This window comes from Rahnella sp. BCC 1045, from assembly GCF_019049615.1.
GTDB classification, from domain to species: domain Bacteria; phylum Pseudomonadota; class Gammaproteobacteria; order Enterobacterales; family Enterobacteriaceae; genus Rahnella; species Rahnella contaminans.
Window position 1 is genome coordinate 57,133 of the sequence record NZ_JAFMOZ010000130.1, and the last position, 57,671, is coordinate 114,803.

Consider the following 57,671-nt stretch of genomic DNA (forward strand, 5'->3'; position numbering starts at 1 on the left):
TCCTGGTCTGGCTGGCCGGTGATTCCCTGCTTGCCATGTGCGCACTGATGGTTTTCTGGGGCGCATTCCACTCTTCAGGGCTGGTGGTCAGCCAGACATGGCTGATGCGCGAAGCCAGCCAGGCGCCGGAATTCGCCAACAGTCTGTACATGTCATTTTCAAATCTGGGCATCACCGTCGGTTCACTGGCGGGCGGCTGGTTTATCGCCGAATTCGGTACGCGTTCAGTGGTGCTAAGCAGCATCATTTTCGCCGCCGCCGCGTGGCTCAGTATTTACATCAAACAGCGCGTGGATGCCGGTGACCGCGCCTGCCGGACACACAGAACTGAACACGCGGGGGGAAATCACATGATCTAACCGCGTGGTGATGGCACCAACGACCCGTTCTATGAAGAAAAAGCGTAAGCCTTGTCAGTCGAGCTGGCCATCCTCCGCGGCTTTGATCAGCGTATCCACCACAAAGCGGATTTTCGGTAACAGCTGACGGCTTTTCGGCCACAAGGCGCTGACAGGCATTTCGCCCCCGGAATGGCCTGTCAGCACCTCTTTCAGTTCCCCGCTTGCCAGATATTTTCCCACCAGCCACAGCGGCAACTGCGACAACCCGCAACCGGCCAGCACACCTGCCAGCATCGCGTCGCCGTCGGCAAATTCGTACGTCGCGGGCGGCGTATAGCGGCTCACTTCGCCGCGCGCGTTGCGCAGGATCCAGAATTTTGGCTGGTTGCGCCGCACGCCCACTACACAGCGGTGCTGACTGAGTTCTTCCGGTTCATGCAGTTCACCGTACTGCGCGAGATACTCCGGCGCGGCGCAGATCACCAGTTTTTGCGTAGTCAGACGGCGTGCTATCAGTCCGCTGCTGTCGGTCAGTTCGCCGATACGCACCACCAGATCGATGCCTTCTTCAATGGGATCGATAAACCGTTCGCTGAACGTAATTGTCATTTCCAGCTCAGGGTATTGCCGGATAACGGCCAGCAGGTGCGGCATGATCCGCTGCCGCCCGAATGCCGCCGGTAAATCCACCCGCAACCGGCCGGAAGGTTTCGCGGTATGCGACATCAGTTCCGCTTCCGCCTGTTCGAGAATTTCAATCGCGTTCTGGCTGCTTTGCAGATAACGCTCACCGTCCGGCGTCAGGCTGAGCCGCCGCGTCGAGCGCTGAAAAAGTTGCAGCCCGAGCCGTGCCTCGAGACGCCCGACGCTTTTCGCCACCGCCGATTTCGTCAGCCCCAGCCGTTCCGCCGCCGCGGTAAAACTCCCGCACTGCGCCGTGGTGACAAACGCCGTGATACCCCCCAGATGATCTGTTTTGCGCATTACTCTGCTTCCCGCTCATCAAAAGCAGCCTGAGCCTGAATGACATCGGCGGAATGATTCAGCGTCCAGGCATACAATGCCTGAAAAGGCGCTTCCAGAGTGCGCCCCAGCGGCGTAATGCTGTATTCGACAGCTATTTGTGAGGAAGGGATAACGCGGCGGGCAACAATGCCATTACGTTCAAGACGGCGCAGGCTTTGCGTTAACGATTTTTGAGTGATTCCGTCCAGACAACGTCTGATTTCATTGAAACGCAGCGGCTTAGCACAGAGCACGGTGAGGATCAGAACAGCCCATTTATCGGTGATCTGATCCAGCAGTAAACGGTTTGAAGCACTGCGACAACTCACTTGCGTAACTGCCTTTGGCACGGCATTACCCGACATAGGGTTTCCTCATATAGACCAGATGAATAAAAGGTGCCTGAATGATACTAAGTATCCATTATATACTATAAAGCCTTTTTTAAGAGGCGTCATTTATGCCGTCCGGCGACCAGAATGAAACCATGGCTACGCTCGCCGTCACGGAATCCCTTTAATGCCATGACAAAATAACCAAACCCTATTTCCCGGCGGCAGATTTGCTGTCGGGCTGAACGCAACCCTGAGCAAAAACTGGAGCGCCACGGCTAAAGTGAATACACTCGTCGCCAGTGACGCGAGCAATGAAGTTCATGCGTAACTGGGCGGTGAGTATAAGTTTTAATTAGCAAAACTTAAAAATCATGCTCGCGTTCCGCAAAGCCCCGGCCCTCTCAACAGCCGGGGCTTTTTTGTGTGCTGAATGCTTATTTACTCATAACGCTTAATTCATCGTCTGTGACGACTCCCCGCCCCATCCGCCCCCCAGCGCCTTATACAACCGGACCAGCGCGAGCGACACGCTGGCATCGCTGACCACCAGCGTCTGCCGCGCCGCGATCAGTTCCTTTTGCATCACCAGCACATTGAGAAAGTCCGTCGCGCCTGCAACATATTGTTTTGATGCAGCGTCCAGCGCCGCACTGTCATTATCCACGCGAATTTTCAGCTGGCTGCGCTGCCGCTGCCCGGTGTCGTAATCCACCATCGCGTCATCCACTTCGTGCCAGGCCTTTAATACCGTGTTCTGAAAATGCAGGCTGGCTTCCTGTTGCTGCGCTTTTTTCAACGCTAACTGACCGCGCAGACGCCCGCCTTCAAATATTGGCAACGTCAGGCCGGGGCCGAAACTGTAAAGCTGAGATCCCCAGTTTCCCAGCTGGCTGAACTGCATCGCCTGTATCCCGACATTGCCGCTCAGGGTGATGCGCGGATAAAAATCAGCCGTGGCGACGCCAATGTCTGCCGTTGCGGCATGCAGCTGTGCCTCAGCGGCGCGGATATCAGGCCGCCGCTGCGCCAGCTCAGACGGCAACCCGACCGGCACTTCCGGCGGCGTCAGCGGCAACGGTCTGGCGCCGCGAAGCCGCTGCGTTAATGCCCCCGGTTCCTTACCCAGCAGATAACTCAGCGCGTTGATAAGATGTGCTTCCTGCTGTTCCAGTACCGGCAGGGTGGACCCGACAGCCGCCACCTGCGCCTGCGCCTGCGCCACTTCCAGCTGCGTCGCCACGCCGTCTGCCATTCTGATGCCTGTCAGTTTCAGGCTGTGACGGGCGATATCCAGATCCTGCAAGGCGTTTTCACGCTGTAACTGCACGCTGCGCAGCCGGAAATAATCGCTGGCCGTTTCAGCCTGAATGCCGGTCAGCACCGCGCGGCGTAAATCCTCACTGACTTCAACGCGCGCACCGGCGGATTCCCGCGCGCGACGCAGCCGCCCCCACATATCGACCTCCCACGAAACCCCGACGCCAGGTTGCCAGACGCTGTAGGCTTCCTTGCCTCCCAGCCCTGAAATATCCTGCAAACCGTTCTGACTATTTCGGGCGCGCTGATACGACGCCGATCCGGTGACGGACGGCAAACTTTCCCCCGTCACCACGCTGTTTTCCGCCTGCGCCTGCAACAGCCGCGCGCCCGCCGCCTGAATATCCAGATTTCCCTGCGCAGATTCTGCGATTAACGCGGTCAGCGTATCGTCGTGGAAAATATTCCACCAGTGTGGATCAAGCCCCTGTTCTACGACGTGACTTACCGCCTTTCCCTGCGGCCACGTCGGCGGACTTTTCACAACCGGCGCATTAAAATCAGGCCCCACCATGCAGCCGCTCAGCAGTAAAACGCTCAATGTTAACCCTGCGTTTTTCATTGATCCGCTCCTGGCGTGCCGGTGTGAATGGTCGCTTCTACCGCCATGCCCACCAGCAGCCGTGCGGCCTGTTTCTGCCCGGCCTCGATTTCAATTTTTACCGGGATACGCTGGACCACTTTAGTAAAATTACCGGTGGCGTTATCGGGCGTAATCGCCGAAAACGTCACGCCGGTCGCCGGTGCAAAGCTGTTGACCACGCCGTGCAGCAGGGTTCCGCCCAGACTGTCCACGCTGATATCCACCCGCTGCCCCGGCCTGACATGTTCAAGCTGCGTTTCCTGAAAATTCCCCACCACGTAGGCGTTATTGAGCGGCACTACAGCCAGCAGCGGCGTGCCCGGCGTGACATACGCACCTTCCCGCGCCACGCGCTGCCCGACCCAGCCCGCAACCGGAGCAACAATGTGCGTATAGGATAAATTCAGCTTCGCCGTCTCCTGCACGGCCTGCGCCCGTTCCAGTTCTCCTTTTGCGCGCTGACATTCCGTCTGCAATACCACGGTTTTGGCTCTGGCGGCGTTCAGCGTGGCGTTATCCCGCGCCACATTCGCCTGTGCGGTATCGATGCGCGAACGAGCCAGCTGCGCGTTTTGTTTACTGCCAGCCCCTTGCGCGGCCAGATCGCGATAACGCGCCAAATCCGCTTTGGCAAAAACGTAACTGGCCTGGCTGGCCGCCAGTGTGGCGGCTGCCTGCGCGATCATCGACTGCTGCTGCATCAGGCTGGCTTTGGCATTATCGACCGCCGCCTGCTGCACGTTCACACTGGCCACCGCCGCATTCAGTTCCGCACGCAGATCCCGGTCATCGATTTCCACCAGCGTTTGCCCCTGCTCCACATACTCATTGTCTTTCACCGCCACCTTCTCAATCTGGCCGGTAATACGCGGCGTCACCACGGTGTAATCTGCCCGGATAAACGCATCATTGGTGCGCTGATCGGCCTTATCCGCCAGCAGCCAGAAGTAAATCATCCCCGCCACCAGCAGGATGACCACGCCGGAAACCGCCACGGCATTTTTTTTAAATCGCATGATCAAATTCATGTTCAAACCTTAAGAAATTGAAGGGCTGGCAAGCGGACGCGGTGGATAAACGCGCGTTGCCATTAACGGAATAAAGAGGATCAGAATGACGGTCAGCACGACCATGACCTGATAAACATCAGCAGACGCCAGCACCACGGCCTGCACGTGGATTTGCTCCGCCAGCGCTGAAAGGCTTTCGCTGCCGGAGTGAGAAAACGACAGCCCCTGCCCGCTGTTTCCCCACTGATTCACCAGCGTGTTGGAGTGAAAATGCTCGCGCGCGGTGCTCAGCCCTTCGAGCACGCCGGTTCCGGCCACCGCCGCCATACCTTTCACGGTGTTAAACCAGGCCGAGGCAAATGGCCCTTCGGCGGGCGGTAAACCGTTGGTGGCCAGCAGAAGCAGCGGGATCACCGCCATCGGCTGCCCGAGGATTTGCAGCATTTGCAGGCCGTAAAAATTATTGCGGATCCAGTCCGACGTCATCGCACTGCCGAGGTAACAGGTCACCGCGATCAGCCCCAGCCCGCAGGCCAGCACCCAGCGGCAATCGACCCGGCGGATATTGCACAGCGCCGAGACCAGCGGCAGCGCCGCCAGTTGCCCGAGCGCGACATAAAGTGCCAGCGGAGCCGTCTGCACAGGCCGGTAACCGCGGATTTCCGCCAGATATCCGGCCGGAACCCCCGGTACTGCCACCAGGATCACCAGCACGCCGCCCAGCGTAATCAGCGAGAAGGTGAGATTGCGCCGCGCGAGTTGCTGCACTTTGAAAAATGGCAGCGGATGAAACCACTCGTTGACCATAAACAGCGTCAGGGTCGTCAGCCCCAGCAACAACATCCGGCAGATGAACGGCGAATCCAGCCAGCCCAGCCGCGTGCCTTGTTCCAGCACCACCACCAGCGAGGTGATAGCCGGTAAACCGAGCAGCAGCCCCACGCCGTTGAACTGCGCAAAACGTTCAAGCCGCAGCGGGTCTTGCGGAATGCCCCAGTGCACGGCGGCAATCGCCAGCAGACAAAGTGGAATGATTTGCCAGAACACCATTTGCCAGCCGGTGTATTCCGTCCATAACGCCGCCAGCGGGATGCCGAGATTCGGCCCGAACGTGGCTGTCAGCGCATACGCGCCCAGACCATAAAGCTTGATCCCCGGCGGTAAAAACCGCAGCGCGGCGCTCATCAGCATCGGCGGCAGGCAGCCGCCAAACAGCCCCTGCACCGTCCGCAGGACATAAAGCACGGGCAGATTGGGCGCAAACGGGCAAAGCACGCCCGCCACCATGAAAGCGGCGGTGACGCCGAGGGTGAAACGCCGCAATGACAGCGTGGCCGAAAACCAGGGCGCAAACGCCATGGCCGCCACCTGCGCCGCTTCATACAACGTGGTGAGCCAGCTCCCTTCGTCATAGCTGATAGACAGCACGCCGCGCACGTCGGTCATCGCAATATCGGTGACGTGTTCGTTTAATCCGGCCACCAGCGAGGCCAGCAAAATGCCCGTCAGCCCCGTCATGATGCGCAGGTCAAACGTCGCCGCTGGCGGCATAGCTTTAGGTTGCGCAAGTGTTTGCATTACTTATCCCTTCCAGATGATCAGGGGCTCAGTCTAGAAAGTTGGCGCAGCGGGAGGAATTGCGATGTTTGCAGCCGAGGCGTGCGTCTGGCGCACGTGACAGGTGCATACAGAGGCATTTATTTACCAGGGCGGGTTACCCAAGATAGGGTCTTTATCATTCACAGAAAGGATACGCGATGTTCACCAATATTCTCGTGGCGCTCGACGGGTCGCCGCAATCGCTGGCGGTCATTGAACTAGGCCGGAAAATCAGTGCCGGAAAACCGGCCAATCTGCATATTTTATGCGTGGTTGACGGGGCGTATTTGCTGCCCGGCGTACATCATTTCTTAGCGGAAAACCCCGCAAATAACGAAGCCAGCGACGGGCTGGTTTACCCCCCGGCAAATCACGAATATCACGAGGCGCGGCGCATCGTGAGCCACGCCGTGACGGAACTGACGGCAGACAACCGCCACGTCAGCGGGCTGATTGTCGGCGGGGAACCAACGGAGGTGATTATCCGGGAAGCGGCCAGACTGAAGGTGGACTTAATCGTGATGGGACACCGGCATTTATCCTCGCTGCAACGCTGGGTCGAACACTCCATCGTGAAAGAAGTGATCGACCTCGCAGCCTGTCCGGTGCTGGTGGAAAATCAGGAAACGGAGCCGTCGTGCTGACACGGATCACGCGCTAGCGGAATGGATACATAAATCATGAATGGTGCGCCGCAGCCACTGATGGGCGGGATCATTCTGGAACCGCGGATGCCAGGCCTGAACGATAGGAATGGCATCCAGCTCCACCGGCAGCGGGAAGGCGCGCGTTCTGATCCCCATCGTTTTTACCGCCTGCACGACATGTTCCGGCAACGATAAAATCAGATCGGAATTCCCCAGCGAAAACACGCCGGAATGGAACGTCGGCACCACCAGCGAAATGTGGCGCACGAGGCCCAGTTCTGCGAGCCGCTTATCGATAGGCCCGCGCGCGCGTCCACGCCGGGATACGCTGATCTGCTCATAACGGGTGAATGATTCCGGGGTGATTTCATGGTCGAAAATCGGATGGTCTTCACGCGCCAGCCCCATAAAATGCGTGGAAAACAGTGATTGTACGTGAATATCATCTCCCAGCGGACGCATCGCGCTGATGTAAAGATCGACCTTGCCGTCGCGCAGACTGTCTTCGTCGCTGCCATTTTCCGGGGTAAAGCGTAAACCGACGTTATGCGCCTCCTGCCGTAAACGGCTGAGCAGGATCCCGCCGAACGCGCTGATAAAAACGTCGTTGGCGTGCAGCGTAAACGTGCGTTCCAGCTGCGATAAATCCACAACCGACTGCGGCTGCAACAGCCGGACGGCCTCGCCCATTATCTGATGTACTTCTTCCCTGAGGGCCAGCGCCCGCGGGGTTGGCACCATTTTTCGCCCGGCCTTGACCAGGATCGGATCGCCAAGCTGATGACGGATACGGGTCAGCGTCCGGCTCATCGCGGGCGCGCTTAAATTCATTCTGCGCGCCGCACCAATCACCGAGCCTTCGTCCAGCAGGGCATCAAGAGCAATAATCAGATTTAAATCAGGGGTTTTCATCATCATTCATATTGGAAACAAGCCGTTCCATAACATAGCCAGAAAGGCGCTGGCCGCAAAGTGAAAAACGTAAAAGCATTATAAAGACGCCGTGCGGCCTGATAACTGACTTTCAATCACCCGAGCCGTGCGTGGCACGCAATCGCCATTAACCTCAGGAGGAGATGAAAATCTCCGGGTGCCGTCAGGCAGCGTTAGCCGGAAGCCCCGGATCTTACTTTTAGTCTTTGCCCTTGCCGAAATACGTTCCGCTGTACGGAACGGGCAGGTAATCGTGAAAGAGTTGTCGGAGGGTTTGCTCAGGTTCTATATCGGCGAAAAGATCCGGATACAGCGTTTTCGCCATAAACTCGGTGGCCGCAACGTGCCACGGGCTAAGGTAAAAATTCTGCCATATCACCGCCGTGTGGCCGTTATGCAGGGCTTTCAGCGTGCGCAATCCGTTCTGCTGCGCGGTTAATTGCGCCAGACTTTGCTGAACCATTTCGGGGGAAATGGCCGGACCGAGTTTCAGATCGTCTTTGTCGTTAACGTCGCCCGCACCGGTCGCGATGTAAAATTCCGGCTGCGCCATGATCACGTATTCTTCATTCAGACGACCAAATACTCCGCCGACGGTTTTACTGGCAATGTTGTCGCCACCGGCAAACGTCAGCAATTCGCCGAGACTGCCTTTCACCGCTGTCACACAGCATTCATTGCGGCGCCCCAGATGCAGCTGGAGCAACACCGTGGGTTTGGGGCCCTGGTAGGCTGCCAGCCGGTCGTGTATCACCTGCATATGCGAGCGATAAAACTGCGTGAACGCCTTCGCGCGCTCAGTCTGGTTAAACACTTCACCGAGAATCTCCACGCTGCGGGCAGTATTTTTCAGCAGATGGACACGCAGATCGATTCTCACCACCGGAATGTGCGCCGCTTTCAGCATCCGGAGCAGCCGTAAATCCGCATCGTCGTAGCGCGCCAGGCTCGGCAAAATCACCACGTCAGGTTTCAGCGCCAGCACTTTCTCAGGGTTCATTTCATCAGGCCCGCCGCCGCCCAGCACCGGAATTTTCAGCATCTGCGGGAATTTTTGCGTAAATATCGTCCAGGTCTGGCTGTCATACCGCTTTAAATCCAGCGGCCAGCCGACAATGCGTTTCACCGGATCGCCGGTTTCGAGCATTGCCAGCGTATACAACATCCGGCTTTCGCCCAGCACAATACGCTGCGGATTATCGGGGATTTCAACCTGATTCCCGTCGATATCCGTTACCGTTCGCGCCTGCACCGCCACGCTCATCACCGCACTCAGCAGCACCAGCGCGATAAGCGCCGGTCTGAAAAATACGGGCACGCGCAGCGCGCCCTTTTGACTATCACGATCAGAATTCAACACTGGCCTGTACCATCAGATTACGGGTTTCGCCTTCACGCACGCGCAGATTGCCGCCGCTGGAGGTGTAATAGTGTTTGTTAAACAGGTTGTTGAGGTTAAGTTTCAACTGCGTTTTCTCGCCGAACAGCGGGTTGTTCCACGCGATAAAACTGTCGGCCACCACATAGTCCGGCATCGTGAAACTGTTCTCCGGATCGCCTGCCCGCGTGCCGACATAACGCGCCCCGCCGCCCACGCGGAAATCCCCCGGAATGCCGCTGAACGTCAGATTATGGCTCAGATACAACGCGCCGGAATGGCGTGGCGCATTTTGCAGGCGGTTGCCGTTATTGGCGGAGTTCACGCCGTCATTCACAATTTCGGCATTGTCATAACTGTAATTGGCGCTCACATCCCAGTCCGGCAGCACTTCGCCATTCAGTTCAAATTCAGCGCCGGTGGAACGCGCTTTATCAATCGCCCGCGTTGTGCCGTTAATGCTGAGCGACATGTCGCGTTCGTCAATCCGGTACAGTGCCACGCTGGCAAACAGGCGCGGGGAAATCTGCCATTTGCTGCCCACTTCCCAGTTGGTGCCCTGCTCCGGTTTACCGACATTGCCGTCATCATCCACGTCGGTTGACGGCGTAAAGGATTTGCTGACACTGCTGTAAAGCGAAACATCTGGCGTCAGTTTGTAGATAAGCCCGGCCTGCGGCAGGAATTTGTTGCCTTCACTGTCGAGCGTCTGAACCACCGGATCAAAGCCTTTCGACGCGCGCTGTTCGTAATGCTGATAACGCCCGCCGACCACGGCAATCCAGTCCGACGTCAGCGAAATGCTGTCTTTGGCATAGACCGAACGGCTGTGAATACGGTTCAGGTTATTGCCGTTGGCGGTGTTTTCCGTGGTGCTGTCAGTGACCGGCGAGAGGATGTCGTATTGCGGATCAAAGTAATTGAAGCTGCTGTTCGCCTTGCCCTGATACTGGTGTGCGCGATAGGTCTGATTCATCTCATAATCCGTGCCCAGCACGATATCGTGATTCATCCCCAGAATATCCTGAGAGCCCAGCAAGTCCCACGAAACGTATTTGGTTTTGTGGTTAAAGCCGCGGTTGGCGTCGGCGCGCCGCGTCACTGCGCCGGTGGTCGTGTTGACCGCCGTCACCCTGACTTCATCATTGTTGTAGCGGCGCTGGTTCCAGCCGAGGGTCAGGCGGGTGCTCCAGTCATCGCTGAACTGCCAGTCATAATGGGCGTTCAGCGTTTTATTATGGCCCCAGGCGCGGTTTGCTTTGTCGTCCAGACGGTCTTTATAGTTGATATCAATCGGTTTGCCGTTGATAAATGCCGTGCCGCGATCGTAAGGAATGTCGTAGCGGTAATCGGAATAGCTGATCAGGAAGCTGGATTTTTCGCCATACCATTGCAACGACGGCGCAACCAGCGTGTGTTTATCGCTGCCAAAATTGCGCCAGTAATCCTGATTTTGTTTTTCCGCAATCAGGCGGAATGCAAAACCGTTGCCGAGCGGGCCGGTGACGTCAATCGTGCCCGCGCCGCCACCTTCGCTGGAGGAACGCCCGCTGATTTTGGTGTGCCAGTCGTATTGCGGTTTTTTGCTGACGACGTTGATCACGCCGCCCGGATTCTGAATACCGTACAGCAGCGATGCCGAGCCTTTCAGCACTTCGACGCGCTCGGTGGTAGCATCAAAATTCAGCCCCTGACTGCTGCGCACGCCGTCGCGGTAAATCGAACCGTCGGAGTTCGAACCAAATCCGCGGCGGACAAACCCGTCCTCAGTGCCCGCCAGCGTATTGCCTTCGGTGACGCCGCTGACAAAACGCATCGCGTCCGACAAACTGGAAGCCTGATAATCCTCCAATTGTTGCTGCATCACTACGCTGACCGACTGCGCTTCATTGAGCCGCGAAGTCGGCGTTTTGCTGGCCACGGAAGTCTCGCTGGCGCTGTAACCCTGCCCGTCTGTTTCCTGTCCGGACACCGTGAGCGTATTGCTGTCCCACGCAGAATAACTGATCCCCGGTGTCAGCAACGCGACACCATAAATAGCGGCCATAATTGCCGGATGGCAATTCCGTTTAAAAGAAACCGTCCTGTTATTATTCATTTCATTACGCCTGATGTTTTTTATTTTATTATTTCCGTAAATTCATTCCGGATATTTTAAGAAACCACCCGATTTCGCAGGGAACTATTCCCGCAACTTCCCCATGGGTTATTTCCTGCACGTTCACCGGGTCAAAAAAAACCGCTGTAATGCAATTGATAATCATTCCAACATGTGAAAACGTAGTAGTAAATGAACAATTTCATGTCTCTACTACATTAATCGTTAAAAAAACTCACACAGTTACCGGGTTGAAAAAAAACATAACGAACTGATTTAAAATAATTAAACTTCAAAAACACCTTCCACAACTTGAACCCTTTCGCCCTGAATCTTGTGAATTGAACCGTTTTCATAGCGGACAAATCACTACATTTGATAAGATAAAATTCCTCTCAGAAGCACTGACGCTTACCCATACACTTTTAAAGCAAAGGGATCGGGTTCATTCCATGGCCGCCACTCCGTTAAAAAAACGTATTGATGTATTTGGTGAACGTTATCGTGCGCGGGCACCCGCACTTTCACCACGCTTACAGGCCGTGGTGAGATATATCTATGACAATCGTGAGACTGTTCTGGAATCCACGGCATTAGAAATTGCTGCCGCAACGGAAACCTCGGATGCCACCGTGATCCGCGCAATTCAGGCATTAGGGTTTGCCGGTTTGCGTGATATGAAAAAAACGCTGGAAGCGTGGCTCGGCACGGCGATTAATTCAGAAGAAAAGATGATCACGACGGTCAGCGAGCTGGCCTGCGATATTAATTCCGGTATCGATTTCGTTCTCGATGGCCATAAACGTGCGTGCGATACGCTTTCGGAACCCGGCAACCGGCAGGCGATGTCTGAAGCCGTCGCGTTGCTGATTGGCGCGCGTCAGGTGGGGCTTTTTGGCATTAATGCCTCGGGAATTCTGGCGGATTACAGCGCGCGGCTTTTCAACCGCATTGGCATTCAGGCCGTTTCGCTTAACCGTTCCGGCGTCGCGCTGGCGGAACAGCTGATCAGCCTGCAACGTGGCGATGTGCTGATTATGATGGCGCAAAAAAACGCGCACAAAGAAGGAACGACCACGGTTCGCGAGGCAAAACGTCTGGGGATCCCGATCATTTTGCTGACGCACGCCACGGAATCTTTCTTCGCCAAAGAAGCGACCCTCGTGATCAACGTGCCACGCGGCGGCGAAAATGGCCGGATGCCGCTGCATGGCACCGTGCTGGTTTGTCTGGAAATGCTGATATTATCGGTCGCATCCGCCACATCCTCCCGCACGGTCAAAACCATGACCCGCATTCAGGATTTATACCGGACACTGAAACCGTCAAACAAGAAGTGAGACGTTATGATCTGCGTTTTTGGCCATCTCAACCCGGGCAGTGACACTATTTGCAGCGCGCTGGTCACCGCCGCCTGGCTTAACGAGTAGAAAGGCCTTCACCACGGTGAAGGCCTTGTGTTTCGGACGATAGCAGCAACGGCAAATCAGGTGCGGATTTGCGCCCACCACAGCCGCGCTTTCATTCCCCAGTAAGAAGTCCAGCCGGTCGTTGTGGCAATCACCTGCCCTTTATCAATGACAACGAACGTCGGGGTGACGCCAATATCCCACTGTGCCGACAAATCGCCGCGGGCATCGTTAACCACCGGCATGTGAATGCCCTTTCCGCGCAGATAACGCTCCAGCGTGGCGTTATCCCCTGAACGCAATGCCACGGTCAGGACGTTCTCCCCTTCTTCTGCCAGCCGGGAAACTGAAGGTGTGGTCATTTTGCAGACGCCGCACCACGTCGCCCAGAAATAAACCAGCAGCGGGCGCTGCTGACTTTGTTGGCTGAGCGTCACGGACTGATTGCTGAGGGTCTGCAACGGCTGGCTGCCAAAACTGGCCGGTGCCTGCGGCGCGCGCAGAAAATCCATTCCCAGCATCACGACCAAAATCAGCCCGACGAAAATCGCCCCTTCGCGCACCCAGCGTTTAAGCCTGATCATGTTTTGCCTTCGCCAGTTGTTCCTTCACGACTTTCTGCAAATCCTCCCGGGAGATGGCACCCGCAATCAGCTGATCGCCAATGATCGTCGCAGGCGTTCCCTGAATGCCCAATACCTCGGCGATTTCCACATTGGTTTTCAGTTCAAGATAACTGGCGGGCGTCACGCGAATGGGTTCCAGTCCGGCATATTTCACCGCCCCGAGCGCACTGGCTTCATCATGCTGCCCTTTTTTAGACATCAGCCGCTGGTGTACCACCAGAAACTTTTCCGGATGCTGCTCCCAGACCGTCATCGCCGCACGACCGGCAATAATGGAGCTCGCGCCGCGAAAAGGCAGCAGTTTAATCACCACTTTGATATCTGGATTTTCTTTCGCGACTTTTTCCAGCATCGGATCAAACTGCTTGCAGTAAGGACAGTTGTAATCGGTGAAGGACACAATGGTCAGCCGGGGATTTTTCGCGCCAAACCACGGCGAGGCCGGGTTGTTAAACAGCGTATCTTCCGGCGTCATCGCCAGAACCACCGGAGAAATCACCATCATCATAATCAGCATTAACGTTTTCATTATCGGGCTCCACGGGCATCTTCCAGCCCCTGTAATACGGCGTCACGGGTAAGCAACGGCGATAAGATTTCACCGGCAGGATTGTGCGGACCATAAATTTGATTAAACGGCACGGCGACGCTGCCGCGTTTTTGCAGGAAGTCATCGATCGGTTTTGACGGCAACGTCCAGTCACCGCGCAGGGCCACAACGTCGTTTTCCGTCAGGGCTTTCTGCACATCGTCGCGCATCAGTACGTTGTATTTGTTGGCTTTACAGGTCACACACCAGTCGGCGGTAACATCCACAAAGACCACTTTTTTTGCCGCCAGCGCGGTCTGAATCGCCTCTTCGGACAAGGGTTGCCAGGCAATATCATCGCGCAGTGGCTTCCCGCCTGTGCCTGAAAAGTGCGAGGCCATGACGATCACGGCACCGGCCAGAAGCGCGCCCGCCCCCGCAGTTAACGCCGAATTACGTAAGCCATAGCGGCGCAGGGAGAAGGCGAACAGCATCACCAGCAAGACACCCGCCAGCACGGCGACCGTCAGCGCAGAGAAATGGTTTTGCATCAGGCTGAGCAACCAGAGACAGGCCGACAGCATCAGCGCGCCGAGGAAAAGCCGCAGCCTTAGCATCCAGCGCCCCGGCCGCGGCAGACACATCGCCAGCCCCGGCCACAGGGCAATCATCAGCCACGGCAGACTCATGCCGATGCCCAGCATCAGGAACAGCCCCCACAGAACCGGCAGCGGTGCGGCCAGCGCGAACGCCACCGCCGTGCCGAGAAACGGCGCGGAACAGGGCGTCGCCAGCAGCGTGGCAAAAGCGCCTTCAGCGAAGTGTCCGCTGAGACCGGAACGCTGATGCGTCGCCAGACGGGTGGTCATCTTTGAGGGCAGATTAATTTCAAACAACCCCAGCAGATTGGCGGTAAATACGGCCGTGACCAGCACCATCAGCCCGATAAACCACGGACTCTGAAACTGAATGCCCCAGCCCAGCGTCTGATGGGTGTAACGGAGCAGCGTCATCAGCAGCGCCAGCGCCAGAAACGAGGTGATAATCCCGCCCGATGACGCCAGAAACTGCACGCGAATGCTTTTCCGGTTGCGCTGTTCCACCTGCAAAATACTGCCGAGTTTCATGCCCAGCACCGGCAGAACGCAGGGCATAAGATTGAGAATGAAACCACCGGCCAGTGCCATCAGCGCCACCTGCCAGAGTGCGACCGCGCCCGGCGCGCCGGCAGAAAGCGGGATCACTTTCAGGTAATTTTGCTGCGCCAGACCATTTTCCGACAACACGATACTCAGCGTTTTGCCCGTGATATCCGCCGCCTTATCGCCCCATTCGTCGGTCACGGGCAGCGTGAACCGCGCCAGTTGCCCGTCCACTTTCACCACCGGCTTGCCCAGCGAACTGCCTTCCAGCGTGTCGGTAAACACTTGCGGATTTTGCCAGCCCTGCCCGCGGTGAGCGGTGATCTGCAATACGCCGGGGCGATATCCCGCCGTCACGCTGTCTGTCAGCCCTTCAGCTATCGGCACTTTACCCATTGCCGCGGCGAACTCGCGTGCGAATTCTGCGCTGTCCGTACTGGAACGGAGATCCAGACTGAAAGGATAGTCGGTGAGAATGCACACGTTGCTGCACACCGGCAGTGTCAGCGTTCCGGCAATTGTGCCCGGCACTTCACCGCTGAGGATGACGGGCAGCGTGACTTCATCGTGATAGCCCTGGGTGGTGATGCCCGCGACATCAAAACGTGCGGGCGTCGGCCAGTACCCTGTAGCCTGTTGCGCCGTGACCGGTTTTTGCCATTCGACTGACGGCGCAATACCGCCTTCCCCCGGCGAACGCCAGTAGGTTTTCCAGCCTTTTTCGAGGCTGACAGAAATCAGCAACCGGGTTTCTTCTTCAGAAGAATCGGCAGGCTGCGCCTGTAAGCGCACTTTCGCGTGGGTATTTTGCGGGCTTTGCAGCCAGCCGGTGTCGGCAGCATATCCGGTATGCAGCCAGAGCATCAGTAAGCAGCCAGCGGCCGCCCTGAATAAATTTCGCATCGATTTTCTCCAAAAATAAAAAAGTCACATCCTGATGAAAAACAGGCGTGTTTTATTCCCGGAGTTTTTATTCCCGAAATACACAGAGCCGCAAATGCACCCGCAGGCGCGGCACGGGGACGGCCTCCGGCACAAGCAGGCGGATCGCCGCCAGATTGCCGCGTGACAAAAAGGCCAGCAGCAGGCTCAGCGCCAGAAACGCAAATTCTAAGAGGAGAGGAGGAACAGAAAGCAGCGATTTGCTGCTGAGCTCGCAGGGAGCGGGAATTTTAGCGATTTCAGAAGTCGTGGATGACGCCTGCGCCGTCGCCGTTTCCTGATGCACGATTGCGGACAGCGCATTCAGCCCGGCGATGCGCTGCGTCATACACGTCAGTATGACCAGACAGGCCAGGCAAAAATAGAGCAGTGCTGAACGCCGTTGTTTATTCACATTTCCCTCGCAAGCAGGCCGCCATTCTAACGGCCACTCAAACATTCACAAGATGTATGAATCATGAATTACAAGAATTTACGCTCAATAATCTGCGCTGCGTGACTCGTTTAGCCGTCAGGCACGTGCCACCGGGACATCGCTCAGACGGGTGGTCCATGCAGGGGATAACATCTCGCGCTTCATCTGCCAGTCCCGCGAGATCCCCTGCCCGGCGAACCACAGCGTCCCTTTTCCTTTATCATTGATTTCATCGAAAAGCGTCATCAGCGCATCGCTGTTGGCACGCGGCGCGCGCTCATCAAATAAGTGCAACTGGGACACGCCCTGACTGAAAAAATCCCCCAGCATTACGCCTGCTTTCTGATACCGGTGCCCTTCTTTCCAGACATCATCCAGACACTTTGTTGCAGCGAAGATAATGTCGCGGGTGTCCTGAGTGGGCGTAATCAGCCGGGTACTCGCCAGATTTCCATAGTAAATCTCCCCTTCCGCGAACGGGCTGGTTTTGACAAAGACGGAAATCTGCCGGCAAAACTGATGCTCTGCGCGCAGCTTTTCAGAAGCCCGCGTGGCGTAATAACAGATGGCTTCACGCATTTCCTGATACGCCGTCACCCGCGTGCCGAAAGACCGCGAGCAAACAATTTCCTGTTTGGCGGGCGCAAATTCGTCAAAGCCTAAACAAGGTTCGCCGCGCAGCTCGCGCACGGTGCGTTCCATCACTACATTAAAATTCTTCCGGATAAACCACAGGTCGCATTCGGCAAGCTGGAGCGCCGTTTTAATCCCGGCGTCATTCAGTTTTTTCGATATCCGCCGCCCCACGCCCCAGACCTCTTCGACCGGTACATACGACATCAGCTTTTTCTGACGAACCGGATCAGAGAGATCGATAACGCCCTGACTTTTTGTCCATTTTTTTGCTGCGAAATTGGCGAGTTTTGCCAGCGTTTTCGTCGGCGCAATGCCGACGCCAAGGGTCAGCCGCGTATGTTGTTTCACCGTGTCCCTGATTTCCTTGCCGAAGCTTTCTAAATCGAGATCCCCCGGCAACCGGCTGAGATCGAGAAAGGCCTCATCGATGCTATAGATTTCGATTTTCGGACATAACGCGCCCAGCGTCTCCATCACCCTGTGGCTCATATCGCCGTAAAGTTCGTAATTGCTGCTGAAAACCACCACGTTATGTTGCTGAAAAAGTGCCCTTTGTTTGAAGTACGGCGCGCCCATTTTGATTTTGAGCTTCTTCGCTTCCGCCGAAAGCGCAATCACGCAGCCATCATTATTGGACAACACTACGACCGGTTTGCCTTGCAGGTCAGGGCGCCAGGCGACTTCACAACTGGCGTAGAACGAGTTCACATCAGCGAGTGCGTACATTGCGATGCATCGTGCTGATAACGGTGGTGACAACGCCGACAATCTCGACTTGCCGGTCTTCATTCAGCGGAATAGGCGCGTAGGACGGGTTTTCAGCCCGCAGATGAGGATACGGATGGAGCATCAGTCGTTTCACCGTAAATTCTCCGTCCAGACTGGCGACAACGATATCGTTGTGAGCCGGTTTCAGGCTGAAATCGACCAGCAACATTGAGCCATCGATGATCGCCGCGTCCCGCATGGAATCGCCGGAGACTTTAAGCACATAGGTAGAAGAAGGATGCGCAATCAGGTGCGCCACCAGATCGATACCCTTCTCCACATAGTCCGCCGCCGGGCTGGGGAAACCCGCTGCAATAGGGTTTAAATACAACGGGATATCCGTTTTTTGCTGCCGTGCGGCGATTTTGTAAAGCATCATGAGTGGAGTTCCTGCAAACATACTGTATTTATATACAGTATAGTTAATCAGGTGCTCAGATCAATGGCTGCCAGCACAGATCAGCAGGCCCCGCGCCGCCTGCGCGACTATCGTGTTGATCTCGCAGAGAAGAAATTTTGGCGATTTTAAATGCGTCAGATTGAATTTCCGCAAGCGGCCGCCCTCACCTTCTCCCGCTGCATAATCAGGCTCAGCGCAGCCGGAAGCAGCGTAAGCGTGACGAAAGTGGCGACAATTAACCCGCCGATAATCGCGTAAGCCATCGGCCCCCAAAATACCTGTTCGGCGATCGGCAGCATCCCCAGTATTGCCGCGCAGGCCGTCAGCAATATAGGTCTTGAACGGTGCCCGGCGGCGGCCTTGATGGCGTCATCACGGCCCATCCCGGCGATAACGTTATTATCCACTTCGCTGATCAGGATCACCGCGTTGCGGATAATCATTCCCGCCAGCGCGATAACCCCCAGCAGGGCGACAAAACCCATCGGCGTGCCGGTGGGCAACATCGCCAGCACAATGCCGATAAGGCCGAACGGAGCCATGAATAAGGCCAGTAGCATGCGCGAAAAACGCTGCAACTGGATCATCAGCAGGATCAGCATCACGCACAACGTGACCGGCAGCACGGCATACACCGAACCGTTGCCTTTATCTGACTCCGCCACTACGCCGCCCTCCTCGATTTTATATCCGGAAGGCATCGCCGCACGGATACGCGAAACCCGCGGCGCGAGTTGCTGCGATACGGTTTCAGCATGCAGCCCCGGTGCTAAATCCGTCTGAACGGTAATGAACGGCAGCCGCTGGCGACGCCACACAACCGGATCGTCAATCCCCCAGACCGGTGTCGCGACCTGACTTATCGGGATTTTTTGCCCCGTTGCGGTGGTGATCATCAGGCCCGACAGCGTGGTGATATCCTGACGCTCGCGGTTGTTCGCCCGCAGAACAACATCAATCAGCCGGTTTTTATCCCGGACGGTGGTGACGACGCTGCCTGACCAGACGGTGTTAAGCAAAGCCGCAAGACTTTCCGAAGAAACGCCTGCCGCACGCGCTGCCGTCTGATTCACCCGCAGCGTTATTACCCGCTCGGGCTCTCCGGCGGTCAGATTCACTTCGCGCGTAACCGGAACCTCACCCAGCGTGGCAGCGAGATGTTGGGCGATCTGTCTGACCTTCGCATAGTCCGGGCCGCTGACGCGATATTTTACCGGCCATCCGACCGGCGGGCCGAGTTCCAGCGGGGAAACGCGCGTGGTGATGTCGCTGAAATCACGGGCTAAAATGGCCTCAAGCTGTGCGCGAAGCTTGTCACGGTCTTCCAGATTTTTGGCGACAATGACCAGCTGCGCCGTATTCTCGTTATCCAGTAACACATCCATCGGCAGATAAAAGCGCGCAGCCCCCGATCCGACATAATCCGAATAGTGATCGACATTCCGGTTACCTTGCAGCGCACGTTCCAGGCGTTCAGTTTGCTGCGCGGTTTCTGTCCAGGAAGCATTCGCGGGAAGCGTGAGACTCACCAGTAATTCCGGCCGGTCGGAGGCGGGGAAGAATTCCCCCTGCATAAACGTCGTCGCATACATCGCCATCGCCAGCAACAGACAGGCAATACTCAGCGTGCCCCACCGGTGAAGCAGCACATAATTCAGCAGACGCAGGTAGAAACGCATTAACCGGCCACACTTTTCACCGTGCGATGCAAGCTTTGCGGGTAAAATCCACGTCCCGATCAGCGGCGAAAAAAGAATGGCGACCACCCAGGAACACAGCAACGCGATAAGCACCACGGCGAACAGGGAGTAACAATATTCACCGGCGCTTGAGGCCGCGAAGCCCACCGGAATAAAACCGGCAATCATCACCAGTGTGCCGGTAAGCATCGGGAATGCCGTCGTTTCAAAAGCGTAGGTGGCGGCGCGCCAGGCCGAATCTCCCGCCTCGATACGCGACACCATCGCTTCAACGGTGATCATCGCGTCATCCACCAGTAACCCGAGCGCAATGATCAGCGCGCCCAGAGAAATGCGCTGTAACCCGATTCCCGCCAGCATCATGCCGATGAACGTCATGGCCAGAACCACCGGAATGGCCGCCGCCACAACCAGCCCGGCGCGGGTGCCGAGTGAAACAAAAGAGACGGCTAATACAATGAAAACGGATTCAATCAGCACCCGGATAAAGCTACTGACGGCCTGTGAAACCACCGCTGACTGATCGGCCACTTTGACCATTTCAATGCCGTGCGGGAGGCGCGTGCGGATGTCCGCCATCCGGTCATTGAGCGCTTTGCCAAAGGACAGCATATTCCCGGCGGAAGCCATAGAAATCGCCAGCCCGATAGCGGGTTGCCCGTTAACACGAAATTCGGGTGCAGGCGGCTCGGCATCCTGACGGCTTATCGTCGCGATATCCGTCAGCGGAATGTAGCGCCCGGCGATGTGCAGCGTCACCGCCTGCAAACTTTGCTCAGACGTCAGGGAGCCGCTTACGCGCAGGGCGATATTTTCACGATCGCTGCGCAAAACACCCGCAGGTTCGACCGCATTTTGCGCTTTCAGGGCGTCGGTGACCTGCTGCAAATCAATGCCCATCCCGGCGAGCTGCGCGGGCGAAAACGCAATCACAATGTTTTCTTCCTGAATGCCCAGCAGGCGGGTTTTGCCGATGTCCGGCAGCGACATCAGGCTGCGGCTGATATCTTCCACGCGGTCGCGCAGTTCACGCGGCGAGTAACCCTCAGCGGTAAACCCATAAATCGTGCCAAACGTATCATCGAACTCATCGTTGACCGACGGCCCCTGCACGCCTGCGGGCAGCGACGGGGCGATATCCTGCATTTTTTTACGCACCTGATACCAGATGCCTGCAACCTCTGCGGGCGGCGTATCATCACGCAAGTTAACGAAAATCACCGATTGCCCGGCGCGGGTCTCGCTCTCAACGAAATCAAGATACTGGATTTCCTGAAGTTTTTTCTCCAGCGTATCCGTGATCAGATTGACCGTATCCGTCACGCTGGCACCCGGCCAGCTTGCAGAGACTACCGCCGTTTTAATGGTAAACGCCGGATCCTCGTTGCGCGGCAGTTGCTCATAACTGAAGACACCGGCGGCCATGAGCAGAAGCATAAAAAAGGCGATCAGCGGCTGATGTGCCAGCGCCCAGGCGGAGAGATTGAACCGGTGTACGGGAGTGGACGGCTTCATTCGCTGCCTTCCCCCAGCGTCACTTTTTCGCCATTGCGCAGTTTACTCACACCGGCAATCGCGACCGTTTCGCCGGGACTCAGGCCAGCCGAAATAAAGATTTCTTTGGTGCTGTAACGCGCTAAAACCACCGGTTGCAGGTGCAACGTCAGCGTTTTGGTATTCACGATAAAAATGGCGGGCTGGCCACCGGCGCGGGTCAGCGCCGACGCAGGCAGTGCGATCGCCGCCTGGCCTGAAGCAGGGAGAATGAGCTGAATGCTGGCCCCCAGCGCCATGGCGGGCGGCGGGTTATCGAGCGTGATACGAACACGCCATGTCCGGGTTTGCGGGTCGGCCTGCGGGCTGATATCCCGTAAATGCCCCGGCGCGATCACTGAAGAGCCGGACAGTAACGAAACGCTAAAAACAGCGCCCGCCTGTGCCGGAATCGCCTGCGGATCGGCGACATCAAACACCGCATCACGCCCGCCGCCCGAGGCCAGCGTCACAATCTGTTGTCCGGCGCTGACCACCTGCCCGACCGAGGCGCTGACCTGCGTCACGACGCCGTCTGCCGGTGCGGTCAGTTGTGCCCAGGAGAGATTTTCACGTGCGTTTTTCAGCGCATCTTCACTGCTCTGACGCCGCGCGCGTGCCGCCTGCCAGTCGGATTGTGCGCTATCCAGCTGCGTGCGGGCGATAGCACCGCCCGGCATCAGCAGCTTCATGCGACGGAGATTCAGCGCAGCCAGCTGTTCCGCGGCGCGGGCGCTGTCCAGATCGGCCTGCGCGCTGTTGAGCTGGTTGCGGCGGGTGGCACTTTCCTGCGTCGCGACAATCTGCCCGGCCGCCACACGATCACCGACATCGACCTGACGGGTGAGGATCCTGCCGTCCAGCCGGAAACCCAGCGCCACCTCTTCGCGGGCGCGGATTTCACCTGTCTGGATAACCGTGCCGGAGGCTGAAGGAAGCGGCGCAATCACCACGCGCACCGGCCTTGCGGGTACTACGGGCTGACGGGATTTATCGCCACACCCCGCCAGCACGACGACAACTATCAGCAGACAGGCGGCGGGAAGAAAGGGCAGCAGACGTCCAGCAGCACATAAATGGCGCACGCCGTGGCGGGCATAATCCGTAAAAGTAGCGGTCATGACAGACTTCCTGAATTGAGATACCGCTATTCAATCCGCTCACTGTCCAGATTCCCGCGATATTTCATCAAGGAACCGTCAAGAACCGCTTATTTATTTTCCCGCTTCCGGCTGAGGCAAACTGACCGTGATAACCAGCCCGCCCTGTTCTTTCAGCAAAGCCCGGATGCCGCCGCCATGGGCTTCACATATCGCACGGGCAATGGATAGCCCCAGCCCGCTGCCCCCGGAGTGCCGGGCGCGGGAAGATTCTGCCCGGCTGAAGCGTTCAAACATTACCGGCAGAAAACCCGCATCGACACCCGGCCCGTGATCCCGAAACGCAATCTCCACGCCGCCTTCACTGTGCGAAATTGCAATATCCAGCCGGTGGCCTTCCTGTGCATAACGCAGCGCATTTTCCATCAGAATAGTGAAGACCTGCCCGAGACGGAACGGATCCCCGACATAAGGACAGGGGATATCGGGCGTCACGGTGATGTCAAAACCGGCTTCCGCTAACTGCGGCCTGAGCCAGGCCACGCGCTCGCGCAGCAGTTCAGCCAGATCCAGAGATGTTTTATGAAGATTCAGCTGACCGGCATCCGCCAGCGAAAGCAAATGCAGTTCGTCAATCAGCCGGTTCAGATGCAAAAGCTGTTTCATGACCATCTGTAACTGACGCGGCTCCGGCTGAAATACGCCATCAAGCATCCCCTGCAACCGCCCTACCGCCGCCGTCAGCGGCGAACGCAGCTCGTGCGCCATCGCGACATGCGACGCCCGCAGTTCCCGCTCATAGCGGGAAAGTTGCAGCATCATGGCGTTGAAATCATCGGTAAACTGGATAAGTTCAGACGGGGCATTTTTCACCGCTTCAGCCCGTGTATTGAAATCCCCTTTTGTGACCGAACGGGCCACCTGCGCCAGACGGCTGAACTGCGACGAAAGCGGGCGCGCGGCTTTTAAACCCAAAAGCGCGATAAAAGGGATCACCACGACCACCAGAATGCCGACCATCATCCAGTCGGCAGAAGCAATCGAAGGATCCGAATAGCGCACGCCCCAGCCCTGATCCACAATCTCATGAAACCGCGCCAGATTAAGCTCAGGGTTACTGCGCAGCACCTCAAATTCAGCCCGCATTGCCGGGGACATGTGGTGCAACACCCAAACATTTTCGATGACAAAGCGCAGCCACATGCACAGCGCAATCAGGATCACGCTGCCGATTGCCAGCGTCAGGATACGGACACAAATCCAGCGCCAGAGGGACTGATAATGTGGGCCACTCATGGTTGCCTGAACCGGTAACCGACGCCACGCACGTTGACCAGCACGTTGACGATCCCCGCAGATTCCAGCTTTTTACGCAGGTTATAAACGTGCGTATCAACGACCCTTTCCAGCGCCTCGCTTTCCGGCAGGCAATGTTCAAGCAGATATTGCCGCGAGAACGGACGCGTCGGAGCGCGCATTAATGTGCTCAGCACACCGAACTCTGTTGGTGTTAAATCCATATAGCGCAGTTCACCCGAGGCTGCCCGGACAGCGGCGGTGAGGGCATCGGTATCAACATCAAGTCCCTGCCAGCACAACACGGAAGACACGGCCTCTGAGCCGGAAATCACCCGCCGGAGTACGGCCTGCACCCGCGCCACCACTTCGCCAGGGTTGTAGGGTTTGACAACATAATCATCAGCCCCGAAACGCAGCGCACCAATTTTGTCAGGCATATCGCCCATTGCCGTCACCATGATCACCGGAACGCGGCTTTCGCGGCGGATTGACGCCAGAACGTCCGTCCCTCTTATCCCCGGCAACATCACATCCAGCAGAATAAGATCAGGCTTCCACCGCTGCGCATTCTCCAGCCCGGATAGCCCGTCTCCCGCAATCTGCACCTCATAACCTTCACGTTTCAAATACGCATCAAGAACATCCGCCGCATCGACGTCGTCTTCAATGATCAGGATCCGTTTTGTTTGCATGTCTGCCGCCTTGACTGTTTCTTCATAAATCCCAGACAGTTTATTGACACTGCCTCTGCATACTCCGGTTTTCGGCGCGGCTGCAATCCGCTACGAACCATACGGTTGGGTGATGAGGAGTCACAATGATATCCAGAAAACTTATGCTGCACATTACCTGTTTCACGCTGTCCGCAACAGCGTGGCAGGCACAGGCCGGTGACGATGCGTCAGCGGAAACGTTTACGGTCGGGATGGGCGCACAAAGCGCCCCGCGTTACAGCGGATCAGATCAGCGTCACTGGCTGGCGGGGCCGGTCATTCAGGCGCGGGAAAACGCGTTTTTCTTCGACTCCCTGAAAGGCGTGGGGTATGACTTACAGGCAGATAACGGCCTGTATCTTGAACATACGCTGGGGTTCAGCCTGGGCCGGGCGGACAGAAATTCCACCTGGCGTGATGGTTCAAATAAACTCAAAGGCATGGGAAATATCGATGCAGCCGTCAATACCGCCATCGCGGTGGGCTGGTCTGCCACGCCGTGGCTTTCATTTGAAGGCAAAGCCACCCTGCCGCTGAGCGACGGGCAAGGCGTACACTATCAGACATCCGTCACGCTCCTGCCCGTGCAAAATAACGCTGACACCGTTGCACTCCAGTCCGCGACACTTTTTGGCGACCGGCGTTACATGAATACCTTCTATGGCGTGAGCCAGAAACAAAGCGAACGCACGGATTTCGCGCCTTATCAGGCGGCCGGGGGTTTTTATGGCGTGGACAGCAGTCTGACGTGGAGTCACCAGTTCACGCCACACTGGGGCAGCGTCGTCAGTGTAGATTACGCCTGGCTGAGCGATCACGCCGGTAAAAGCCCGATCGTTGACCAGCGCGGCGGGACCACGCTGAATCTTGGCGTGCTTTATACTTTTTAAGCATTCCCGCCGCGCAAACCCGAATTTCAAAACCGTGATCCGCTGCAAAAACACCTGCACTGAGTTTTGTTACTGTCGCCCATGAACTTACGAATGAAAGTAACATACACTTCGTATGTAATAAAAATCATAAACGACACGGGAGAATCATCATGCATAAAACCCCCATCGCGACAAAACTGCCGGAAGATTACAAACAGCAAATCATTGACGTAAAACAAAAACTACGGTCTCAGATTGGTGATGTGCAGGGGCTTTTTGATCAGGTGTGCAGCAAAATTGAATCAGAGATTGCTGCCGCCCGTGAAGAGGAACGTGCTCAGGGTTCGGCGTGGCCAGAGATCGAATGGTCAGATCTCGCCGCCGGAAAAGGATCCGGGGCGCTGATTGCGCAGGTTAAGCGTCGTGGTTGTCTGGTTGTGCGCGGAACGTTCGGGCGCGATGCGGCGCTGGCGATGGACGAGTCCATGCTCAGTTATCTGGACAATAACCATTTCGACGACGTTTACCGCGGGCCGGGCGATAATTTCTTTGGCAGTCTGGAGGCTTCGCGTCCCGAAATTTATCCCATCTACTGGTCAAAAGCGCAGATGGAGGCAAGGCAAAGTCAGGAGATCGGCGCGGTTCAGTCATTCCTCAACCGGTTGTGGAAATTCAACAGCGAAGGAAAAGTCTGGTTTAACCCCGATATCAGCGTCATTTACCCTGACCGGCTCCGCCGCAGACTGCCGGGAACGACCTCCAAAGGCCTCGGCGCGCACACTGACTCCGGCGCGCTGGAACGCTGGTTATTGCCTGCTTATCAGAACGTCTTTCGGAATATTTTCAACAATCGCTTTGACGAATATGACCCGTGGGATGCGGCGTTCCGGCCAGATGTGAATGAATATGACGTCGCTGATACCACAAAATGCTCCGTATTCCGCACCTTCCAGGGCTGGACGGCGTTGTCTGATATACAGAGCGGCCAGGGCGTTTTGCACGTTGTGCCGGTCCCTGAGGCGATGGCCTACATGTTGCTTCGCCCGTTGTTAGATGACGTACCCGAAGATGAATTGTGCGGCGTCGCGCGGGGCCGGGTTTTGCCTGTCTCAGAGAAATGGCACCCCCACCTCATTAACGGCCTTTGCAGCATTCCGCAATTACAGGCCGGAGACTCTGTCTGGTGGCATTGCGATGTGATTCATTCGGTTGCGCCGGTTGAAAACCAGCAAGGATGGGGAAACGTGATGTACATTCCGGCAGCGCCGATGTGCGATAAAAATCTGGCGTATGCGCACTCCGTACACGACGCCCTGAAACAGGGAACTTCCCCTGCGGATTTCCCGCCAGAACATTATGAAATGAACTGGAAAGACCGGTTCCGGGATACCGATCTGAATAAGAACGGCCTTCAGGGCTTAGGGCAGGACGCCGCGAAGTAATCCCATTCCCATTCAATGCAGGCCTTGCGTTTAAGGTCTGCATTGTCCCCCCGAAACAACGACAATCTGATGCCCGCAAACCCCATAAGCGCAAAGCCAACGGGTAGGTTCAGGGAAAAAACGTGCTGATTTACGATTAGCAACGCAACATTGCTTTCTTCTACGTGGCCGAACGCTTATATACATGAAACACCAACGCACATTCTCCCTTAACGTGAGGCCATGATGACTGACAGCCGCTTAATTGTGAAAAAACCCCTTCCGCCGTTTACGCGTGAAAGCGCCATCGAAAAAGTCCGGCTTGCCGAAGATGCGTGGAACAGCCGCGATCCGCAGCGCGTCAGCCAGGTGTATTCTGCCGATACGCGCTGGCGCAACCGCAGCGAATTCGTCACGGGTCAGGCCGGTGTGGTGGAATTCCTGCAACGTAAATGGGCAAAAGAGCTGGATTACCGCCTGATTAAAGAGCTGTGGGCGTTCGACGGTGAGCGGATTGCCGTGCGGTTTGCTTACGAATGGCACGACGATTCCGGCAACTGGTTCCGCAGTTTTGGCAACGAAAACTGGGCGTTTAACGCGCAGGGGCTGATGTTCGAACGTCACGCGTGCATCAACGATTTACCCATCGCTGAAGCCGACCGCAAATTCCACTGGCCGCTGGGCCGCAGACCTGACGATCATCCCGGCCTGAGCGAATTCGGGTTTTAACCGGCCGCCGTCCGGTTCAGATTGTCTTCGCGGACAAAATCGATAAACGCCTGCAAAGGCGCGGGGATCAGGCGGCGATCGTTGTAATAAAGATAAGGGCCTGAAAACGACAGCCACCACGGCTGCAAGATGGCCTCCAGCTTACCGCTGACAATGGCGGGCGCCAGCCACTCTTCGAACAGGTAGATGATACCCGCGCCCGCGATAGCGGCTTCCACGGCCAGATCCACCGCACCGCCGACGCTCACCACCAGCGGGCCGCTCACCTGCACGCTGAGGTTTTCGCCATCGCGCTCAAATTCCCAGTCCGGCATATTACCGCTGGCATAACGGCCACGCAGACAGCGATGCTCAATCAGATCCCGCGGATGTTCCGGCCTGCCCTGCGCGTCGAGATACGCGGGAGACGCCGCCGCCGCGTAACGCTGACGGCGCGGCCCGATGGGAAGCGCCACCATATCCTGCTCAAGACGTTCGTCGTAACGAATACCGGCGTCGCAGCCGTCGCGAAACACATCCTGCACATTACTTTCCGCAATAATTTCCAGCTGGATATCCGGATAACGCCGCAGGAATTCCGGCACCAGCGCAGGCAAAACCAGCCGCGTGGCGCTGACAGGAACGTTCAGCCGCAGCGTGCCGCCGGGGGTATTGCGATAACGGTTAAGCGCATCCAGCGCGGCATTCACCTCATTCATGGCGGGCTGCAAACGTTCGATCAGCGCCCTGCCGGCTTCGGTCAGCACCACTGTGCGGGTCGTCCGGTGAAAAAGCCGGATGCCGAGCTGCTGTTCTGCGCGACGCACCGCATCACTGAGCCGGGACGCATTGCTGCCGGTGACGCGCGCCGCCTCACGAAATCCACCGGCTTTCGCCACTTCAACCACTGCGTGCAACAGGGCGATATCCATCGACATTGTGCGTAGCCTCGTACAGTTTGTCCTGATTTTACCGGATAGTTGCACAACCAGCGCCCCGCTACAATCAGTGAACATTCACAGAGGAGAATTCCATGTCAAAGCCTTCCATGACTTATCGCCTGGGCGATCGCGAAGTAGGACGCTTAGGTTACGGCGCCATGCAACTGGCGGGACCGGGCGTTTTTGGCCCGGTGAAAGATGAAGCGCGGGGCATTCAGGTATTGCGTGACGCCATCGCCAGCGGTGTGAATCATATCGATACCAGCGATTTTTACGGCCCGCATGAAACCAACCGGCTGATCAAAAAAGCACTGCATCCGTACCCTGACAATCTGTGTATTGTGACCAAAGTCGGCGCGCGCCGTGATGAAAAAGGCGGCTGGTTACCGGCTTTCAGCCCGCAGGAACTGACGCAGGCCGTGGAAGATAACCTGCGTAATCTGGGGCTGGAAACAATAGACGTGGTGAATCTGCGCAGCATGCTCGACATTCATCAGCCGAAGGACGGTTCACTCGAACCGCAACTGGAAGCGCTGATCAGACTGAAAGAACGCGGTTTGATTCACCATATCGGCCTGAGCAATGTCACGGCAACTCAGGTCGCTGACGCGCAGAAACTGACGACAATTGCCTGCGTTCAGAACATGTATAACCTGGCGAACCGGCGCGATGATGCGCTGGTCGATACCCTTGCGGAACAGGGCATTGCGTATGTGCCTTTCTTCCCGCTGGGCGGTTTTTCACCGTTGCAGTCCACGTTGCTTGATGAGGTGGCTGCCACATTGCAGGCCACACCGATGCAGGTCGCGCTGGCGTGGCTGCTCAAACGCTCACCGAATATTTTGCTGATCCCCGGCACGTCGTCGCCGGAACATTTACAGGAAAATCTGGCGAGCGCGACGCTGCAATTGTCCGAAGACGTGATGGATAGGCTAAACGGAATATAAGGCCAGCCGTAAGGCAAGCCTTTCATCAGTGGCTGAAATAGCGTCTGACCGTGGGTAATATCTAAAAACCATATCTCAGCCACGCAAAAAGCACGTTGCCGTTATTGTAAGTTCCGGGGATGTAAGTGAACTGCAAATTGACGTTTTTATATCCCGCAGAAAAAAGTGGGAATAAGAATGGCAGCGGTACGTAATTAGCGAAATCCTGACGGGCGGTAATTCCGCCCGCTAATCCCAGCCCAAGACGGACATCCTTACTTTGCGTGAAATACCCTCCCTTTTCCCACCCGTAACCGGCGGCGGGTTGCCACTCGCGGTGGGAATCCTGAAATACCATCGCAAAAAGTCCACTCCAGTTGCCCTCTTCTGTATAGCGGGAAACGCCAATCCCGCCACCCCACGGCATTTCATTATAATGATCTGTTTTATGCTTATCGTACGTCAGCCGGTTATGCCAGCTTAGAAAAGGAAGATAGACATCGGTATATTGCGGTTCATTCCAGGTCAGGGAAACATCGTCTTTAAAATCTTCCCACAGGCCCGATACTCCGCTTCTGTTGCCGCCCGTGGGGTTAGCAGCCACTGCGGGTATCGTGCAGGCAATGCCTAACACCATCATGATTGAATTGAGTTTTTTCTTTATTATCATCCGTCCACCAGAGTTTGCTGAGAGCACTATTTCAGTCAATGATAGCTCATCCTCCGGCAGGGACTTTTATTGTTAATCAATAAACCTCAATAAAATCAGAAGTGCATTTTTACGCCTGCTGCCTTGCGCGGGTGGCCTCCCATTTCCCCGGTTCGCTTTTATCCGGCGTTTGAACAATCATATTAGGCAGCGCCATTTCAATATCCTGCTCGATAAGCTTCTCGATAATACGGATATTGATTTCCTGCTGAATATCCATGTATTTGTTGTAGTCGGCTGTATTGACGATATGAACCACTTCGATATTCAGGCGGTCTGTGCCAAACCCAAGAAGGTGCGCACGGTCGAATTTAGTTTCACCCACATCAATAATAATGTCTTTGACCATATCGCCGATATTACGCAGCTTATCCGGCGGCGTATTAATCGCGACACCAAAATTGAATACGATACGGCGCGTCTGCATTCGCTTGTAATTATGCAACGTTTGCTGGAGCAAAATGGCATTACCGCAGACGATCTGCTCACCGCTCAGGCTGCGTATTCGCGTGGTTTTCAGGCCAATATGTTCGACCGTTCCGGCGACATCATTAAACACAACAAAATCACCAATTTCGAAAGGTTTATCAAAACCGATGGAGAGTGACGCGAAGACGTCGCTGAGGATGGTTTGAATGGCGAGCGCGATGGCGATACCGCCGACGCCCAGGCTGGCGACCAGCGCGGTAATATTGACGCCCACATTCGCCAGAATCGACAGCAGCATCACCGTCCACACCACCGCGCGGAATATCAGACCGGTGATCACCAGCGTAACCGGGTTTCTGTGCATGCGGGGCTGACGCATAAGATCGCGTAACCACGAAACGACCGCCTGATCCAGCCACAGCGCCATCTGGAATGCCAGAACCAGGAACCACGCGTGGGTTATCGTGCTGTAAAGATGATCGGGAAGATTAACGAACCGCAGGCTGAACAAAAAGGCTGCGATAAAAATCAGTAAGTTGCTTGTCCGGTTGAGAATTTCGCCGAGCACAAACCGTATTCTGTGGCTGGCCTGATTCACCTCCCCCCAGCTTTTTACGCCTTTGCGCAAAAATGAGAGCACCCAGCTCAGCAGCCAGTAAGTAGCAAACGTCACAATCACCATCGTCGCGACGCCTGTCCAGAACTCCGGCGTCATCACCAGCGTGATGAAATCGAAATGTGATAGAAAATTCATTTTCCCTCCCGGAATTAACCGCAAACTACCAGTATAGGGAACGCAGACGCGCGGGCTGACAGAATCGGAAAGTTCGGTAAACAGAAGGAAAAACTTTAAAAGAAGAAACATTGCCGCGTCGGCGTGATCTATCATCAATAGGTAAGCTGCGATTTGCCCGGTTTACTCTGCGTCCAGTCGTGAGTCCGATGTTCTGAAAAACGTTCAACTGAGGTGCTTAATGATGTTCTGAAAAACGTTCAACTGAGGTGCTTAATTATGAAAAGAGCTTTAGTGGTGGGTTACATGTCGTTCGTTTCAATTGCATTGGTCGCAGCGCTGATCATTGGTGCCCGCAACTAAGTGCGGTTTTTTTTATCAGGGCCAGCAGGACGCTGACAGCGTCCGCCGTAAAAAACATAAGCCATCCTGCGAATGACGTTATTTTGCAGAATGGCTTTTTTATTGCCTTCATCCCCGCGCACGGGTTATGCCACTTCTCCCGCGCCCTTCGCAATAACGACCTGCTTACGCAGAACAGTCATCGCCTCTTTGTATGACATATCTTTGCGGAATAACCCTGCGGTGCCGAGAACAAACAGGTCAATTTCCGTGCCGAGCTTTTTTACCACCTCGGGAGAAATAGCACCGTCGATGGCGATGAGCGCATCGCTCTTATTTTCATTCAGCATGGTCCTGAGCCGGCGGACTTTGCTGAACGAGCTTTCTATAAAAGGCTGCCCCGCAAAACCCGGATTCACTGACATCACCATGACCACGTCTACCACGTCGAGGATTTCCTCCAGAATATTCAGCGACGTGCCGGGGTTAATCGCCACGCCTGCTTTGATGCCGCGGCTGCGGATATTGCCCAGCGTGCGGTGCAAATGGATTGGCGCTTCGGCGTGGACATAAATAATGCTGCAACCCAGATCGGCAAAACGCGCGATGTAAGGGTCCGGGTTCGTGACCATCAGGTGGACGTCATAAGGTATCGTCGCCAGCTTCGAAACGGCTTTGATATCTTCCGGGCCGAGCGCAAAGTTCGGGACAAAATGTCCGTCCATGACGTCGATATGGAACATCGCCGCACCGGCCGCTTCAAGGCTGGACAGTTCCTCACCCAGACGGGAAAAATCCACGCACATCAGCGACGGGCAAAATTGCGTGGTCATTGCTGCGCCTCCTCGATGGCGGTGATCATCTCCACCCGTTTCTGGTGGCGTCCGCCTTCAAATTCAGCATCCAGCCACGCGTCGATAATCATCTTTGCAAGCTCAGAACCGACAACGCGTGACCCAAAGGAAAGAATATTGGTGTTGTTATGTTCGCGGGACAATTTCGCCGAATACGGCTCGCTGCACACCACCGCGCGAATGCCGTGAACTTTATTCGCCGCAATGGAAATGCCGATCCCGGAACCACAAAATACAATCCCTAAGTCGGCTTCGCCTGAAACCACCGCGTCTGCCACCGCTTTGCCGTATATCGGATAATCCGTGCGCGTATTCTCATCAGCGCCTTTATCTGTCACCGTCATGCCCCGGCTAATTAAATGCCCGATGATGTCCGCTTTGAGAATAAACCCGACGTGATCACAGCCAATTGCAATATTCATATTTCTCCCATCAACCATTAACAATAAATAAAATGAAGCGGTGAACAGGGGGAATAATTCCCCCTCACCTTCGCTATACGCTTTCGAGACAATCCTGCAAATTCGATTTAATGAGCGTGACGTGCGGGCCGTAAATCACCTGAACACCTTTGCCTTTTCGGATCACGCCTTTTGCGCCGGAGCTTTTTAGCAGCGCGTCATCCACCTGATTTTCATCCAGAACCGTGATACGCAGACGCGTAGCGCAGCAGTCGACATCCGAGATATTGGCCGCGCCACCCAGCCCGGCGATAATGGTGTGCGAAATATTGAGCCCGTCCCCGTTCAGCCCAACGGTATTATTTTTCTGATCGCGCGCGGCGAGATCCTGCCGGGTATAAAGTTTAGTTTCTTCGTTATCGTCTTCGCGTCCCGGCGTTTTGAAATTAAAGCGCGTAATCATGAAGCGGAAACTGAAATAATAAATGGGGAACAGCGGGATCCCGATGAGAATAGCGTTTATCCAGTGACTCTTCGTATTCCCCTGCAAAACACCAAAGAGAATAAAATCAATTAAGCTGCCGGAAAACGTCTGGCCGACGCCGACATTAAAGATGTGGCAAAGCATGAATGACAATCCGGCCAGAAGGCAGTGCAGCACGTATAACAATGGCGCGGCGAACAGGAACGAGAATTCAATCGGCTCCGTGATACCCGTCAGAACGGCGGTCAGGGTCGCGGATAACAGTAAACCTAATACCAACCGGCGTTTTTCCGGACGCGCGGTGTGATAAATCGCCAGCGCCGCGCCGGGAATACCGAACAGATAGAACGGGAATTTACCCGCCATAAACCGCGTCGCTTCGACCGAGAACTCTTTGGTATTTGGGCTGGCCAGTTCAGCAAAGAAGATATTCTGCGCACCGGAAACCGTCACGCTGTCGATCACTTCCGTGCCACCGAGACCGGTTTGCCAGAACGGCATGTAGAAAACATGGTGCAAACCGAAAGGGATCAGCGCCCGTTCAATCACGCCGTAGATAAACGTTCCCGCATAGCCCGCGCTGTTAACCAGTCCGCCGAGGTGCAAAATCCCGTTCTGGAGGGTCGGCCAGATGTAAAACATCAGGATCCCGACAAACAGATAAGTGATGGCCGAAATGATAGGAATGAACCGCGTACCGCCGAAAAATGAAAACGTTGCGGGCAGTTCTATCCGGTAAAAACGGTTATGCAACGCGGCAACCCCAAGGCCGGTGATCACACCGCCGAAAACGCCCATTTGCAGCGAATTAATCCCCAGCGTCATGCCGAGAGCGCCGTCCGGCAACGCGCCGGGCGTCAGTAATCCGTTGATGTCCAGCATGGCATTAATGGTGGCGTGCATAATGAAAAATCCAATCGCACCGGAAATAGCGGCCACTTCTTTTTCTTTTTTCGCCATGCCCATTGCGACGCCGATGGCGAACATTACCGGCAGATTGGAAAAGACCACGCTGCCTGCACTTTTCATAACCGTGAGCAAAGCGTGAAGTACTGTGCCATTTCCCAGCACAGATTCCAGGCCGTAAGAGTGAATAGTTGTCTGGTTAGTGAATGATGCACCGATGCCCAGTAATAACCCGGCCACAGGCAACAAGGCGATCGGGAGCATAAAAGAGCGCCCGATACGCTGAAGGATGCCGAACAATGTCGATTTCATAGGATTCTCTTGTTCATGTAGGGGAACAGTTTTTTTTCATCAGAAAGGGCATTGGATCGGAGAGCCCGTTTTTGATGCCTTCGCGATAACTTCACAACAATCATTATCAATGTGAAGTTATCGCAATTGCAATCGTTTTAAAAGATCGACTTCACAATTTTAAAAGTTAATGTGAATTTACTGTAAAGCGTCAGAATGGCGGGCGTAAGTGAAGTAGCTGAATCATTGGATGCGCTAAAGACATTGCTGAGAGGAAGACGCATTTTATTCACATTAATTTATCGTAATGTGAACGTTACGCCGTTTAGTTTGACGCCCGTATTCAACAGGTTGATCCCTTGTGTTAACCTTTACGCTTCCTAATCAGTGCAGAGACGGTATGAGAAATGGCCAAAAATGAGGGTGTAGTGCAGGAATCGGACAGTGCTCTTGCGATAGGGGCACGGATCAAAATGTCCCTTTCCCAGCTCAACCCTACCGAACGCAGGATCGTCGAATGGCTCATAATCAAAGGCAATATCAGCCAGGAAACCAGTCTGCGTGAAGTGGCCGCGGCGCTGGAAGTCTCTGAACCGCTGCTGGTGAAGGTGGCGAAAAAAGTCGGGTTTTCCGGTTTTCGGGAAATGCGCACGGCGCTAATCAGCTATTTCGAGTCGCTGCCGTATGAGCGGGAAGAGGAAATCACTGAGCATGACAGCCTGGATAACGTGCTGGATAAGGTGTTTTCGAACAGCATTCAGGTGCTGAAAGAAGCGCGTTCGGTGGCTGACGCGGCCACCATCGGCAAAGCCGCGCGGCTTATTTTTCAGGCGCGACGGGTGATCATTTTTGGTGTCGGCGGTTCGGCCTCCGTCGGCATGGACTTCGAACATAAATTGCTGCGTATCGGGATCATCAGCCACGCCTACAGTGATTTCCACCTGATGCTGATGGCCGCCAGCCAGCTTGACGAAAAAGATGTGGTCATCGCTATCTCGCAGTCCGGCGAAACGCGTGAGATGCTCAACGCCGCTCATACCGCCATCGCGAACAAAGCAAAACTCATCTGTATCACCAATGACAACGGCTCCCCGCTTTCTCAATGTTCTGATTTATCTATTTTCAGCCCGGCAATGAGTGGCCCGCTGCTGGGACAAAATGCGGTGGCGAGGATCGTACAACTGAACCTGCTGGACAGCCTCTTTATCGCCATTCTTCTGGAAGATTATCAGGGCAATAAAGAAAAACTGTCGCGCGGAATCGACGTGGTCAGCCCGTTACATGCGGCGAAGTGAAGAATGCGCCATTCTGCCGATATCTTCCGTTTCCAGAATGGCTTTTTGATTGCCATAACGGACCAGATTTAACATTGCTTTCCCGATGTCTTCCGTCGTCAGAATGGCGCGGGGAAACAGACGTTTCAGCAGCGGTAATACCGGCGATAAGATCTGATAAAGAACCCGGTAACGGGTTGTTTTGGAGCGCGCGCCGTTCAGCGGCTGGATCATGCCAGGCCGGAACATCCACGCAGAGGCAAAGCCTTTTGCCAGAAGAGCATTTTCGGTTTTCCCTTTCACCCGCGCCCACATACTTTTGCCCTGCTCCGAGCTGTCCGTTCCTGCACCGGAAACATAGATGAACGCCATCGCCGGGTTTACCTGATACAGCTTTGAGGCCACGTCCAGCGTCAGATCATACGTAATTTTGCTGTACTGTGCTTCGGTCATGCCCGCCGAACTGACGCCGAGACAAAAAAAGCACGCCGCATACTGGCTCATTTCATTCGTTGTGAAAGGGCTGAGAAGATCGGCGGTAACAATCTGCCTGAGCTTCGGGTGACTTTCCGCCAGCGGCGAACGCACAACCACCGTCACCGACTTCACGTCATCCGCCCTGAGACATTCAAGCAAAACGCCCTGACCGACCATGCCTGTCGCGCCATAAATCAAGATATCCATCGAATGCCTCATCGTTTTAAAATTCGTTCAATGAATGGATTATAGAGGGGAACGCCGGGCTTTCAGGTGGTTTTTCGTGTCCTGGAAAATTGTGTGTCAGGCATAAAAAAGCCGGTAACACCTGAAAGTGTTACCGGCTTTTTACTGCGTTCTTTACCGAACCAGACTTACGCGTTCAGCAGTTGCTGTGCCGTTTTCTCAACCAGCGCCAGCAGGACTTTGACATCCTCCAGCGTTACGGTCGGGTTCAGCAACGTCAGTTTCAGGCAGGTCACGCCGTTATGCTCGGTCACGCCCACGTTGGCACGACCGGATTCCAGCAGCGCATCACCGATTTTCTGGTTCAGCAGCGCGATAGCCGCGTCGCTGGCGGTCGCCAGCTGCTGTGGACGATAACGGAACAGAACGCTGGCCAGCTGTGGCTTCATCACCAGTTCGAGCGACGCTTCGGACATCACGAACTGCGCCACGTCTTGTGCCAGTGTGACACCGTGATCGATGATTTCGGCGTACTGTTTCTGACCCAACGCTTCCAGACCCATCCACAGTTTCAGCGCATCGAAACGGCGGGTGGTTTGCAGCGATTTAGACACCAGATTTGGCACGCCAGCCGCTTCGTCGAACTCAGAGTTCAGGTAAGCCGCCTGATAGCGCATCAGCTCGTAGTGACGCTCTTCTTTAAGCAGGAACGCGCCGCAGCTGATGGTCTGGAAGAACTGTTTGTGGAAGTCCAGCGTAATGGAATCCACCCGTTCGATACCGTCCAGATAATGACGATATTTTTCAGACAGCAACAAGGCACCGCCCCACGCCGCGTCAACGTGCACCCAAATCTGGTGCTCCGCGGCCAGTTCAGCAATTTTACGCAGCGGGTCGATAGCACCGGCGTCGGTGGTACCGGCTGTTGCGACGATCGCCAGGATCTGCTCGCCGTTGGCCTGAGCCTGTGCCACTTTCTCGCGTAAATCGTTGAAATCCATACGGGCGAATTCATCGGTTTTGACGAGTGTTACAGACTGATAGCCGAGGCCCAGCAATGCCATGTTTTTCTGCACGGAGAAGTGCGCGTTTTCAGAACATAACACTTTAATTTTACGCAGATTACCGGTCAGACCATCCTGCTGGATGGAGTGTCCCTGACGGGCGAAGAACGCGTCACGCGCCAGCATCAGCCCCATCAGATTGCTCTGGGTGCCGCCGCTGGTGAACACGCCCGCATCGCCAGCCTGGTAACCGACCTGAGTCCGCAGCCATTCAATCAGCTTCATCTCGATGATGGTCGCTGACGGGCTTTGGTCCCAGGAGTCCATGCTCTGGTTAGTGGCGTTAATCAGCACTTCCGCGGCCTGGCTGATCACCAGACTCGGGCAATGCAGATGCGCCACGCACTGCGGGTGATGCACCGACAGGCTGTCTTTCAGGAAGTATTCAATCGCACGTTCAATCGCAGCCTGGTTGCCCAGGCCCTGAGGATTGAAGTCCAGCGTAATTCGCTCACGCAGTTGTGCAACGGTTTTCCCCTGATACATCTCAGGTTGTTGCAACCACTGCACAACAGCTTCACTGCTCTGTGCAATGGCCTGCTGGTAGGCTTCAGTGCTTTGCGCTGAGCCTGCCAGAATCGGGTTTAACTCGGACATCAGAATCTCTTACTCCGCTCAGACAGGTTTGATGCCAGCCGCCAGCAGCGCCTGCTCAAACTTATCGAGGAAAATACCCAGCTCATCGTTCGTGATCAGCAGGGAAGGCAACAGGCGCAGCACGCAGCCATTACGGCCACCGCGTTCCAGGATCAGGCCAGCACCGAAGCATTTTTTCTGCAACAGCGCAGACAAATCGCCATCAGCCGGGTAGCAACCCATGTGATCCTGCGCTTCGTTCGGTTTAACGATCTCGATACCAATCATCAGGCCCAGACCACGTACATTACCGATCACCGGATAACGTTTTTGCAGGTCAGCCAGTTTGCCTTTCAGCCATTCACCCTGCGCGGCGACTTTTTCTGCAATCTTTTCTTCTTTCAAGATTTTCAGCGTCGTCAGACCGGTAGCCATTGCCAGCTGGTTACCACGGAATGTACCGGTGTGGTGACCCGGAGCCCAGGCGTCGAACTGTTTCTTGATACCCAGAACCGCCAGTGGCAGACCGCCGCCGACCGCTTTAGACATCACAATGATGTCCGGCTCGATACCTGCGTGTTCGAAGGCGAACTGTTTGCCGGTACGGCAGAAACCAGCCTGAACTTCGTCGAGGATCAGCAGGATGCCGTGTTCCTGAGTCACTTTACGGATGCGCTGCAACCACTCAGCCGGAGCCGGGTTCACGCCGCCTTCGCCCTGAACGGCTTCCAGAATAACGGCCGCAGGTTTGCGAACGCCGCTTTCCACGTCGTTGATCAGGTTTTCGAAGTAATAAGTTAATGCTTTAACGCCGGCTTCACCGCCAATGCCCAGCGGGCAGCGGTACTGGTGCGGGTAAGGCATGAACTGCACTTCCGGCATCATGCCGTTTACCGCTTCTTTCGGAGACAGATTACCGGTCACCGCCAGCGTGGCATGTGTCATACCGTGATAACCGCCGGAGAAGCTGATGATGCCAGAGCGACCGGTGACTTTTTTAGCCAGTTTCATGGCCGCTTCTACCGCATCCGCACCGGACGGGCCGGTGAATTGCAGGCAATACTCTTTGCCCTGTTGCGGCAGTAAAGAAAGCAGATATTCTGAGAACTGATCTTTCAACGGGGTTGTCAGATCCAGTGTATGTAACGGCAAGCCGCTGGTAATGACATTTTGGATGCTTTGCAGCACGTCCGGATGATTATGTCCAAGAGCCAGCGTACCGGCACCGGCAAGGCAATCAAGATATTGATTATTCTCAACATCGGTGATCCACACGCCATTGGCCTTCGCAATTGCTAACGGCAACTTGCGCGGGTAGCTCCTGACATTCGATTCAAATTCAGCTTGTCTCGCCAAATAGGTTTCATTGTTTCCGTTTAATGAATTCGCACCTAAACTGTCAATACGGACTTTATCCGTCATCATATCTCTCCTACAACCGCAGGTTATGGAAACGCTGCAATTGAATAAATGTATTTAAAAGGTAAGTACCATGAGAAAAACGCGGCCAATATATGGCTTTTTACTCTGTACCTCAATAATTTATTTTGTATAGAATTGTTTATTCTTTTTTAACAGAATCAATATGTTGCTGATTTAGTGAACGATCGTGCTGACTTAACTCCGTTACACGGTCATTAATAAAGCACTAAAAAGCACTTCCTGTCAGGTAAACAACGGGTAAACGCGTGATACCACGGGAACAAAATTGCCCTTAAGTGACATCGCATCGCCCCGCGCTGGCCGTGACTTCGCACCGGCGCAGAGGCCGGATAGCAGATCCCAAAAAGAACATTGTTATTATAGCCTGCCGGATGTAAGGCGGCCGCAGATAATAACCTTGCGGGCAGTAAATGGCTGAATATTAGCCGAATATAAATTTTGAAATATATTACACCGATATAACGGCGGGTTATTAATGAAGTAATTCGGACTTTTATTATATCGGCGAATAACGGAAACGCGATTTCCTAAACGGATCCGCATTATTGCTAGCTATTTTTCGCCTTATCTTTCCCTTTGCGATAAAGGTCATACAGCGCGACGTAATCCTGAAAAACCTGCACCAGAAAGGCGTCGGCTTCATGGCCGAGCGTACTGTTGGGCTGCATCTGATAGCGCGCTTTTACCGCATCAATCCACAGTTTCTCCGCCGCCGGGCCGGGTTCCTGTACCAGATGCGCCAGCCAGTAGACGCTGTTACGCCTGACCGTCACCACCGGATCCGGACAACGACAGCACCACCAGACCGGTTCGAGTATTTTTGAGAACATCACGGAACTGATCCCCCGCCAGGCCTGCACGGTATAAGGAGGCGGCGTCCACGCACTTTGCCAGTGAACCGCCTGCCCCGTCAGCAACGACATCATCAGCGCCTGCGCCGGGGGCGATAAAATTTTGGTCATGTGCTCCCTTTATTTTTCTGGCTAATCATCTAAAAACCTTAAGAAAGATAGCCTGTCTCATCGGGAACGCTGAATTTTATTTATCGGGAGTTCAGCGCAGGATGATTATTTTGGCAGAACCAGCGTAAAACGGCTGCCTTTTCCCGGTTCGCTTTCGACGACAATTCGGCCACCGTGCAATTCCGCAATGGTCTTCACAATCGCCAGCCCGAGGCCGGTGTTTTCAGTCAGGCTGCGCGAGGCATCGATCCGGTAGAAACGGTCAAAAATCAGCGGCAGATGTTCCGCAGAGATTCCCTCGCCCGTATCTTCGATACTCAGCCAGACAAACTGCGCGCCCCTACAGAAAGCCGCCAGAAAAATGACAACTTTGTAATGTTCCCGCAGGCTCTCTCCGATTTATGAACTCAGTTCATAAAGGTATGCGGATTGCCCCCTCTAATCCGATGAACCTTCAGCGACTATGATTCAGTCCACGTTACGCTTTCGTTGTCACTCATCCTGAAATCACAGGATTTTGGGATTACAGGATAAATCTCCACATAACGGATCGCAGATCCCACGGACACTGAACGTATCACGTCAATACTGAGGAAAAATCACATGCAAAAACGTTTACTGGGCAAATCTGGCCTCGAAGTTTCGTCTCTCGGTTTAGGCTGCATGGGGCTGAGTTTTGGTTACGGCGCCGCAACGGAAACCCGTCAGGCCATTGAACTTATCCGCGCCGCGGTCGAACGCGGCGTGACCTTCTTTGACACCGCCGAAGTTTACGGCCCGTACCTCAACGAAGAAGTGGTCGGCGAAGCGCTGGCACCGGTGCGCGATAAAGTCGTGATCGCCACGAAATTTGGTTTCACCTTTGGCGACGATAACAAACAGCAAAACCTCAACAGCCGCCCGGAACACATTCGCGTTGCGGTGGAAGGCTCGCTGAAACGCCTGAAGACGGACGTCATCGACTTGCTTTATCAGCACCGTGTAGACCCGGAAGTACCGATTGAAGACGTTGCGGGTGCAGTAAAAGATCTGATTGCCGAGGGTAAAGTGAAGCACTTCGGGTTGTCCGAAGCGGGCGCACAAACTATCCGCCGCGCGCACGCCGTGCAGCCGGTTACCGCGCTGCAAAGCGAATATTCAATGTGGTGGCGCGAGCCGGAGCAGGAAATCATTCCGACGCTGGAAGAGCTGGGTATTGGTTTTGTGCCCTTCAGCCCGCTGGGGAAAGGCTTCCTGACCGGCGCATTTGATGCGAATGCCACCTTTGGAAGCGACGATTTCCGCAGCAAAGTGCCGCGTTTCTCACCGGAAGCGCTGGCGGCAAACCAGAGCCTGCTGGCGGTGATTCATCACATCGCGCAGGAAAAACGCGTGACACCGGCACAGATTGCGCTGGCCTGGCTGCTGGCACAAAAACCGTGGATTGTACCGATTCCGGGCACCACCAAACTGCACCGTCTGGAAGAAAACTTAGGCGCAACGGACGTCACGCTGAGCGACAGCGAATTACGCAATCTCGCCAGCGCGCTGGCCGCCGTCGAAGTTCACGGAGACCGCTATCCGGCCGCGTTGCAGGCACGCGTCGGGCGTTAACAAAACAGGCCATACTTTTATGGGTCAAATATGACCTGTAAACACTATCAACCCCGCATAAGAGGTCATAAATGACCTTTTGTGCGGGGTTTTGCATTTTTTTTAATAACGGGTCTAAAATGACCCATTATCATCGATTAATGCACATAACAGGTCTTATATGGACCATTAAGTGCCACTGGAGTGACGTTTAATGTCCCTGATGCACTTTCTTTATTCCCCTGCTGAAATTGCCCGCGATATCGGAAAAAACGCACGGGCATTACGTCTGTCGAAAAATCTTTCACGTAAAACACTGGCTGAACGTTCAGGGGTTTCTGAATCATCCATAAAACGCTTTGAACTCACGGGTTCTGCTACGCTGGAATCGATGATCTTGCTGGCGACCGCGCTGGATGAACTCACGCCATTCACCACGCTGTTCAAACCTTCACAACCCGGTTCCTATGAGGAACTCAAAAATGCCAGCCGCCAGCGGGGGGGACGATGAATAAATCATTCAGAAACGACACATTGACGCATGTAGAAGAGCTAACCGTTTCCGTCAACGGACAAAAGGTCGGTGAGTTGTATCAGGCTGAAGGAAAAGGCATTTACTTCACATACAGTAAAGCGTGGCTGGCTTCAGGGTTCAGCCTTTCACCGTTTACAATGACGTTCGATGATAAACCTCAGCTGGCGAAACATATGTTATTTCGCGGGTTACATGGCGCATTTTCAGATTCCCTGCCGGATGGCTGGGGTCTGGAATTAATGGACCGGTTCTTCGATGGCCATTTTGGTGCGGGAACATCCCGGACGCTCACTCAACTTGACCGTCTGGCGTACCTCGGCGATCGCGGCATGGGGGCTTTTGAATATCACCCTAAATCTGAGAAAGTGGATATTCCCTCTTCGCTTAGCCTCGCAGACCTTTTTGAGGCCTCTGTCGAAGTGCAGGCCGGAGAGACTCGCCAGGTTCTTAAAACACTGCGTATCGCGGGCGGCTCGCCCGGTGGTGCCCGGCCAAAGGCCATCGTAGCCCTCTCAGCTGACACAACCCAGGCTACTTCAGCCTTTGAGCCGCTGCGTGAAGGATATACCCACTGGATTGTAAAGTTCAGGGCGTTGGATGAACCGCTGGAAACTGGCGCTATCGAGCAGGCATACGCCATCATGGCAAGAAATGCGGGCGTCACAATGGCGGACTCAACGCTGTTAGACGTGCAACTCTCTGATAAGAATCAAACCGAGCGTTTCTTTGCAACACGTCGTTTTGACCGTGAGGGCGACAGCCGCCGCCACGTGATGACCGCATCGGCGCTGGTTTATGCCGATTTCAGAACCCAGTCGCTCGATTACAGTGAAATGCTTAAACTCACTTACGCGTTGACCCAAAATGCTGCTGAAGTCGAGAAAATGGCGCGTCTGATGGTCTTTAATGCGCTCTCCCATAACTACGATGATCATGCAAAAAACTTTGCATTTATCCATTCTGATGCGGAAGAACGGTGGACGTTGACCCCCGCTTATGACCTGACATTTTCTGAAGGCATGGGGGAACACACAACGTCATTTGCTGGAAAAGGAAAACCGACGCGAAAACTTATGCACCAGTTGTGCAAAGACTATAAATTCCTCAAACCGGATGATTACATTGATCAGACGCTGGCCGCACTGGCTAACTGGCAGCAAGTTTTCGCTGACACAAAGATTGCCGAATCCGCAGGAAAACCGGTCTTCAACGTTCTGAATAAACTGCGTGCAGATTTTCTGAAAAGATAGCGGGTAACCGCACCACGGAAGGTTCAAATAAGCGCAAGTCGCCTTCCGCCTCATCGTCAGCCCGTCAGTCCCCCTGCGTCACTTTCTTCGCGGCAGAAAAGTAAAAAACCCGATACTCAGTACCGGGTTTGGAGAATTAACGCAGAAAATAATCAGAAAATCAGAAGGTTTCCCACGAGCCTTCATCGGCGGCAGGCACCGCGCGACGGTTTGGCAATAATGCCGGAGATTTAACCTGCGTCGCTTTACGCACGGCGGAGGTTGCCGTCGCCGCGCTGACTTTAAAGATGCTGATGGCCTGCGACAGACGCTCCGCCTGCTCATTCAGGGAATATGCTGCCGAAGAGGCTTCCTGGACCAGCGCGGCGTTCTGCTGCGTGACTTCGTCCATCTGGTTGATGGCTTTGTTGATCTCTTCGATGCCGGTGCTTTGTTCATTGCTGGCAATCGCAATTTCGCCCACGATGTCGGTCACGTTCTTCACGCTGGACACCACTTCGGCCATCGTCGCGCCCGCTTTAGCGACCAGCTGCGTCCCGTTATCGACTCTCAGAACAGAATCGTCGATCAGCGATTTAATCTCTTTCGCCGCCGAAGCAGAACGCTGCGCCAGATTACGCACTTCTGATGCCACCACGGCAAATCCGCGCCCCTGTTCACCGGCACGCGCGGCTTCCACGGCGGCGTTCAGCGCCAGAATGTTGGTCTGGAACGCAATGCCGTCGATCACCGCGATAATATCGACGATTTTGCGGGAAGAAGCATTGATGCCTTCCATCGTATTAACGACTTCGCCCACCACTTCGCCGCCCTGCACTGCCACGCGGGAAGCCTGCGCCGCGAGCTGATTAGCCTGACGCGCGTTATCAGCATTCTGTTTCACCGTCGCGGTCATCTGTTCCATGGCCGAGGCGGTTTCTTCCAGTGAGCTGGCCTGCTGTTCAGTACGGGAAGACAAATCCAGGTTCCCGGCGGCAATTTCGCTGGACGCGCTGTTAATCGCATGGGTTCCGGCACGAACTTCTGTCACGATCTTGAGCAGATTTTCGTTCATGTTTTTCAGGCCCTGCATCAGCTGGCCCGTTTCGTCGTGGGAGTTCACCTGAATCTGCGTGGTCAGGTCGCCTGCCGCCACGTTTTCCGCCACTTTCACGGCATTCAGCAGCGGACGGGTGATTGAACGGGTCAGGAAATAGCCCATTGCCGCGGCCAGCAGGATCGCCAGCGCGGAGAAAATCAGCGTCAGTTCAATGGCGGTATGCCCGTCTGCCACCGCTTTTTTGCCTTCAGCCTGCAACTGCTGATCCTGAGAATTGGCAAAAGCGATGGCCAGATCCAGATACGCGTTCTGCGACGTGGTCAGTTTACGCAGGACATATTCGGTTGCGCCGTCCATATCACCGGCGCGGGCCAGTGCAATCAGCGCTTCTTTGCCGCTTTCAAACGCATCGCTGGCATCCTGCAAGGCTTTAATTTTTTGCTTACCGGTCACCGTTGTCTGGATGGCCGCAATTTTGCTCATCGCCAGATTGGTTTGTTTAATGGTGTCATCCAGCTGTAAATAACGTTTTTGGTTTTGTTCAGGATTCTTGGTATCGATGACAATTCCGCGCAAGAATTTAATCTGGTTATTCACACCGTCGCGGACATCAAATGCCAGACGAACTTTCACATAACGATCGTTGACTATTTGGTCAATGCTGGCGTTGATAGCGCTTATTTTGGTTACTGCTGTCACGCTGACGATGATTAATAACAGAATTACCAGGCTGAATGCGGCCCCCAAACGGGCACCCACCCGCATATTGTTGATCATCTTAAACATTCTCACTCCCTTATTTCCTGGCCAATAAAATGAATACAACGCGAAACAATTCAAACCGCTGATAATTGCATAGCGAAATCACTGTTTATTTTTTTAAATAATCCGTAAACCCTTATCTCAAATTAATTTTTTGACGCGGGAATAAAACTCTTAGAAATATTTAATGTTCAGGAAGGTTATCGGTACAAATAAAGAGATCTTTAGTGAATGAATTATTAGGGAAGTGTAAAGAGAAATGAATCAGAAAAGTTTGTAACTGTACAAAAATGGAATTGCGATTTACGCCTCCCCTTTTCAGGGGAGGCCGCTTTACGCGCTGACGATCATTTCCGTCAGCCAGCCGGTGCGCATTTCCGGTACGGAATGCAGCAACTCGCGGGTGTAATCGTCCAGCGGTTCGCTCAGTGCGGATGCTACCGGCCCCTGACGCACAATCACGCCTTGCTTCAGTACCGCCACTTCATCAGCAATCTCGCGCACCACCTGCAAATCGTGCGTGATAAAGAGGTACGCAATGCCGGTGTCGTGCTGGATTTTACGCAGCAGCGCCAGCACCTCGCGCGCCACCAGCGGGTCTAACGCGGACGTCGGTTCGTCGCACACAATCAGCTTCGGCTCCGCCGCCAGCGCACGCGCGATACACACGCGCTGCTTCTGGCCGCCGGAAAGTGCCGCAGGATAACGCTCCGCCAGCTCCGCATGCAGCCCGACCTGTGCCAGCAGTTCGCTGACTTTGGCCTGCCGTTCGGGGCGGTTAAGCGAAGTAAAACATTCCAGCACGCGGGAAATCTGCCCGCCAATGCGCTCTTTCGGGTTCAGCGCGGTATCGGGGATCTGATGAATCAGCTGCACATCGCGCAACTGCGGGCGGCTGCGCTGACGCAGACCGGCAGGCAACGTTTGCTGTTCCAGCGTCATTTTCCCCGTTTCCGGACTGAGTAACCCGCAAATCACTTTGCCGAGCGTTGATTTCCCCGAACCGGATTCGCCGATCACCGCCAGCGTCCGGCCACGCGGCAAATTCAGGGAAATATCCTGCAAGACCGGCTGCGCCTGATAACGCGCGCTGATATTGCGCAGACTTAGCGCCACCGGTGCCTCGCCGGTTTGCGGCGTTTTGGTTTCGCCCTGCGCATTCAGCAGACGCCGGGTGTATTCCTGTTGCGGCTGCGCCAGCAGTTGCGCGGCCGGTGCCTGTTCCACCGTTTTGCCGTGCTGCAACACCATAATCTTGTCGCTGATTTGCGCGACAACGGCCAGATCGTGGCTGATGTAAATAGCCGCCACGCCGGAAATGCGGATCACATCGGCAATGGCTTTCAGCACGCCAAGCTGCGTGGTGACATCCAGCGCCGTCGTCGGTTCATCGAAAATCAGCAGTTCGGGACTGGCGCACAGCGCCATCGCAATCATCGCCCGCTGCAACTGACCGCCGGAAACCTGATGCGGATAACGCTGATAAAACGCCTGCGGCTGCGGCAAACCGAGCTGTTCAAACAGTTCAATGGCGCGCGCCTGTGCCTGCTGGCGGTCATAGATTTTGTGTTTCAGTGCCGCTTCAATCACCTGTTCACCCAGGGTAATCGCCGGGTTAAACGCCGCACCGGCGGACTGCGCCACATACGCAATATGGCGACCACGGATCTGCCGTAAACGCCGGTCAGACAACGCCGTGAGATCCTGCCCGTTAAAGACAATGCTGCCGGAATGAATACGCATTCCCTGACGACAATGGCCGAGAATTGCCAGCCCGATAGTGGATTTCCCCGCGCCGGATTCACCAATCAGCCCCAGCACTTCGCCGCGTTTCACGGTAAAAGACACGTCATCCACCAGCGTCCGCGGATTTTTACCGGCGGACACCACGCGCAAATTTTCTGTTTTGAGTAAAACGTCGCTCATGCTTTTTTCCCCCAGACGCGGGTCGAACCGCTCATCAGCCAGTCGGCGACGGCATTTACCGCCAGCGCCAGCACCGCAATCGCCCCGCCGGGGATCAGCGCCGCCCAAACGCCAAACAGAATGCCGTCTTTATTATCCCGCGCCAGCCCGCCCCAGTCAGCGGTCGGTGGCTGAACGCCAAGACCGAGGAACGACAGCGCCGAAAGGAACAGCAAAATGAAAATAAAGCGCAGGCCAAATTCGGCAATCAGCGTCTGTAAGGCGTTAGGCAAAATCACCCGCCGGAGGATCCAGCCGAGGCTTTCTCCGCGCAGGCGCGCCACATCGACAAACTCCATCACGCCGATATCCGTCGCCAGCGAACGTGCCACGCGCAGCACGCGGGTGGATTCCAGCAGCCCGAGAACCAGCGTCAGGGTCAGCAAGGTTTTCGGCAAGACGGCCAGCACGATCAGCGCCAGAATCAGTGTCGGGATCGCCATCACGATGTCATTGCAGCGGGAAATCACCTGATCCAGCCAGCCGCCGCGCAATCCGGCGATAAAGCCCAACGTGCAGCCGACCGAAAAGGCCACCAGCGCCGCCAGCACGGTAACGCCCAGCGAAACACGGGTGCCCCAGATAAGGCGCGAAAGCAGATCACGCCCGAGATTGTCGGTGCCGAGCAGCGCATTGGGTCCCGGCAGATCCCACGACATGCCCAGTGTCTGATCCGGTGCGTGCGGCGCCAGCCACGGCGCAAAAATCGCGATAAGAACAAAGAGAATCAGCACCAGCAGGCCAAGGATCGAGGCAGGTTTTAAGGCAGGCATTGCAGCAATTCCTAAAATTTAGCGGTTATGGCGTAAACGCGGATTGGCGACCAGCGCCATCACGTCGGCCAGCAAATTCAGCAGGATATAAATCCCGGCCAGCAACAGCGCGCAATCCTGCATCACCGGAATGTCGCGTTTGCTGATGCTGTCGACCATGTATTGCCCCAGCCCCGGATACACAAAGACGTTCTCGACAATCACCACGCCGACCATCAGATACGCCAGATTGATCGCCACGACGTTGATAATCGGGCCGATGGCGTTGGGCAGAACGTGACGCCACAAAATGCGCGACGGCGACAGCCCTTTCAGCAGCGCGGTATCCACATACGCGGAGCTTTGCGCGGCAATCAGCGCGGCGCGGGTCATGTTGCTCATGTGCCCGAGGATCGCCAGCACCAGGGTGGCGCACGGCAGTGAGATTGCAGAAAGTTTGGCGGCCAGCGGCATGTCCGGCGAAATACTGCTGTTGCTCGGTGCCCACGCCAGCGTGATGGCGAAAATCAGGATCAGCAGATAACCGGAGAAAAATTCCGGCAGCGCAACGGTGGCGCGGGTGATGGCATTAAGGAAAGTATCGATAACGCTGCCGTGATAACGCACGGAAATAAACCCGATGATTAGCGCCAGCGGAACCGCGATGGCGGCGGTGCATCCCGCCAGAAACAGCGTATTACCAAGCCGCGTAAACAGCGGGCCGCTGATGGCTTCGCGGGTGGAGAAACTTGTACCGAAATCGCCGTGCAGTACGCCGGACAGCCAGCTCAGATAGCGGCTCGCCGCCGGTTTATCCAGCCCGAGTTGCAAGTTCAGTTCGCGGATGGCGTCCGGCGTCGCGCTCTGGCCGAGAATGGCGGTGGCCGCGTTGCCCGGCAGCAACTGCACACCGGCAAAAATCAGCACGGAAACCGCCAGCACCACCAGCACGCCATAAAACAAACGCACCAGCACCATGCGCAAAAGCGAGCCGTCTGGTGAAACACGGTTCAGCGAAAAACGGCCCGCGGGCCGTTGAGGTATTTTTACAGAAGGAAGCTCTGACATTATTCTTTTACCCGGCTCAGCTTTCGATCCAGATTTTCTCTGCCGCGCGGTTACCGCTCAGCGGCATTCCCGGCACAGAGGTGAATCCTTTGATTTTGGATGAGCAGCCGTCAAGCGCGTCGGCGTACAGCGGAATGACTTCGCTACCCTGATCGACCAGCATCACCTGAATATCGTGGTAAATCTGCTTACGGCGCGCTTCATCCGGCTCCCCGCGCGCGGCTTTCACCATCGCATCGAAAGCCGGAACGTGCCAGGCCGATTCATTCCACGAAGACTGGCTGGTAAACACCAGAGAAAGCAGCGCATCGGCGGTCGGACGGTTCGCCCAGTTAGACGACACAAACGCTTTTTTCTGCCAGATATCATTCCAGAACGCGTCATCCGGCACGCGAACCACGTTGAGGTTGATCCCGGCTTTCGCCGCAGACTGCTGATAAAGCTGACCGGCATCAACCGCGCCCGGGAAACCGGCGTCGGCCACGTTAAGCGTCAGCGGGCCGCTGAACCCGGATTTCTTCCAGTGGAACTGGGCTTTTTCAGGATCATACGGACGCTGCGGGATGTCTTTCGCAAAGTAGCGGTTCGACGGGAAAATGGGATTATCGTTGGCAACGGTGCCGTATCCGCCCAATACCGTGTCGATAATTTGCTGACGGTCAATGGCATATTTCAGCGCCAGACGGCCATCGACGTTATCAAACGGCGCCAGATTCGACAGCCCCGGGAAGGTGTAAATCATGCTGTCTTTCGCACGCACCAGTTTCAGGTTCGGCATGCGCTCGATACGGCTGACAATGCGCGGATTCACGCGGTTAATCAGGTGCGCAGAGCCGCTGACCAGCGCCGCCACGCGCGCCGTGGAATCGTTCATCGCCAGCGTTTCGACGGAATCAACATGCCCGCGTTCGCTGTTCCAGTAATTCGGATTGCGTTTGGTCAGCGTGGTAACGCCCGGCTGGAATTTCTCCAGAATGAACGCGCCTGTGCCGATGCCTTTGTCGAAGTTTTCATTTTCGGCGGTGACCGCAAAATGCACCGCGCTCAGCAGCCAGACAAATTCCACATCGGCGGCGGTCAGTTTGATCGTCACTTCGTGTTCGCCGGTCGCTTCAATGGAACTGACGGTGTCCAGATAACCTTTTACCGGCGATGTGGATTTCTCGCCGCGGTGGTGATTAAGGGAATAGACCACGTCTTTCGCGCCCAGCGAGCGGCCATCGTGGAACTGCACGCCCTGACGGATTTTCAGCACCCAGGTTTTGCTGCCATCGGCAGATGACCAGGATTCCGCCAGCGAGGGGGCAAGCCCGGCGCTTTCGTCGATTTCCACCAGGTTATTGAAAACCTGTGAGCCGACAAAATACATGTACGTTTCAAACCAGAATGCCGGATCCAGACGGTCGGTGCTGGACGCGTTATCCACGCCCACCACCAGGTGTCCGCCTTTTTTCGGCTTCTCAGCGTCGGCGGCAAATGCGTTGCCCAGCCACAATGAATGCGTGGCGGCTGCGATGGAAAGTGCCCCCGCACTTTTAATAAACGAACGACGATCAATCATGTTTTTCCCCTGTCACTGAGGCGATCACGCCCCAAAATTCAGTCCGGCGTGCGGCTGAAATGTTTTTGATTTTATTGGCTGAATGCGTTTTTCAATGCAGCGATGTGTTCCGGCCCGATACCGCAGCAGCCGCCAACCATCGTTGCGCCCTGCGCTACCCAGTCTTCGGCAAATTGCAGATATCCGGCAGGATCGGTGTCCTGACGCATTTTGCTTAACCCTTCATTCGCACCGCGTTTGTTATCCGCGGGCTCGAAAGCGTTGGCATAAACGCCGATATCAAAAGAGGTGTTTGCGGCGCGTGCCGCACGAACGGCGGCGGCCATCACTTCCGGGCGGCTACAGTTGAACAAAATCGCGCTGGCGGATAAACGCTGCGCGGCGTCAACCGCCTGCTCGATGGATTCGCCGGAGCGCAGCAGCGCGTGGCCGTCACCGGTAAGCTGATCCTGCAAGGTGAACGAGAACCACAGAGGACGCCGGTCATCGCCCAGCACATCTGTCAGCACTTCGCGCACTGCTTCAACTTCGGCGACTGAACTTTGCGTTTCGGCCAGCCAGTAATCCACGGTGTCTTTGAGATTCTCCACCAGCACGGTCAGCAGTGCTTTCGCCGCAACGGGCTCGAAGAGATCCGGGCGATAAGAACCCAGAACCGGCGGCAGGGAACCCGCCACTTTCACCGGCGTTTTTGCCGCATCAGCGGCTTCGCGCGCCAGTTTTCCGGACAGCGCAATCAGCGCTGCGCCCTGCTCCGCAAAGACGGTTTCACCCACATGGAAAGGGACAACGGCGTAGCTGTTGGTGGTGATCACGTCGGAACCGGCTGCAATAAAAGCGTCATGCGCTTTACGCACAAAGTCCGGTGCCTGGATCAGCGCCAGCGCCGACCATTCCGGCTGACGGAACGGCGCGCCCATCCGGGCCAGTTCACGGCCCATTCCGCCATCGAGAATTTTAATGTTACTGATCATTGTGTCACCGCCTCGAAATTTTCTTAACTGAATCAAACAGTAATTCATCAGGTGAATGACACTCTACAAAACGAACGTTTAGATGTCTAGATTTCTTAATGGCTAAAAATGAGAAAAGAAAACTCACTATTACAGAATGGTAATATTTATTTACACCGCTAAACCCAATGCGTATTATTCTCATTCGCTTTATTAACTAAGTTTGCACTCCACCATTCCGGCCCTCTTTTTCGGGGGATCCCGGCGGGTCTTGTTCACCCTTTTAAAGCGTTATAAATATCTAAAAGTTGTGGCTAATAAAATATAAAATAATCTTTCGGAGATTAATAAATGGTATCCGTTTCAGGGAAAAATTCAGTTAAATCAATCCGTGGCAGGAATAATAATTTAGGACAGAAACTTTCACTTTCTGTTATGGCTGTTTTTATTTCGTCTTCTTTACATTCTGCTTTTGCCGCCGAAACTACGGCGAATAAAACCGACGATACGGTCGTCGTGACCGGCCAAAATAACGCGGCGGTTACCGACACTGCCGCTACCGATTACAGCGTACCGGTCACCACCGCGGGGACCAAAATGGCGCTGACAACGCGCGACATTCCGCAGTCCGTGAGCATCATCAGCAAACAACGTATGCAGGATCAGCAACTGCAAACGCTGGGTGATGTACTGAAAAACACCACCGGCATTCAGGAAAGCGTCTCGGATCTTGACCGTCGCACCTATTACGCACGTGGCTTTTTAATCGATAACTACATGGTCGATGGCATTCCGACCACCTTCGACCCGCGCTGGGATCTGGGCGATTCCCAGTCCGACACCGCACTGTTCGAACGCATCGAAGTGGTGCGCGGCGCAACCGGCCTGATGACCGGCCCGGGCAACCCGTCCGCTTCTGTCAACCAGGTGCGTAAACACGCCGACAGCAAAGAGTTCACGGGCAATGTTTCCGCGACTTACGGCAGCTGGAACAAACAGCGTTACGTGGCTGATTTGTCTACTCCGCTGAATGCCTCCGGCAGTGTGCGTGGCCGCCTGATCACCGGATATCAGGATCAGAACAGCTACGTTGAGCGTTACGGCGCGACCAAAAAATTCGTCTACGCCACGGTTGATGCCGACCTGACCGATTCCACCCTGCTTTCCGCGGGCTACGAATTCCAGCAAACGAATACCGACAGCCCGACCTGGGGCGGCATGCCGCGCTGGTATCTCGACGGCAGCAAAACCGATTACCGCCGTGGTTTCAACTCCGCGCCGGACTGGGCTTACAGCAATAAAGAGACCACCAAACTTTTCACCACCCTGAAACAGTCCTTCGATAACGGCTGGCAGGCCACGCTGAACGGCACGCATACTGAATCCCTTATCGACAGCAAAATGATGTACATCGACGGGACATTCGATAAAAACACCGGCGTGGGCGAATCCGCTTATGCCGGTTATCCGGTCGTCGCGGGGACCGGCTACAACACCGGTAAACGTAAAGTCGATGGCGTGGACGCCTTTGCCAGCGGCCCGTACGAACTGTTTGGCCGTCAGCATGAACTGATGACCGGCGTGAGTTATTCCAAACAACAAAATACCTATTACAGCGCATTCGCCAATATTTCGACCGAAGAGCTGGGCAACTTTAACGACTACAACAGCCAGTTCCCGGAAACTGACTGGGGTCCGCGTTCTCTGGCTGAGCGGGACGTTATCCGCCAGAAATCCGCGTACGTCGCCACGCGTCTTTCGCTGGCCGATCCGCTGCATCTGATTGTCGGTGCGCGTTACACCAACTGGAATTCTGACACCCTGACGGCTCAGATTGAGAAGAACAACATCACGCCGTACGCCGGTCTGGTGTTCGACATCAACGATACCTGGTCAACCTACGCCAGCTACACGTCGGTATTCCAGCCGCAGACTTACCGCGATATCAACGGCGCGTATCTGTCGCCGGTAATCGGCAAAAACTACGAAGCGGGCGTGAAATCCGACTGGTTCAACAGCCGCCTGACCGCATCCGTTGCGGTGTTCCGTGCGGAACTCGATAACGTCGCGCAAAGCACCGGCCGCACCATCGAAGGCTCGACCGATACGGCGTACGAAGGTAAAAACGGCACGGTGAGCCGCGGGATTGAATTCGAACTGAATGGCGCGCTGACCGACAACTGGCAGATGACGTTCGGCGGCACCCGTTACATTGCCGAAGACGAGAACAGCGACGCGGTTAACCCGCAACTGCCGCGCACGCAGCTGAAACTGTTCACCAGCTATCGTCTGCCGATGTTGCAGGATCTGACCGTCGGCGGCGGCGCGAACTGGCAGACTCACGTCTGGCAGGATGTGCCGGGCCCAAGCGGCAACGGCACCCGTTACGCCGAGCAAGGCAGCTACACCGTGGTTAATCTCTTCAGCCGTTATCAGGTCACGAAACAACTCGCCGTGCAGGCCAACGTGAACAACCTGTTCGACAAAGAATATGACACGAGTGTCAGCCAGTACGTAGTGTACGGCGAGCCGAGAAATGTGTCGGTGACAGCGAGTTATAGCTTCTGATTTTGGCTCGCAGATGCTCGCCGTATCGGGTATAACCGGGACGGTGAGCGGCAGCGCGCAGTTAAAAAGTTAAGGAGCGCGTTTACGCTCCTTAACCCTGTGTGGGCCGGCGCCCACGGTTTTGACCTAAAAGCCAGCTTGGGCGGCGAGCCCAAAAATCAACTTTTCGCAGCCGCCACCGGTAACACCGATCCTTTAAACTTCTCTTTAATAAACTCTGCGACCTGCGGCGATTCGAGATCTTTCGCCAGTTGCTTAATCCGTGGATCATTTTTAAGTTTTTCGGTCGTCACCAGAATATTCGCATAAGGATTTCCCTTCGCTTTCTCCAGCCCCAGCGCGTCTTTTGCCGGGCTCAGCCCGGCTTCCAGCGCGAAGTTGCCGTTAATGACCGCCAGATCGACATCCGGTAATGAACGCGGGATTTGCGGGGATTCGACTTCCAGAATCTTCAGGTTTTTCGGGTTGGTGGCGATATCACGCGGCGTGGCCTGATTTTTCGCCGGATCGGTGAAGCCCGGTTTCAGCGTAATCAGCCCCTGACTTTGCAGTAAATACAACGCGCGGCTGAGATTGGTTTCGTTATTCGGGACGGCAACGGTGCCATTTTGCGGCACTTCCGCATAGCTTTTGTGACGGCTGGAATATACGCCGAGCGGCTCGATATGCACCGTCGCGGCGACTTCAAACTTCTCTTTCAGCGCCTTTTCCTGCGACAGCAAATACGGCACGTGCTGGAAATAGTTGGCATCCACATCGCCGTGCGCCAGCAACTCATTCGGATTCACCCCGCTCGGAATTTCGATCACTTTGAGATTCAGACTTGGGTCGATTTTCTGCACATACGCCAGAATTTCCGCATGAGGGACCGGATCGGCCTGCACGCGCAACGGCTCTGCCGCCCAGGCGGACAAGGAGGAAAGCAATGCTGCAACAGCCGTCAGACGACCTGCAAAAGAAAGCGATTTAGAAACCGGCAAAGCGATATTTTTCAGCATAGACATTCCCTAAAATTAACTTTTTTAATTGAGGTGATGGCGCCCTGAGGATTAACCCGGACAAATCTATGCTGACATATTTACAGGCCGTTACTTATACGCATTTCTCCCATGGATATCTGGAAAATTGAGATATTCAAAAAGCAGATAAATAATAAAGACAGCGACACCTCACAAACATTATCGCTGCCTTTCCGGCATCAAATCACCGCACGCTTCGCCCGTAGACCAGCGATTCGGCGCTGATTTCTGAAATAGATTTCGCGCCAGTCAGCGTCATGGCGACGCGCATTTCTTTTTCGATCAGAGTCAGCAGGTTGATGACGCCCGCCTCACCTGCCGCGGCCAGTGCGTAGACAAAGGCGCGCCCGAGCAGCACGCTGTCGGCGCCGAGCGCGATCATGCGGACCACGTCCAGGCCGGTGCGGATGCCGGAATCGGCGAGAATGGTGATGTCGCCTTTTACGGCGTCAGCGATGGCAGGCAGCGCGTGCGCAGTGGAAAGCACGCCGTCGAGCTGGCGGCCGCCGTGGTTCGATACCACGATGCCGTCTGCGCCAAACCGCACGGCGTCCCTGGCGTCTTCCGGGTCAAGAATGCCTTTAATGATCATCGGGCCTTTCCAGAACTCCCGGATCCACTCCAGATCTTTCCACGATATCGACGGGTCAAAGTTGGTGCCCAGCCAGCCGATGTAATCTTCCAGCCCGGTCGGTTTGCCGAGATAGGCTGAAACGTTGCCGAGGTCATGCGGTTTGCCGTTTACGCCGACGTCCCACGCCCATTGCGGATACAAAACGGCCTGCAACATGCGGCGCGCGGCGGCGTTCGGGCCGCTCATACCAGAATGAGCGTCCCGATAACGTGCGCCGGGCACCGGCATATCGACGGTAAAGACCAGCGTTTTCACGCCTGCCGCCTGCGCGCGTTCCAGCGCATTGCGCATAAATCCGCGATCTTTTAAGACGTAAAGCTGGAACCACATCGGGCGGTCGATGGCCGGTGCGACTTCTTCAATCGGACAAACGGAAACGGTGGAAAGCGTGAACGGAATGCCTTTTTTGGCTGCCGCGCGCGCCGCCTGAACTTCACCACGACGTGCGTACATGCCGGTCAGGCCGACCGGTGCCAGCACCACTGGCATTGCCAGTTTTTCGCCAAACAGTTGCGTCTCAAGGCTGAGATCGGACATGTTTTTCAGGATGCGCTGGCGCAGGGCGATATCGGCCAGATCCGAAGTGTTGCGGCGCAGGGTGTGTTCGTTGTACGCGCCGCCGTCGATGTAGTGAAACAGAAATGGCGGCAATTTACTTTTTGCCGCCGCGCGGTAGTCCGTTGATGCAGAAATAATCATCGTGTTTTTCTCGTTATCTTTGTCTTGCGCTCTCTGGCGCGTAGGGGTGCAAAAAGTGTAGTTCAAAACAGACAAGTCGATAGAAAACAATGACAACGAAAAATGAAAAACTATTTCACAATGCACATCGGCATACCGGAAACCGGCTCGGGATGGATTTGCGCATCAATATCAAAGACCTGTGCCAGCAGCGCAGGCGTCATTACGGCTTCCGGCGAGCCTTGTGCAACTATTTTTCCGGCCGCCATCATGACCAGATAATCGCAATAACGGCTGGCCTGATTGAGGTCATGCAGCACAGCGACCACCGTTTTGCCCTGCTGATTCTGGCGGCGCAGTAAATTCATCAGCTCAACCTGATGGCTGATATCGAGATACGTTGTCGGCTCGTCGAGCAAAACAAGCGGCGTATCCTGCGCCAGTACCATCGCCAGAAATACGCGCTGACGCTGTCCGCCGGAGAGCTCGCTGACTAATTTTTCGGCCAGATCACCAATATTCGTTTCTTGCATCGCGCGCGAGACCCTCGCGTGATCCTGCTCCCCCAGCCTGCCCCATAAATTCAGCCACGGGCTCCGGCCATAGCCGACCAGTTCCCGCACGCGGATCCCTTCCGGCGCGACGTGTTGTTGCGGCAACAGCGCCAGTTTACGGGCAAGCGCGCGGCCATGTAGCCGGGAAATATCGTCTCCTTGCAGCCGCAACGTGCCGGACTCCGGCGTCAGCAGGCGGGAAAAACATTTCAGCAGCGTCGATTTTCCGCAGCCGTTCGGGCCGATCAGCGCGGTGATTTTTCCGGCCGGAAGGGCCACCGACAGTCCGTTCAGAATGGATTTA

At 55.3% G+C, this 57,671-nt stretch carries 50 protein-coding genes (2 of these 50 only partly in view); 12 read left to right on the plus strand and 38 right to left on the minus strand.

The window, feature by feature from the left end:
• Positions 1-359, plus strand: the 3' portion of a protein-coding gene (locus tag J1782_RS14825; RefSeq protein WP_217153412.1) for an MFS transporter. The gene continues 847 nt to the left of window position 1, outside the view; only the last 359 of its 1,206 coding nucleotides appear in the window; its start codon lies beyond the left edge, outside the window; it ends in the stop codon at positions 357-359.
• 54 nt (positions 360-413) lie between these two features.
• Here J1782_RS14825 and J1782_RS14830 read toward each other — a convergent pair whose 3' ends face one another.
• From J1782_RS14830 to J1782_RS14850, 5 genes are all read right to left on the minus strand, one after another.
• Entirely contained in the window at positions 414-1,325 is a 912-nt protein-coding gene (locus J1782_RS14830; RefSeq protein WP_165060261.1) for a LysR family transcriptional regulator, read from the minus strand.
• The gene (locus J1782_RS14835) at positions 1,325-1,711 is read right to left on the minus strand and encodes a helix-turn-helix domain-containing protein (protein WP_165060259.1); all 387 of its coding nucleotides are present in this window, start codon (positions 1,709-1,711) and stop codon (positions 1,325-1,327) included. The genes J1782_RS14830 and J1782_RS14835 overlap by 1 nt, the downstream gene beginning before the upstream one ends.
• 421 nt (positions 1,712-2,132) lie before the next feature.
• Positions 2,133-3,560 carry an efflux transporter outer membrane subunit gene (locus J1782_RS14840; protein ID WP_217153413.1) on the minus strand — a complete coding sequence of 476 codons (1,428 nt, stop codon included), beginning with the start codon at positions 3,558-3,560 and terminating at the stop codon, positions 2,133-2,135.
• Positions 3,557-4,597, minus strand: coding sequence for an HlyD family secretion protein (locus J1782_RS14845; RefSeq protein WP_165060254.1), 1,041 nt, complete (start codon positions 4,595-4,597; stop codon positions 3,557-3,559). The genes J1782_RS14840 and J1782_RS14845 overlap by 4 nt, the downstream gene beginning before the upstream one ends.
• A 21-nt stretch (positions 4,598-4,618) precedes the next feature.
• On the minus strand, positions 4,619-6,169 hold the full coding sequence (locus tag J1782_RS14850; RefSeq protein WP_217153414.1) for an MFS transporter: 1,551 nt from the start codon (positions 6,167-6,169) through the stop codon (positions 4,619-4,621).
• Between the two features lie 179 nt (positions 6,170-6,348).
• Between J1782_RS14850 and J1782_RS14855 the strand changes: the two genes are divergently transcribed.
• Positions 6,349-6,834, plus strand: a complete 486-nt coding sequence (locus J1782_RS14855; RefSeq protein WP_152323822.1) for a universal stress protein — start codon at positions 6,349-6,351, stop codon at positions 6,832-6,834.
• A 6-nt stretch (positions 6,835-6,840) separates the two neighbouring features.
• Here J1782_RS14855 and J1782_RS14860 read toward each other — a convergent pair whose 3' ends face one another.
• The 3 genes from J1782_RS14860 to J1782_RS14870 all read right to left on the minus strand — a co-directional run bounded on the left by J1782_RS14860 (position 6,841) and on the right by J1782_RS14870 (position 11,246).
• Entirely contained in the window at positions 6,841-7,755 is a 915-nt protein-coding gene (locus J1782_RS14860; RefSeq protein ID WP_307803460.1) for a LysR family transcriptional regulator, read from the minus strand.
• A 214-nt stretch (positions 7,756-7,969) separates the two neighbouring features.
• Positions 7,970-9,034: an ABC transporter substrate-binding protein gene (locus tag J1782_RS14865; protein WP_217153448.1), complete on the minus strand. Its 1,065-nt coding sequence runs from the start codon at positions 9,032-9,034 to the stop codon at positions 7,970-7,972.
• An 82-nt stretch (positions 9,035-9,116) separates the two neighbouring features.
• On the minus strand, positions 9,117-11,246 hold the full coding sequence (locus tag J1782_RS14870) for a TonB-dependent siderophore receptor (protein ID WP_217153415.1): 2,130 nt from the start codon (positions 11,244-11,246) through the stop codon (positions 9,117-9,119).
• A 452-nt stretch (positions 11,247-11,698) separates the two neighbouring features.
• Between J1782_RS14870 and J1782_RS14875 the strand changes: the two genes are divergently transcribed.
• The gene (locus J1782_RS14875; RefSeq protein WP_217153416.1) at positions 11,699-12,586 is read left to right on the plus strand and encodes a MurR/RpiR family transcriptional regulator; all 888 of its coding nucleotides are present in this window, start codon (positions 11,699-11,701) and stop codon (positions 12,584-12,586) included.
• A gap of 146 nt (positions 12,587-12,732) precedes the next feature.
• Here J1782_RS14875 and J1782_RS14880 read toward each other — a convergent pair whose 3' ends face one another.
• The 10 genes from J1782_RS14880 to J1782_RS14925 form a co-directional block, all read right to left on the minus strand.
• Positions 12,733-13,239 carry a protein disulfide oxidoreductase gene (locus J1782_RS14880; protein ID WP_217153417.1) on the minus strand — a complete coding sequence of 169 codons (507 nt, stop codon included), beginning with the start codon at positions 13,237-13,239 and terminating at the stop codon, positions 12,733-12,735.
• Positions 13,226-13,810, minus strand: coding sequence for a DsbA family protein (locus J1782_RS14885; protein WP_217153418.1), 585 nt, complete (start codon positions 13,808-13,810; stop codon positions 13,226-13,228). Before J1782_RS14885 ends, J1782_RS14880 begins: the two co-directional genes overlap by 14 nt.
• A complete protein-coding gene (locus J1782_RS14890; RefSeq protein ID WP_217153419.1) occupies positions 13,810-15,855 on the minus strand; it encodes a protein-disulfide reductase DsbD in 2,046 nt (681 codons plus the stop codon). The genes J1782_RS14885 and J1782_RS14890 overlap by 1 nt, the downstream gene beginning before the upstream one ends.
• 67 nt (positions 15,856-15,922) lie before the next feature.
• Positions 15,923-16,288, minus strand: a complete 366-nt coding sequence (locus J1782_RS14895; RefSeq protein WP_152323816.1) for a copper resistance protein — start codon at positions 16,286-16,288, stop codon at positions 15,923-15,925.
• Positions 16,289-16,405: 117 nt separating this feature from the next.
• Complete coding sequence (gene umuC / locus J1782_RS14900; RefSeq protein ID WP_217153420.1) at positions 16,406-17,671, minus strand: translesion error-prone DNA polymerase V subunit UmuC; 1,266 nt, start codon at positions 17,669-17,671, stop codon at positions 16,406-16,408.
• A complete protein-coding gene (gene umuD / locus J1782_RS14905; protein ID WP_152323814.1) occupies positions 17,655-18,092 on the minus strand; it encodes a translesion error-prone DNA polymerase V autoproteolytic subunit in 438 nt (145 codons plus the stop codon). Before umuD ends, umuC begins: the two co-directional genes overlap by 17 nt.
• 155 nt (positions 18,093-18,247) lie before the next feature.
• Positions 18,248-21,328 (minus strand): efflux RND transporter permease subunit, encoded by a 3,081-nt coding sequence (locus J1782_RS14910; protein WP_217153421.1) that lies wholly within the window; start codon positions 21,326-21,328, stop codon positions 18,248-18,250.
• Positions 21,325-22,467 carry an efflux RND transporter periplasmic adaptor subunit gene (locus J1782_RS14915; protein ID WP_217153422.1) on the minus strand — a complete coding sequence of 381 codons (1,143 nt, stop codon included), beginning with the start codon at positions 22,465-22,467 and terminating at the stop codon, positions 21,325-21,327. The genes J1782_RS14910 and J1782_RS14915 overlap by 4 nt, the downstream gene beginning before the upstream one ends.
• A 93-nt stretch (positions 22,468-22,560) precedes the next feature.
• Positions 22,561-23,742, minus strand: coding sequence for a cell wall metabolism sensor histidine kinase WalK (locus J1782_RS14920; RefSeq protein WP_217153423.1), 1,182 nt, complete (start codon positions 23,740-23,742; stop codon positions 22,561-22,563).
• Positions 23,739-24,437 carry a response regulator gene (locus J1782_RS14925; RefSeq protein ID WP_217153424.1) on the minus strand — a complete coding sequence of 233 codons (699 nt, stop codon included), beginning with the start codon at positions 24,435-24,437 and terminating at the stop codon, positions 23,739-23,741. Before J1782_RS14925 ends, J1782_RS14920 begins: the two co-directional genes overlap by 4 nt.
• 125 nt (positions 24,438-24,562) lie before the next feature.
• Between J1782_RS14925 and J1782_RS14930 the strand changes: the two genes are divergently transcribed.
• From J1782_RS14930 to J1782_RS14940, 3 genes are all read left to right on the plus strand, one after another.
• The gene (locus tag J1782_RS14930; protein ID WP_217153425.1) at positions 24,563-25,348 is read left to right on the plus strand and encodes a MipA/OmpV family protein; all 786 of its coding nucleotides are present in this window, start codon (positions 24,563-24,565) and stop codon (positions 25,346-25,348) included.
• A gap of 152 nt (positions 25,349-25,500) precedes the next feature.
• Entirely contained in the window at positions 25,501-26,772 is a 1,272-nt protein-coding gene (locus tag J1782_RS14935; protein WP_217153426.1) for a DUF1479 domain-containing protein, read from the plus strand.
• 225 nt (positions 26,773-26,997) lie between these two features.
• Positions 26,998-27,480: a nuclear transport factor 2 family protein gene (locus J1782_RS14940; protein WP_152323807.1), complete on the plus strand. Its 483-nt coding sequence runs from the start codon at positions 26,998-27,000 to the stop codon at positions 27,478-27,480.
• Here the strand turns inward: J1782_RS14940 and J1782_RS14945 are convergent.
• Positions 27,477-28,397 (minus strand): LysR substrate-binding domain-containing protein, encoded by a 921-nt coding sequence (locus J1782_RS14945; protein WP_217153427.1) that lies wholly within the window; start codon positions 28,395-28,397, stop codon positions 27,477-27,479. The genes J1782_RS14940 and J1782_RS14945 overlap by 4 nt on opposite strands.
• 95 nt (positions 28,398-28,492) lie before the next feature.
• Here J1782_RS14945 and J1782_RS14950 point away from each other — a divergent pair, with 95 nt between their 5' ends.
• A complete protein-coding gene (locus J1782_RS14950) occupies positions 28,493-29,347 on the plus strand; it encodes an aldo/keto reductase family oxidoreductase (protein ID WP_217153428.1) in 855 nt (284 codons plus the stop codon).
• Between the two features lie 61 nt (positions 29,348-29,408).
• Here the strand turns inward: J1782_RS14950 and pagP are convergent, their stop codons facing one another.
• The 5 genes from pagP to J1782_RS14975 all read right to left on the minus strand — a co-directional run bounded on the left by pagP (position 29,409) and on the right by J1782_RS14975 (position 34,496).
• Positions 29,409-29,996: a lipid IV(A) palmitoyltransferase PagP gene (pagP, locus tag J1782_RS14955; RefSeq protein ID WP_217153449.1), complete on the minus strand. Its 588-nt coding sequence runs from the start codon at positions 29,994-29,996 to the stop codon at positions 29,409-29,411.
• A 109-nt stretch (positions 29,997-30,105) separates the two neighbouring features.
• On the minus strand, positions 30,106-31,218 hold the full coding sequence (locus tag J1782_RS14960; RefSeq protein ID WP_217153429.1) for a mechanosensitive ion channel family protein: 1,113 nt from the start codon (positions 31,216-31,218) through the stop codon (positions 30,106-30,108).
• 467 nt (positions 31,219-31,685) lie between these two features.
• Positions 31,686-32,372, minus strand: a complete 687-nt coding sequence (gene rpe / locus J1782_RS14965; RefSeq protein ID WP_217153430.1) for a ribulose-phosphate 3-epimerase — start codon at positions 32,370-32,372, stop codon at positions 31,686-31,688.
• On the minus strand, positions 32,369-32,815 hold the full coding sequence (rpiB, locus tag J1782_RS14970) for a ribose 5-phosphate isomerase B (protein ID WP_152323802.1): 447 nt from the start codon (positions 32,813-32,815) through the stop codon (positions 32,369-32,371). Before rpiB ends, rpe begins: the two co-directional genes overlap by 4 nt.
• A 73-nt stretch (positions 32,816-32,888) precedes the next feature.
• Complete coding sequence (locus tag J1782_RS14975) at positions 32,889-34,496, minus strand: PTS transporter subunit EIIC (RefSeq protein ID WP_217153431.1); 1,608 nt, start codon at positions 34,494-34,496, stop codon at positions 32,889-32,891.
• Positions 34,497-34,882: 386 nt separating this feature from the next.
• Here J1782_RS14975 and J1782_RS14980 point away from each other — a divergent pair, with 386 nt between their 5' ends.
• The gene (locus J1782_RS14980) at positions 34,883-35,770 is read left to right on the plus strand and encodes an SIS domain-containing protein (protein WP_152323800.1); all 888 of its coding nucleotides are present in this window, start codon (positions 34,883-34,885) and stop codon (positions 35,768-35,770) included.
• On the opposite strand, the gene J1782_RS14985 is transcribed toward J1782_RS14980, so the two are convergent.
• The 5 genes from J1782_RS14985 to J1782_RS15005 form a co-directional block, all read right to left on the minus strand.
• A complete protein-coding gene (locus J1782_RS14985) occupies positions 35,753-36,433 on the minus strand; it encodes an epimerase (RefSeq protein WP_152323799.1) in 681 nt (226 codons plus the stop codon). The two genes, J1782_RS14980 and J1782_RS14985, sit on opposite strands and share 18 nt — an antisense overlap.
• A 167-nt stretch (positions 36,434-36,600) precedes the next feature.
• Entirely contained in the window at positions 36,601-38,073 is a 1,473-nt protein-coding gene (locus J1782_RS14990) for an aspartate aminotransferase family protein (RefSeq protein WP_165060193.1), read from the minus strand.
• Between the two features lie 18 nt (positions 38,074-38,091).
• The gene (locus tag J1782_RS14995) at positions 38,092-39,477 is read right to left on the minus strand and encodes a diaminobutyrate--2-oxoglutarate transaminase (RefSeq protein ID WP_152323797.1); all 1,386 of its coding nucleotides are present in this window, start codon (positions 39,475-39,477) and stop codon (positions 38,092-38,094) included.
• Positions 39,478-40,043: 566 nt separating this feature from the next.
• On the minus strand, positions 40,044-40,457 hold the full coding sequence (locus tag J1782_RS15000; protein WP_254303085.1) for a hypothetical protein: 414 nt from the start codon (positions 40,455-40,457) through the stop codon (positions 40,044-40,046).
• Between the two features lie 105 nt (positions 40,458-40,562).
• Positions 40,563-40,856: an ATP-binding protein gene (locus J1782_RS15005; protein WP_341870775.1), complete on the minus strand. Its 294-nt coding sequence runs from the start codon at positions 40,854-40,856 to the stop codon at positions 40,563-40,565.
• Positions 40,857-41,060: 204 nt separating this feature from the next.
• On the opposite strand from J1782_RS15005, the gene J1782_RS15010 reads away from it, so the two are divergent.
• The 3 genes from J1782_RS15010 (at position 41,061) to J1782_RS15020 (ending at position 43,814) form a co-directional block, all read left to right on the plus strand.
• Entirely contained in the window at positions 41,061-42,050 is a 990-nt protein-coding gene (locus tag J1782_RS15010; RefSeq protein WP_217153432.1) for an aldo/keto reductase, read from the plus strand.
• A 193-nt stretch (positions 42,051-42,243) separates the two neighbouring features.
• Positions 42,244-42,540, plus strand: a complete 297-nt coding sequence (locus tag J1782_RS15015; protein WP_152323795.1) for a helix-turn-helix transcriptional regulator — start codon at positions 42,244-42,246, stop codon at positions 42,538-42,540.
• Positions 42,537-43,814, plus strand: a complete 1,278-nt coding sequence (locus J1782_RS15020) for a type II toxin-antitoxin system HipA family toxin (protein ID WP_217153433.1) — start codon at positions 42,537-42,539, stop codon at positions 43,812-43,814. Before J1782_RS15015 ends, J1782_RS15020 begins: the two co-directional genes overlap by 4 nt.
• 160 nt (positions 43,815-43,974) lie before the next feature.
• Here the strand turns inward: J1782_RS15020 and J1782_RS15025 are convergent, their stop codons facing one another.
• The 6 genes from J1782_RS15025 to J1782_RS15050 form a co-directional block, all read right to left on the minus strand.
• Positions 43,975-45,639, minus strand: a complete 1,665-nt coding sequence (locus J1782_RS15025; protein ID WP_217153434.1) for a methyl-accepting chemotaxis protein — start codon at positions 45,637-45,639, stop codon at positions 43,975-43,977.
• Between the two features lie 309 nt (positions 45,640-45,948).
• Positions 45,949-47,541, minus strand: coding sequence for an ABC transporter ATP-binding protein (locus J1782_RS15030; RefSeq protein WP_217153435.1), 1,593 nt, complete (start codon positions 47,539-47,541; stop codon positions 45,949-45,951).
• Positions 47,538-48,353 (minus strand): ABC transporter permease, encoded by an 816-nt coding sequence (locus J1782_RS15035; protein WP_217153436.1) that lies wholly within the window; start codon positions 48,351-48,353, stop codon positions 47,538-47,540. Before J1782_RS15035 ends, J1782_RS15030 begins: the two co-directional genes overlap by 4 nt.
• A gap of 18 nt (positions 48,354-48,371) precedes the next feature.
• Positions 48,372-49,310: an ABC transporter permease gene (locus J1782_RS15040; RefSeq protein ID WP_152323953.1), complete on the minus strand. Its 939-nt coding sequence runs from the start codon at positions 49,308-49,310 to the stop codon at positions 48,372-48,374.
• A gap of 106 nt (positions 49,311-49,416) precedes the next feature.
• On the minus strand, positions 49,417-50,958 hold the full coding sequence (locus tag J1782_RS15045; RefSeq protein WP_193333071.1) for an ABC transporter substrate-binding protein: 1,542 nt from the start codon (positions 50,956-50,958) through the stop codon (positions 49,417-49,419).
• A 74-nt stretch (positions 50,959-51,032) separates the two neighbouring features.
• The gene (locus J1782_RS15050; RefSeq protein WP_217153437.1) at positions 51,033-51,935 is read right to left on the minus strand and encodes a homocysteine S-methyltransferase family protein; all 903 of its coding nucleotides are present in this window, start codon (positions 51,933-51,935) and stop codon (positions 51,033-51,035) included.
• Positions 51,936-52,265: 330 nt separating this feature from the next.
• Between J1782_RS15050 and fhuE the strand changes: the two genes are divergently transcribed.
• Positions 52,266-54,482: a ferric-rhodotorulic acid/ferric-coprogen receptor FhuE gene (gene fhuE / locus J1782_RS15055; RefSeq protein WP_217153438.1), complete on the plus strand. Its 2,217-nt coding sequence runs from the start codon at positions 52,266-52,268 to the stop codon at positions 54,480-54,482.
• Between the two features lie 158 nt (positions 54,483-54,640).
• On the opposite strand, the gene J1782_RS15060 is transcribed toward fhuE, so the two are convergent.
• The 3 genes from J1782_RS15060 to fecE all read right to left on the minus strand — a co-directional run.
• A complete protein-coding gene (locus tag J1782_RS15060) occupies positions 54,641-55,480 on the minus strand; it encodes a MetQ/NlpA family ABC transporter substrate-binding protein (protein ID WP_165060178.1) in 840 nt (279 codons plus the stop codon).
• 205 nt (positions 55,481-55,685) lie between these two features.
• Positions 55,686-56,834 (minus strand): FMN-dependent L-lactate dehydrogenase LldD, encoded by a 1,149-nt coding sequence (gene lldD, locus J1782_RS15065; RefSeq protein ID WP_217153439.1) that lies wholly within the window; start codon positions 56,832-56,834, stop codon positions 55,686-55,688.
• 110 nt (positions 56,835-56,944) lie between these two features.
• Positions 56,945-57,671: the 3' portion of a Fe(3+) dicitrate ABC transporter ATP-binding protein FecE gene (gene fecE, locus J1782_RS15070; RefSeq protein WP_217153440.1), read on the minus strand. 41 nt of this gene lie beyond the right edge of the window; the window shows 727 of its 768 coding nt (coding positions 42-768); its start codon lies beyond the right edge, outside the window; its stop codon occupies positions 56,945-56,947.

What these genes read in the sequence shown, in the direction of transcription:
- rpe (WP_217153430.1), bottom strand. Translation starts at nt 32,372, where the DNA reads ATGACCACGCAATTTTGCCCGTCGCTGATGTGCGTGGATTTTTCCCGT.
- J1782_RS15010 (WP_217153432.1), top strand. Translation starts at nt 41,061, where the DNA reads ATGCAAAAACGTTTACTGGGCAAATCTGGCCTCGAAGTTTCGTCTCTC.
- J1782_RS14960 (WP_217153429.1), bottom strand. Translation starts at nt 31,218, where the DNA reads ATGAATTTTCTATCACATTTCGATTTCATCACGCTGGTGATGACGCCG.
- J1782_RS14940 (WP_152323807.1), top strand. Translation starts at nt 26,998, where the DNA reads ATGACTGACAGCCGCTTAATTGTGAAAAAACCCCTTCCGCCGTTTACG.
- J1782_RS15025 (WP_217153434.1), bottom strand. Translation starts at nt 45,639, where the DNA reads ATGTTTAAGATGATCAACAATATGCGGGTGGGTGCCCGTTTGGGGGCC.
- J1782_RS15040 (WP_152323953.1), bottom strand. Translation starts at nt 49,310, where the DNA reads ATGGTGCTGGTGCGTTTGTTTTATGGCGTGCTGGTGGTGCTGGCGGTT.
- rpiB (WP_152323802.1), bottom strand. Translation starts at nt 32,815, where the DNA reads ATGAATATTGCAATTGGCTGTGATCACGTCGGGTTTATTCTCAAAGCG.
- J1782_RS15035 (WP_217153436.1), bottom strand. Translation starts at nt 48,353, where the DNA reads ATGCCTGCCTTAAAACCTGCCTCGATCCTTGGCCTGCTGGTGCTGATT.
- J1782_RS14950 (WP_217153428.1), top strand. Translation starts at nt 28,493, where the DNA reads ATGTCAAAGCCTTCCATGACTTATCGCCTGGGCGATCGCGAAGTAGGA.
- J1782_RS14995 (WP_152323797.1), bottom strand. Translation starts at nt 39,477, where the DNA reads ATGATGACGGATAAAGTCCGTATTGACAGTTTAGGTGCGAATTCATTA.
- J1782_RS14930 (WP_217153425.1), top strand. Translation starts at nt 24,563, where the DNA reads ATGATATCCAGAAAACTTATGCTGCACATTACCTGTTTCACGCTGTCC.
- J1782_RS14975 (WP_217153431.1), bottom strand. Translation starts at nt 34,496, where the DNA reads ATGAAATCGACATTGTTCGGCATCCTTCAGCGTATCGGGCGCTCTTTT.
- J1782_RS15000 (WP_254303085.1), bottom strand. Translation starts at nt 40,457, where the DNA reads ATGACCAAAATTTTATCGCCCCCGGCGCAGGCGCTGATGATGTCGTTG.
- J1782_RS15020 (WP_217153433.1), top strand. Translation starts at nt 42,537, where the DNA reads ATGAATAAATCATTCAGAAACGACACATTGACGCATGTAGAAGAGCTA.
- J1782_RS14980 (WP_152323800.1), top strand. Translation starts at nt 34,883, where the DNA reads ATGGCCAAAAATGAGGGTGTAGTGCAGGAATCGGACAGTGCTCTTGCG.
- J1782_RS14870 (WP_217153415.1), bottom strand. Translation starts at nt 11,246, where the DNA reads ATGAATAATAACAGGACGGTTTCTTTTAAACGGAATTGCCATCCGGCA.
- pagP (WP_217153449.1), bottom strand. Translation starts at nt 29,996, where the DNA reads ATGATAATAAAGAAAAAACTCAATTCAATCATGATGGTGTTAGGCATT.
- fhuE (WP_217153438.1), top strand. Translation starts at nt 52,266, where the DNA reads ATGGTATCCGTTTCAGGGAAAAATTCAGTTAAATCAATCCGTGGCAGG.
- J1782_RS14830 (WP_165060261.1), bottom strand. Translation starts at nt 1,325, where the DNA reads ATGCGCAAAACAGATCATCTGGGGGGTATCACGGCGTTTGTCACCACG.
- J1782_RS15060 (WP_165060178.1), bottom strand. Translation starts at nt 55,480, where the DNA reads ATGCTGAAAAATATCGCTTTGCCGGTTTCTAAATCGCTTTCTTTTGCA.
- J1782_RS14935 (WP_217153426.1), top strand. Translation starts at nt 25,501, where the DNA reads ATGCATAAAACCCCCATCGCGACAAAACTGCCGGAAGATTACAAACAG.
- J1782_RS14915 (WP_217153422.1), bottom strand. Translation starts at nt 22,467, where the DNA reads ATGACCGCTACTTTTACGGATTATGCCCGCCACGGCGTGCGCCATTTA.
- J1782_RS14910 (WP_217153421.1), bottom strand. Translation starts at nt 21,328, where the DNA reads ATGAAGCCGTCCACTCCCGTACACCGGTTCAATCTCTCCGCCTGGGCG.
- J1782_RS14985 (WP_152323799.1), bottom strand. Translation starts at nt 36,433, where the DNA reads ATGGATATCTTGATTTATGGCGCGACAGGCATGGTCGGTCAGGGCGTT.
- J1782_RS14945 (WP_217153427.1), bottom strand. Translation starts at nt 28,397, where the DNA reads ATGTCGATGGATATCGCCCTGTTGCACGCAGTGGTTGAAGTGGCGAAA.
- J1782_RS14920 (WP_217153423.1), bottom strand. Translation starts at nt 23,742, where the DNA reads ATGAGTGGCCCACATTATCAGTCCCTCTGGCGCTGGATTTGTGTCCGT.
- J1782_RS14860 (WP_307803460.1), bottom strand. Translation starts at nt 7,755, where the DNA reads ATGATGATGAAAACCCCTGATTTAAATCTGATTATTGCTCTTGATGCC.
- J1782_RS14855 (WP_152323822.1), top strand. Translation starts at nt 6,349, where the DNA reads ATGTTCACCAATATTCTCGTGGCGCTCGACGGGTCGCCGCAATCGCTG.
- J1782_RS14990 (WP_165060193.1), bottom strand. Translation starts at nt 38,073, where the DNA reads ATGTCCGAGTTAAACCCGATTCTGGCAGGCTCAGCGCAAAGCACTGAA.
- J1782_RS14850 (WP_217153414.1), bottom strand. Translation starts at nt 6,169, where the DNA reads ATGCAAACACTTGCGCAACCTAAAGCTATGCCGCCAGCGGCGACGTTT.
- J1782_RS14845 (WP_165060254.1), bottom strand. Translation starts at nt 4,597, where the DNA reads ATGCGATTTAAAAAAAATGCCGTGGCGGTTTCCGGCGTGGTCATCCTG.
- J1782_RS14890 (WP_217153419.1), bottom strand. Translation starts at nt 15,855, where the DNA reads ATGCGAAATTTATTCAGGGCGGCCGCTGGCTGCTTACTGATGCTCTGG.
- J1782_RS14925 (WP_217153424.1), bottom strand. Translation starts at nt 24,437, where the DNA reads ATGCAAACAAAACGGATCCTGATCATTGAAGACGACGTCGATGCGGCG.
- J1782_RS15015 (WP_152323795.1), top strand. Translation starts at nt 42,244, where the DNA reads ATGTCCCTGATGCACTTTCTTTATTCCCCTGCTGAAATTGCCCGCGAT.
- umuC (WP_217153420.1), bottom strand. Translation starts at nt 17,671, where the DNA reads ATGTACGCACTCGCTGATGTGAACTCGTTCTACGCCAGTTGTGAAGTC.
- J1782_RS14885 (WP_217153418.1), bottom strand. Translation starts at nt 13,810, where the DNA reads ATGAAAACGTTAATGCTGATTATGATGATGGTGATTTCTCCGGTGGTT.
- J1782_RS14865 (WP_217153448.1), bottom strand. Translation starts at nt 9,034, where the DNA reads ATGAGCGTGGCGGTGCAGGCGCGAACGGTAACGGATATCGACGGGAAT.
- lldD (WP_217153439.1), bottom strand. Translation starts at nt 56,834, where the DNA reads ATGATTATTTCTGCATCAACGGACTACCGCGCGGCGGCAAAAAGTAAA.
- J1782_RS15030 (WP_217153435.1), bottom strand. Translation starts at nt 47,541, where the DNA reads ATGAGCGACGTTTTACTCAAAACAGAAAATTTGCGCGTGGTGTCCGCC.
- J1782_RS14840 (WP_217153413.1), bottom strand. Translation starts at nt 3,560, where the DNA reads ATGAAAAACGCAGGGTTAACATTGAGCGTTTTACTGCTGAGCGGCTGC.
- J1782_RS15050 (WP_217153437.1), bottom strand. Translation starts at nt 51,935, where the DNA reads ATGATCAGTAACATTAAAATTCTCGATGGCGGAATGGGCCGTGAACTG.
- J1782_RS14875 (WP_217153416.1), top strand. Translation starts at nt 11,699, where the DNA reads ATGGCCGCCACTCCGTTAAAAAAACGTATTGATGTATTTGGTGAACGT.
- J1782_RS14880 (WP_217153417.1), bottom strand. Translation starts at nt 13,239, where the DNA reads ATGATCAGGCTTAAACGCTGGGTGCGCGAAGGGGCGATTTTCGTCGGG.
- J1782_RS14835 (WP_165060259.1), bottom strand. Translation starts at nt 1,711, where the DNA reads ATGTCGGGTAATGCCGTGCCAAAGGCAGTTACGCAAGTGAGTTGTCGC.
- umuD (WP_152323814.1), bottom strand. Translation starts at nt 18,092, where the DNA reads ATGATGCTTTACAAAATCGCCGCACGGCAGCAAAAAACGGATATCCCG.